This is a genomic window from Alteromonas abrolhosensis (genome assembly GCF_001953635.1).
GTDB classification, from domain to species: Bacteria; Pseudomonadota; Gammaproteobacteria; order Enterobacterales; family Alteromonadaceae; genus Alteromonas; species Alteromonas abrolhosensis.
Window position 1 is genome coordinate 57672 of record NZ_MEJH01000012.1, and the last position, 57671, is coordinate 115342.

At 45.1% G+C, this 57671-nt stretch carries 49 protein-coding genes and 1 riboswitch (2 of these 50 cut by a window edge); of the genes, 23 read left to right on the forward strand and 26 right to left on the reverse strand.

Going from position 1 to position 57671, the window contains the following annotated elements:
* The 3 genes in view from BGK61_RS15925 to BGK61_RS15935 are tightly spaced (each overlapping or abutting the next) and all read left to right on the forward strand, a layout consistent with a single transcriptional unit that may run on beyond the window.
* Positions 1 to 652 carry the 3' end of a 4Fe-4S binding protein gene (locus BGK61_RS15925; protein WP_076012376.1) on the forward strand. 1445 nt of this gene lie to the left of the window's left edge, so only the last 652 of its 2097 coding nucleotides appear in the window; its start codon lies beyond the left edge, outside the window; its stop codon occupies positions 650 to 652.
* Positions 621 to 1811, forward strand: a complete 1191-nt coding sequence (gene nosP / locus BGK61_RS15930; RefSeq protein ID WP_076012377.1) for a nitric oxide-sensing protein NosP — start codon at positions 621 to 623, stop codon at positions 1809 to 1811. Before BGK61_RS15925 ends, nosP begins: the two co-directional genes overlap by 32 nt.
* The gene (locus BGK61_RS15935; RefSeq protein WP_076012378.1) at positions 1798 to 4311 is read left to right on the forward strand and encodes an ATP-binding protein; all 2514 of its coding nucleotides are present in this window, start codon (positions 1798 to 1800) and stop codon (positions 4309 to 4311) included. Before nosP ends, BGK61_RS15935 begins: the two co-directional genes overlap by 14 nt.
* Positions 4312 to 4324: 13 nt before the next feature.
* Here the strand turns inward: BGK61_RS15935 and BGK61_RS15940 are convergent, their stop codons facing one another.
* The 15 genes from BGK61_RS15940 to BGK61_RS16010 form a co-directional block, all read right to left on the reverse strand.
* Complete coding sequence (locus tag BGK61_RS15940) at positions 4325 to 4984, reverse strand: response regulator (protein WP_014999507.1); 660 nt, start codon at positions 4982 to 4984, stop codon at positions 4325 to 4327.
* 272 nt (positions 4985 to 5256) lie between these two features.
* On the reverse strand, positions 5257 to 6117 hold the full coding sequence (locus BGK61_RS15945; RefSeq protein ID WP_076012379.1) for a hypothetical protein: 861 nt from the start codon (positions 6115 to 6117) through the stop codon (positions 5257 to 5259).
* 201 nt (positions 6118 to 6318) lie between these two features.
* Positions 6319 to 7548, reverse strand: coding sequence for a porin family protein (locus BGK61_RS15950; RefSeq protein ID WP_076012380.1), 1230 nt, complete (start codon positions 7546 to 7548; stop codon positions 6319 to 6321).
* 281 nt (positions 7549 to 7829) lie between these two features.
* Complete coding sequence (locus BGK61_RS15955; RefSeq protein WP_076012381.1) at positions 7830 to 10358, reverse strand: TonB-dependent receptor; 2529 nt, start codon at positions 10356 to 10358, stop codon at positions 7830 to 7832.
* Positions 10359 to 10479: 121 nt separating this feature from the next.
* A complete protein-coding gene (locus BGK61_RS15960) occupies positions 10480 to 12408 on the reverse strand; it encodes an insulinase family protein (protein ID WP_076026110.1) in 1929 nt (642 codons plus the stop codon).
* Between the two features lie 88 nt (positions 12409 to 12496).
* A complete protein-coding gene (pqqE, locus tag BGK61_RS15965) occupies positions 12497 to 13657 on the reverse strand; it encodes a pyrroloquinoline quinone biosynthesis protein PqqE (protein ID WP_076026111.1) in 1161 nt (386 codons plus the stop codon).
* Positions 13647 to 14036 (reverse strand): pyrroloquinoline quinone biosynthesis peptide chaperone PqqD, encoded by a 390-nt coding sequence (gene pqqD, locus BGK61_RS15970; protein WP_076012935.1) that lies wholly within the window; start codon positions 14034 to 14036, stop codon positions 13647 to 13649. The genes pqqE and pqqD overlap by 11 nt, the downstream gene beginning before the upstream one ends.
* The gene (pqqC, locus tag BGK61_RS15975; protein ID WP_076012934.1) at positions 14036 to 14791 is read right to left on the reverse strand and encodes a pyrroloquinoline-quinone synthase PqqC; all 756 of its coding nucleotides are present in this window, start codon (positions 14789 to 14791) and stop codon (positions 14036 to 14038) included. Before pqqC ends, pqqD begins: the two co-directional genes overlap by 1 nt.
* A gap of 2 nt (positions 14792 to 14793) precedes the next feature.
* Positions 14794 to 15714: a pyrroloquinoline quinone biosynthesis protein PqqB gene (gene pqqB / locus BGK61_RS15980; protein WP_076012933.1), complete on the reverse strand. Its 921-nt coding sequence runs from the start codon at positions 15712 to 15714 to the stop codon at positions 14794 to 14796.
* Between the two features lie 72 nt (positions 15715 to 15786).
* The gene (gene pqqA / locus BGK61_RS19870) at positions 15787 to 15858 is read right to left on the reverse strand and encodes a pyrroloquinoline quinone precursor peptide PqqA (protein WP_071953288.1); all 72 of its coding nucleotides are present in this window, start codon (positions 15856 to 15858) and stop codon (positions 15787 to 15789) included.
* Between the two features lie 104 nt (positions 15859 to 15962).
* A complete protein-coding gene (locus BGK61_RS15990) occupies positions 15963 to 17810 on the reverse strand; it encodes a leucyl aminopeptidase (RefSeq protein ID WP_076026112.1) in 1848 nt (615 codons plus the stop codon).
* Positions 17807 to 18589 carry an ABC transporter permease gene (locus tag BGK61_RS15995; protein ID WP_014999499.1) on the reverse strand — a complete coding sequence of 261 codons (783 nt, stop codon included), beginning with the start codon at positions 18587 to 18589 and terminating at the stop codon, positions 17807 to 17809. The genes BGK61_RS15990 and BGK61_RS15995 overlap by 4 nt, the downstream gene beginning before the upstream one ends.
* The gene (locus BGK61_RS16000; protein WP_076012912.1) at positions 18589 to 19311 is read right to left on the reverse strand and encodes an ATP-binding cassette domain-containing protein; all 723 of its coding nucleotides are present in this window, start codon (positions 19309 to 19311) and stop codon (positions 18589 to 18591) included. The genes BGK61_RS15995 and BGK61_RS16000 overlap by 1 nt, the downstream gene beginning before the upstream one ends.
* Complete coding sequence (locus BGK61_RS16005; protein WP_076012911.1) at positions 19302 to 20285, reverse strand: PQQ-dependent catabolism-associated beta-propeller protein; 984 nt, start codon at positions 20283 to 20285, stop codon at positions 19302 to 19304. The genes BGK61_RS16000 and BGK61_RS16005 overlap by 10 nt, the downstream gene beginning before the upstream one ends.
* Positions 20282 to 21631, reverse strand: coding sequence for a type 1 periplasmic-binding domain-containing protein (locus BGK61_RS16010; RefSeq protein WP_240498951.1), 1350 nt, complete (start codon positions 21629 to 21631; stop codon positions 20282 to 20284). The genes BGK61_RS16005 and BGK61_RS16010 overlap by 4 nt, the downstream gene beginning before the upstream one ends.
* Positions 21632 to 21815: 184 nt before the next feature.
* Between BGK61_RS16010 and BGK61_RS16015 the strand changes: the two genes are divergently transcribed.
* From BGK61_RS16015 to pedF, 3 genes are all read left to right on the forward strand, one after another.
* A complete protein-coding gene (locus BGK61_RS16015) occupies positions 21816 to 22724 on the forward strand; it encodes a substrate-binding periplasmic protein (protein WP_076012904.1) in 909 nt (302 codons plus the stop codon).
* A gap of 294 nt (positions 22725 to 23018) precedes the next feature.
* Positions 23019 to 24806: a PQQ-dependent methanol/ethanol family dehydrogenase gene (locus BGK61_RS16020; protein WP_014977357.1), complete on the forward strand. Its 1788-nt coding sequence runs from the start codon at positions 23019 to 23021 to the stop codon at positions 24804 to 24806.
* A gap of 314 nt (positions 24807 to 25120) precedes the next feature.
* A complete protein-coding gene (gene pedF / locus BGK61_RS16025) occupies positions 25121 to 25618 on the forward strand; it encodes a cytochrome c-550 PedF (RefSeq protein WP_014999493.1) in 498 nt (165 codons plus the stop codon).
* 140 nt (positions 25619 to 25758) lie between these two features.
* Here the strand turns inward: pedF and BGK61_RS16030 are convergent, their stop codons facing one another.
* Positions 25759 to 26691 carry an AEC family transporter gene (locus BGK61_RS16030; RefSeq protein ID WP_076012838.1) on the reverse strand — a complete coding sequence of 311 codons (933 nt, stop codon included), beginning with the start codon at positions 26689 to 26691 and terminating at the stop codon, positions 25759 to 25761.
* 264 nt (positions 26692 to 26955) lie between these two features.
* Here BGK61_RS16030 and BGK61_RS16035 point away from each other — a divergent pair, with 264 nt between their 5' ends.
* The 3 genes from BGK61_RS16035 to BGK61_RS16045 all read left to right on the forward strand — a co-directional run bounded on the left by BGK61_RS16035 (position 26956) and on the right by BGK61_RS16045 (position 31281).
* The gene (locus BGK61_RS16035) at positions 26956 to 28710 is read left to right on the forward strand and encodes a sensor domain-containing diguanylate cyclase (protein WP_076012837.1); all 1755 of its coding nucleotides are present in this window, start codon (positions 26956 to 26958) and stop codon (positions 28708 to 28710) included.
* 60 nt (positions 28711 to 28770) lie between these two features.
* A complete protein-coding gene (locus tag BGK61_RS16040) occupies positions 28771 to 29889 on the forward strand; it encodes an adenosylhomocysteinase (protein WP_076012836.1) in 1119 nt (372 codons plus the stop codon).
* 186 nt (positions 29890 to 30075) lie between these two features.
* Complete coding sequence (locus tag BGK61_RS16045) at positions 30076 to 31281, forward strand: M24 family metallopeptidase (RefSeq protein ID WP_076012835.1); 1206 nt, start codon at positions 30076 to 30078, stop codon at positions 31279 to 31281.
* Positions 31282 to 31307: 26 nt separating this feature from the next.
* Here BGK61_RS16045 and BGK61_RS16050 read toward each other — a convergent pair whose 3' ends face one another.
* The gene (locus tag BGK61_RS16050; RefSeq protein WP_076026113.1) at positions 31308 to 33017 is read right to left on the reverse strand and encodes a protein adenylyltransferase SelO family protein; all 1710 of its coding nucleotides are present in this window, start codon (positions 33015 to 33017) and stop codon (positions 31308 to 31310) included.
* 270 nt (positions 33018 to 33287) lie between these two features.
* Between BGK61_RS16050 and BGK61_RS16055 the strand changes: the two genes are divergently transcribed.
* Positions 33288 to 34961 (forward strand): Na/Pi cotransporter family protein, encoded by a 1674-nt coding sequence (locus BGK61_RS16055; protein WP_076011820.1) that lies wholly within the window; start codon positions 33288 to 33290, stop codon positions 34959 to 34961.
* Position 34962: 1 nt separating this feature from the next.
* Complete coding sequence (locus BGK61_RS16060) at positions 34963 to 36378, forward strand: MBL fold metallo-hydrolase RNA specificity domain-containing protein (protein WP_076011821.1); 1416 nt, start codon at positions 34963 to 34965, stop codon at positions 36376 to 36378.
* Between the two features lie 26 nt (positions 36379 to 36404).
* Here BGK61_RS16060 and BGK61_RS16065 read toward each other — a convergent pair whose 3' ends face one another.
* A complete protein-coding gene (locus BGK61_RS16065; protein WP_014999485.1) occupies positions 36405 to 36962 on the reverse strand; it encodes a YceB family lipoprotein in 558 nt (185 codons plus the stop codon).
* Between the two features lie 612 nt (positions 36963 to 37574).
* Positions 37575 to 37735, forward strand: a riboswitch (yybP-ykoY riboswitch).
* Between the two features lie 19 nt (positions 37736 to 37754).
* Between BGK61_RS16065 and BGK61_RS16070 the strand changes: the two genes are divergently transcribed.
* Both BGK61_RS16070 and BGK61_RS19420 read left to right on the forward strand, forming a co-directional pair.
* On the forward strand, positions 37755 to 38312 hold the full coding sequence (locus BGK61_RS16070) for a manganese efflux pump MntP (protein ID WP_076011822.1): 558 nt from the start codon (positions 37755 to 37757) through the stop codon (positions 38310 to 38312).
* A gap of 37 nt (positions 38313 to 38349) precedes the next feature.
* A complete protein-coding gene (locus tag BGK61_RS19420) occupies positions 38350 to 38958 on the forward strand; it encodes a hypothetical protein (RefSeq protein ID WP_234349482.1) in 609 nt (202 codons plus the stop codon).
* Between the two features lie 125 nt (positions 38959 to 39083).
* On the opposite strand, the gene BGK61_RS16080 is transcribed toward BGK61_RS19420, so the two are convergent.
* A complete protein-coding gene (locus BGK61_RS16080; RefSeq protein ID WP_076011823.1) occupies positions 39084 to 41207 on the reverse strand; it encodes a TonB-dependent siderophore receptor in 2124 nt (707 codons plus the stop codon).
* 420 nt (positions 41208 to 41627) lie between these two features.
* Between BGK61_RS16080 and BGK61_RS16085 the strand changes: the two genes are divergently transcribed.
* Positions 41628 to 43514 carry a TonB-dependent receptor domain-containing protein gene (locus BGK61_RS16085; protein WP_076011824.1) on the forward strand — a complete coding sequence of 629 codons (1887 nt, stop codon included), beginning with the start codon at positions 41628 to 41630 and terminating at the stop codon, positions 43512 to 43514.
* A gap of 10 nt (positions 43515 to 43524) precedes the next feature.
* On the forward strand, positions 43525 to 43968 hold the full coding sequence (locus BGK61_RS16090; protein WP_076011825.1) for a DUF6314 family protein: 444 nt from the start codon (positions 43525 to 43527) through the stop codon (positions 43966 to 43968).
* Positions 43969 to 43986: 18 nt separating this feature from the next.
* On the opposite strand, the gene BGK61_RS16095 is transcribed toward BGK61_RS16090, so the two are convergent.
* Both BGK61_RS16095 and BGK61_RS16100 read right to left on the reverse strand, forming a co-directional pair.
* Complete coding sequence (locus BGK61_RS16095) at positions 43987 to 44850, reverse strand: DMT family transporter (protein ID WP_076011826.1); 864 nt, start codon at positions 44848 to 44850, stop codon at positions 43987 to 43989.
* A gap of 92 nt (positions 44851 to 44942) precedes the next feature.
* Complete coding sequence (locus tag BGK61_RS16100; RefSeq protein ID WP_014999478.1) at positions 44943 to 45134, reverse strand: hypothetical protein; 192 nt, start codon at positions 45132 to 45134, stop codon at positions 44943 to 44945.
* A gap of 237 nt (positions 45135 to 45371) precedes the next feature.
* On the opposite strand from BGK61_RS16100, the gene BGK61_RS16105 reads away from it, so the two are divergent.
* From BGK61_RS16105 to BGK61_RS16115, 3 genes are all read left to right on the forward strand, one after another.
* The gene (locus tag BGK61_RS16105; RefSeq protein ID WP_014999477.1) at positions 45372 to 45788 is read left to right on the forward strand and encodes a Dabb family protein; all 417 of its coding nucleotides are present in this window, start codon (positions 45372 to 45374) and stop codon (positions 45786 to 45788) included.
* Between the two features lie 157 nt (positions 45789 to 45945).
* Positions 45946 to 46278, forward strand: a complete 333-nt coding sequence (locus tag BGK61_RS16110; RefSeq protein WP_076011827.1) for a DUF1904 family protein — start codon at positions 45946 to 45948, stop codon at positions 46276 to 46278.
* Positions 46279 to 46405: 127 nt separating this feature from the next.
* Positions 46406 to 47578: a thiolase C-terminal domain-containing protein gene (locus BGK61_RS16115; RefSeq protein WP_076011828.1), complete on the forward strand. Its 1173-nt coding sequence runs from the start codon at positions 46406 to 46408 to the stop codon at positions 47576 to 47578.
* Between the two features lie 120 nt (positions 47579 to 47698).
* On the opposite strand, the gene BGK61_RS16120 is transcribed toward BGK61_RS16115, so the two are convergent.
* Together BGK61_RS16120 and BGK61_RS16125 are read right to left on the reverse strand one after the other, a co-directional pair.
* Positions 47699 to 49018, reverse strand: coding sequence for a histidine kinase dimerization/phospho-acceptor domain-containing protein (locus BGK61_RS16120; protein WP_076011829.1), 1320 nt, complete (start codon positions 49016 to 49018; stop codon positions 47699 to 47701).
* Between the two features lie 5 nt (positions 49019 to 49023).
* On the reverse strand, positions 49024 to 49689 hold the full coding sequence (locus BGK61_RS16125; RefSeq protein ID WP_014999473.1) for a response regulator transcription factor: 666 nt from the start codon (positions 49687 to 49689) through the stop codon (positions 49024 to 49026).
* Between the two features lie 108 nt (positions 49690 to 49797).
* On the opposite strand from BGK61_RS16125, the gene BGK61_RS16130 reads away from it, so the two are divergent.
* The 3 genes from BGK61_RS16130 (at position 49798) to BGK61_RS16140 (ending at position 52540) form a co-directional block, all read left to right on the forward strand.
* Positions 49798 to 50607: a TlpA disulfide reductase family protein gene (locus tag BGK61_RS16130; protein ID WP_076011830.1), complete on the forward strand. Its 810-nt coding sequence runs from the start codon at positions 49798 to 49800 to the stop codon at positions 50605 to 50607.
* A 23-nt stretch (positions 50608 to 50630) separates the two neighbouring features.
* Positions 50631 to 51377 (forward strand): thiol:disulfide interchange protein DsbG, encoded by a 747-nt coding sequence (gene dsbG / locus BGK61_RS16135; RefSeq protein WP_076011831.1) that lies wholly within the window; start codon positions 50631 to 50633, stop codon positions 51375 to 51377.
* 152 nt (positions 51378 to 51529) lie between these two features.
* Positions 51530 to 52540, forward strand: coding sequence for a zinc-dependent alcohol dehydrogenase family protein (locus tag BGK61_RS16140; protein ID WP_076011832.1), 1011 nt, complete (start codon positions 51530 to 51532; stop codon positions 52538 to 52540).
* A 75-nt stretch (positions 52541 to 52615) separates the two neighbouring features.
* Here BGK61_RS16140 and BGK61_RS16145 read toward each other — a convergent pair whose 3' ends face one another.
* The 3 genes from BGK61_RS16145 to BGK61_RS16155 form a co-directional block, all read right to left on the reverse strand.
* Complete coding sequence (locus BGK61_RS16145; protein ID WP_014999469.1) at positions 52616 to 54052, reverse strand: PepSY-associated TM helix domain-containing protein; 1437 nt, start codon at positions 54050 to 54052, stop codon at positions 52616 to 52618.
* Position 54053: 1 nt separating this feature from the next.
* On the reverse strand, positions 54054 to 54611 hold the full coding sequence (locus BGK61_RS16150) for a hypothetical protein (RefSeq protein ID WP_014999468.1): 558 nt from the start codon (positions 54609 to 54611) through the stop codon (positions 54054 to 54056).
* A 316-nt stretch (positions 54612 to 54927) separates the two neighbouring features.
* Positions 54928 to 56091, reverse strand: a complete 1164-nt coding sequence (locus BGK61_RS16155) for an AI-2E family transporter (protein WP_014999467.1) — start codon at positions 56089 to 56091, stop codon at positions 54928 to 54930.
* A gap of 257 nt (positions 56092 to 56348) precedes the next feature.
* On the opposite strand from BGK61_RS16155, the gene BGK61_RS16160 reads away from it, so the two are divergent.
* Together BGK61_RS16160 and BGK61_RS16165 are read left to right on the forward strand one after the other, a co-directional pair.
* Positions 56349 to 57155: a hypothetical protein gene (locus tag BGK61_RS16160; RefSeq protein ID WP_076011833.1), complete on the forward strand. Its 807-nt coding sequence runs from the start codon at positions 56349 to 56351 to the stop codon at positions 57153 to 57155.
* Positions 57156 to 57316: 161 nt separating this feature from the next.
* Positions 57317 to 57671 carry the 5' portion of a PAS domain S-box protein gene (locus BGK61_RS16165; protein WP_076011834.1) on the forward strand. 2483 nt of this gene lie beyond the right edge of the window, so 355 of the gene's 2838 nt are visible here — the first part of the coding sequence; the start codon lies at positions 57317 to 57319; its stop codon lies off the right edge, out of view.

The following is a 57671-nucleotide window of genomic DNA, read 5'->3' on the forward strand; positions in this document are numbered from 1 at the left end:
CCCGGTCATTTTTATTTTGTGGAGCTTTGTATTTGTCTCGTTGTTTATCGTTGGGCGGGGACTATTTTGCGGCTGGCTTTGCCCCTTCGGAGCACTCCAGGAAATGATGGGAATACTGGCTGAAAAGCTCAGGATAAAACAAATTAGAATTAAGCCACAGCACCACAAACGGGCACAAAAAATTAAATATGTGTTGCTTATAGGGCTTGTTGCGTGCTCATTTTATTCGCTAAACCTTGCAGAGAAGCTCGCTGAGATAGAGCCGTTCAAAACGTCCATAACCCTACACTTTGTTCGATATTGGCCTTTTGTACTGTATTCGGTTTTATTGCTGCTACTTAGTTTAAAAATTCATAAAGTGTACTGCCGCTATTTATGTCCATTGGGAGCAGGGCTTGCCATTCTGGGGCGTTTCCCTTTAGTTAAATTGCTTACACGTAAAGATGCCTGTGGTAATCCGTGTCAGCTGTGCAAACAAAAGAAATGTGGTATTGATGCTATAGAACAAGACGGCAGCATTGACTATGCTGAATGTATTCAGTGCCTGGAGTGTGTGGTTACGTTAGATAACCCTGACTTGTGCAAAATTGATAAATATAAAAAGAAAAAGGTGCCAACGCGTGTCAAAAACCTCAATCCTGTCCGCACTTAGTCAACCTGCTAATAGCAAGGTTAAATTTGACAACCAAGCTAGTTTATACGGTGCTAAAGAAGCCTGCCGCGATGTGGCCAATGAGATTTTAGCCAACGTTAATTGCGATGAAATAGAACTATTACTTTTTCATACCAGTACGCTGTTTGACTTAGACACCGTAGCAAAGGAAATCTCCGCACGTTTTCCGCACGTGAACATTGTTGGCTGCACCAGTGCTGGAGAATTTAATAAAAATGGCTACGGAACAGAAAAACTCTTGGCCGTCGCGTTTTTGAAAAACGAATTTTCTATTGCCACAGCATTGGTGCCTAATTTAGGCGAAGTAAACTTTGATGAAGCCCACGATATTGCCAGTGGTTTGCGCCGAGCCTTACAGGGGAGGGAGCGTCGTTACGATACAGAGCAGCACTTCGTTATTTCTGTGCTCGATGGACTTACCCGCCATGAGGAACATTTTCTAGAAACCTTTGCGACTGCATTTGGCAATATTCCACACTTAGGCGGCAGCGCTGGCGACGATCTAAAGCTTGAAGCCACCTATGTGTTTTACAACGGTGAATTTCATCGAGACGCAGCAGTACTGCTGCTTGTTGGCACGGGAAAGCCCTTCACCGTGTTCTCCATTGATCACATTAACTCTCCCGTTTCAAAGCTGGTGGTCACCCACGCCGACCCTGAGTCGCGAACCGTGTATGAAATAAACGGTGAACCTGCAGCGCAGTATTACGCCAGTTTATTGGGAATGAAAGCTGAAGACTTAACGCCTGATGTGTTTTCCATGTTTCCCCTTGCAGTGATGGTAGGTGGCAAATATTTCATCCGCTCTATTCAAAAAGTAGATTTGGCCACTAACGCCATTACCTTTTACTGCGCGGTAGATATTGGCATTATTCTTACATTTGTTCAGCTGGGTGACTGCATTGAAGCATTAGAAAGTAAATTGGACAAACTGCGCGCTCAGCTTGGCGAGCCCGAATTTGTCTATGCTTGCGACTGCTTTCTGCGAAGGCTCGAAATTCAACAGGGCAAAAACGACCATGAAATAAGACGGCTACAGCAAAGATACAATGTCGCGGGCTTCAATGCCTATGGCGAGCATATTCATTCGGTTCACTTGAACCAAACGTTTACGGGGGTGTATTTTGCAGCCCAATAATCAACTTACCGACGTGGAGGCGCTTCAAAAGGCGCTGCATGAACAACGGCGTGAAAACGAAAAGCTTGAGAAAATAAATGCTGCGCTGATGTATCGCATGGAAGAGGGCGGTTTTAATCATCACAGTTATCGCGCCTTCGAACATTCGGTTCAACTTTCTGAAAAAGTGAGTCAAAAAACGGAAGAGCTACAGTCAGTGCTGCAAAAGCTGGAGCAGTCAAACGCAGAACTGGTGCACGCTCACGAAGAAACCAATCAGGTAAAACAGCGTTTACACGATGCCATCGAAAGTACCAATCAGGCGATGGTGTTGCTAGATAGGCTGGGCGGGATCATCTTCTTTAATCGGCATTTTGAAACTGTTTGGGATGACCTTTCCATTACTCCAAAAATTGGTGACAACTATTACGATATTACCCAAGCTGCCAAGCACTCCGGGGTTATTCGCCGCGCCCTGCCTGCTGATGTCGAAGGCAGGATGATCTACCAGTTGTCGAACCGACGATGGTATCAGCTTACCAACCGACCCACACAAGAAGGCGGGAACGTTATTCTGTTTAACGACATCACTGAAGTGAAACTGCTTGAGTCGAATCGCTACGAGCAAGTTATTGAAGAGAAAAACAAGTTGCTGCAAAGCCTTATCGATAATATTGATGTGGGAATTTTGCTTATTGATAAAGAAGGTGGCATTGCGTTTTGGAATAATACATTTTTGACTCAATCAAACGTGCCCCAGCACGTTCTGGTAAACAGTAAGAATATTTATGCCCTTCAAAATAGCCGACACTGGAGCGGGCTCAACTTAAATCCGGTTGGGCCAAGTACCCAGATTATCCACGAGCACCTAGTGGTTGAACGCAATATCACTACACTGCCCGATGGCAATACACTGTGCACATTTACCAATGTTACATCGCAGCATCACTACGCGGAAACACTGAAACAAAACGAAAGCTGGATCCGCATGATAACCGATAATGTGCCGGCACTTATCGCTTATATTGGTACCGATAAAAAGTTTCAATACACCAACAAAGGTTATCGCGATTGGTACGGCATTAGTGAGCAAGATATCAACGATATGCCTATGGATCGCAGCCACCTGAAAGAGGTTTACCCCAATCTTATTCAGTACTTGCGCCGAGTTAATCAAGGCGAAGTGGTGAGCTTTCAAAGCAAAGAAAAAAATGCTCATGGCGATGTTGGCTTTTTACAAAAAGTCTATTTGCCTCATTTTAATGAGTCTGGTGATATTGCAGGGCATTTCGTGCTGGCCACAGACGTTTCGCAACAGGTAGAAAGCCAGCTTCAGCTTAAAGCGGCTAAGGATCAGTTAGAATCGAATGTGGAAAAGCGTACACGTGAACTCAACCACGCCAACATCGCCCTTCAAGAAGCCATTGATTCAAAAAGTAAATTTTTGGCTGCTATTAGCCACGATCTTATGCAGCCCCTTAGCGCTGCTATCTTGTTCAACGAAACATTGAAAGATCAAGTGGATAGTTCATCCAGCCCTATTGTTGCCGCCCTCGATAACTCGCTGTCTGATTTACATAGCCTTATTCGTACACTTATTGAAACGTCCAAATTAGACGCTGGGGTGTTACAGCCCGATAAGCAGCAAGAAAATGTATTGCCCTTACTTATGCAGTTAGCCGAAGAGTTTACGCATATCAGTAAAGACTACAGCGTAGATTTTCGCTATCGATTGAAAGAAGCCTTTGTGGTGACAGACGTGAATCTACTTTCTCGAATATTGCGAAATTTATTAATAAATGCAATGAAATACGGTGCCAACGGCAAGGTGTTGCTGGCAGCACGAAAGGTGAATGAGAACCTAGAAATTAGCATCTATGATCAAGGTGTGGGTATAAGTGAAGACGATCAGAAAGTTATTTTTAAAGAGTTTTCCAGATTAGAAAACGATTTTAACTACTCTTACAGTTTGGGTCTGGGACTATACATTGTAGATAAAATGAGTAAGTTGCTAGAGCACGATATTCGAGTGCGCTCGAAAGAGGGCGTTGGCGCGTGCTTCACGGTGACTATCCCTATTACCGAAGTGTGTGATACGAGCCAAGAGCAGGACTATCTTTATACTTTGGAGCCATCGTTACCAGCTTACGTTTTGGATAAGCACATATGGCATATTGATAACGATGCCAATATGCGCATTGCTATGCAAACGTTGTTCGCAAATTGGGACATGGAAGTAGACACTTTCTCAGGTTTTGAACAGTGCAGTGCGGTAAATAATGGCAGCTTTGACGAGTGCGACATGCTTATTGTCGATTACCACCTAGATGAAGAAGAAACCGGTTTAGACATTGCGAAACGCGTAAAAAAAATCGCGCCTTCAATGCCAATTATGATTTGCACCGCTAATCATTCGAAAGCGTTGGCGAATGAACTGGAAGGCACCGACATACAGCTGCTACACAAGCCTGTTAATTCCGCGGTGCTGAAGGCGGCGCTAGTCTCAAGTTTGAATGGCTAAAAGTAAACAGGTCTTAATTAAATACGTATTGGTTAAAGTCGATATTCGCAGCACTGGCCACTACCTTTACTCGGTTGCTGGCGCCTAATTTTTTAAGAATAGATGAGACATGAGACTTAACCGTAGTTTCAGAAATATTAAGCTCGTAAGCAATCACTTTATTGGCTAACCCTTGAGTTAGATATTTCAGTACTGTCAGCTCTTTTCGTGTTAATGAACGAATTTGCTCCGGCGAAATACCGTTGTCATTAGTCATGCGTGTTCGAGTAGACGGCGTTCTCAATATCTCTGATGGTAAACACACGTTTCCTTCAAAAATACTTTCGACAGATGTAGCAATTTCTTCAATCTTGCTGCTTTTTGAAATAAAGCCAACGGCACCATAAGAAATGGTTTGCAGAATATTTTGCTTTTCCGTTTCAGCGGAAATAATCACTACAGGTACATTAGGGTGTTGGTTTCGAATTTCTAAAAGTCCGTTTAGGCCACAGGTTTCCGGCATATTTAAATCAAGCATGATTAAGTCGAACTTCGCGTCTTGCTCAAGTAACGTTAACGCTTCAGAAATTGAATTCGCTTCTAGGGTTTCTGAGTCGGGAAACTTTTTCCCTAAAATGGTAATCATTGCGTGACGAAAAATAGGGTGATCGTCAATTATCAGGATACGGTGCATGGTCTTTCCCTCAGCTAAAAAAGCGACATGTGCCGCTGGCCTTGTGACATGTTTGGGCTGGCGTTTTATTTGCAAATAAGCTTTCTAGTAAGACAAACTTATGGCGAAAATGAAACGCTTCAAAGTGACCAAATCCCCTGAAATTATGAAAGCTCAACAGTCACTTCACATGCTTACAATGTTAACATTAATATAACATTAAATCAGGTCTAATAAGACCAATGGCTTATAATAAAAAAGCACGTAAGACCAGTGCTGACGGGACTTTCGTTCTATAACTCGTCAAGTAACTGCCTTCTTTTTTCGGCGTATTCTGTTTCGCTAATTAGGTTCGCCTTTTTTAGTACGTCTAACCGTTTAAAACGAGCAACGATATCGTTTTCTGCTGGTAAGGGGGCCGAGCCAGCTACGTCTTTCTTACTGGGTGTGTTTTCCCTATTCGCTGGGGAAAGTGTTTCCTTTTCTAAAGGTGCTTCAAATGCCAGCTGAGTCGGTGCGACCACCCAATCGAAGCGATTTTCCGTTTTTAGTTCTATACCAGGTGCGGAAAAAGAGAGTGGGGAATCGAATGAGAACTTTGCTTGTTTCCGGTTACCAAAATCAAAGTCGTATTTTACCAAGCCCTGAGAAGTAGGATCATAAGCCATTTCGAAGGCTTTATTGGCTACTTTGTCGAACTCGCCAATAAGAATATTGAGCTGGTCGTCTGCAACGAAAATACTGCCTGCAACGTAATACGTTTGGGTTTTAAGGCCTGCCAAATAGCGCTTCTCTTTACTAAGGGCAAAAATTACGTCTTGCTGAGCAGTCGCTGTTCGCAGCGCCTCAGGTAGATAGGCGGCAAGTAGCGTAACTTGTTCGTTGGAAAAAAGCGGTGTTGACGAATTTTTGTTTTTAACCACCTGAATAGCGCTAAGTATGGCGGATACATCCTGCTGTTGCAGCGTAAAGGGGTGTTGGTTGGCACGCATGTCACTGTCTGCCTCGTTTGGCTTTTCAACAAGACGAATGAAATTGTTTTTGTCCTCCTGAAATATGACCTGTGCGTCTGCGATATGTACTGTCGTTATGAAGAGTAGGGCTAACAGAATGGGTTGAGCTGAACGTAATGAAAATAGAGATATATTTTTCATGATCTTTCCTTTTTCAATAGGAAAAGCGAGAGTGAATCTCGCTTTTTTATGTCATATCTTTTAGCTTAATTTTAATTTCTTATTTAAGTGTAAAATTAATCAGTTTTTTATCATTAATTAAATGAATCGAGTAATTTTTAAATTTAAGAGTAATTAGATATAAGTTCAATGTTAAAATATGACTGATTTTTTAGTTCTCAATTAAAAGAACACAGTGCCACCTAGTTGAATTAGGGTTAAGTCTTCTGCGCTGTTATAAATTTCTTGCGCAGATTCTGAACCATCAATATCTAAACTTAGGTTTTCGTATTTCGCGTACACCAAGAAGCGCGAGCCAAAATATTGTTCTGCTGCAACACCCCACTGACTAAGCTCTGAGCCGGTAACGCCATCTAAATGAGCCATGCCGTATTGGTCGTTATAACTTGCATATTCAGCATAGAAAGCAGAATCACCAAAGCGATTAAACTGTTTTCTAATGCCTGCTTTAAAGTAATAGGCATCCGTATCGTCACCCGACCCAACAATCGCGTCGTCAGCCTCTTCCATCTGATAAGTGGCTACCCCAAATACACCTGACTCAATATGCATGAGTCCAGCTTGCAGTTGTAGCGTAGTTGAACTGTTGCCACCCACATTGCTACCGCCATCTTTATTCACTGAGTAACCTGCGTGAAGGTTAGTTTTAAAGCCTTCGTGCTCAGCCGCATACTTAACCGCAATATCGTAAATTTCGTCGTTTGCATAACCGACCGCAATACTCACGTTACCCATTTGAGGGAGATCGTAGCGCACGCCGTTGCGATATATGCCGTTACAGTCAATACCAATACCCAAGCCAGGCGTAGCCAAGCACTGAGCAAATTGACCCCACGCGACATTGGTTGAACCTTCTTCTACACCTCGAATAAAGAAGCCATTTGCTCTAAATAATGGAGAAATTCCAGACCAGATTGTGCCAGAAGGATCAGCTAGAACGGCAATGTTATCGGTGGGAAGGCTTTGTAAACCAATGGTGATTTTACCCCAGTCGCCACCAAAGTAGAGGCTACTGCCCAATAGGCCTATGTCGCCGCCATTGAAGGTGTCTAAGTTATCCTGGTTTGCAAATAAAAGCGGCGTTTGATGGCCACCACCGGCGTAGTTCGGTGCGCCTGAAAGAGGTTCAATAATGACCTCAAAGCCCACGTCCATGCCTTGTTCTTCCAGTTTATAATTCCCTGAAAGCGTAATACGGCTGCCTAGCGTTGTACCGTTGTCTGAAAGTTGTGCCACATCACTACCCACACCGTCGTCGTAATAGGTTAAGCCTTCATTTATCCATCCAGAGATATTCCATGAATAGGGCTCGTCCTGGGCAAAACTATGGCTACTGACTGTGCTTAAAATGGCAATAGATAAACAGGTTTTTGTAAATGTATTCTTTTTCATTTTACTGTCCCAATATTGGTAGTGTTGATTAATTACAGTGGCTTTTTGTTTTTATTTTTGACTGGTTTTAATACTTTCGGTGTCCAGTAAATTGATAATAGGTTCTATTGAATTTTGAACCATCGGCCGTAAGGCGTGTTAATCTCCTTCTTTAGTAGCGGGAAAATTAAATGTATAAATCATAAAAAACGCGACTACTGTGAAAAAGTAAGTCGCGTTTTTTTGATTTTTTTGTAGTTTTTGTGTGGATAAAAGCGCGTGTGGTAACAACTGCTATCTGATTAGAATCTCGCTTTTAGATTTACACTGACCATTCGCGGTTGTGCGGGGCCCACGAACTCTGCACCTTCTACGTCGGGATAAATGTCTTCTAATACCTCATCAGCCTCGCCATACGTGCCAAAGGTTTCATAGTCTTTGTCGAACACATTGTTCACACGTAGCGATGCGGTAAATGTGTCGTTGAAACGGTACGATGCATAAATGTTTGCAATAACGTATCCGTCAATCTTTTCATTTTCGTTAGCCTCATCGCCCCTAAAGTACTGACTAGATGCTGAAATAACTTCTGCCCCCAAACGCGCTTTATCCGTTAAGGCGTAATCTGCGTAGAGCTTGACTAAATGCTCTGGCTGTCCTGGAATTTTGTCACCTGGCGTTACGAGTCTGTCTGGACCCTGAGGGTTAAAGGGGCTAAACGACGTGAATGTCGATTCATAGGTTGCGTTAAGATAGTTGTAGTTTAACCGGTAGATTAGTTTTTCCCACGTTGAGCCTACGCTGAATTCAACGCCCTGACGCTGGGTTTCATCAACGTTAATAAAGTATCCGCGAGAGGCAACAGAGCCTGCTTGTTGGAAGATAATGTCGTCCTTACTTCTGCTGTGAAAAACATTTAGCATCAGGTCGATGTTATCAATGCGTGTGGTGTAGTTCGCTTCAATAGTTTGGGTGACCACCTGATCAAGAGGAGGATCGGCCACAAAACCGTTCGGTAAGCGGCACGGGGCGTCTTCATCTGCACAGCTTAACTCTGCTGGGCTTGGCGTTCTTGAAGACTGGCTGATTGCAAGATTCAACTGGCTTTGCTCATCAATAGTAATGTCTACACCTACCGCTGGGTTAAACTGGGTAAAACGGTGATTGCCGTCCAATGAACCTTCACCGTCATCAATCAGGTCTTCCATAACAATATGGTCTCGGTTAAAACGTCCACCAAGATTGAGTGATACGGATGAAGAGAGCTGTGTACTATTCATGAAAAATAGCGACCATGCGGTGGTGTCTATATCTAATCTGACTCTGGCTTCTTGTGCCATGAGCCCGTTGATGGGTAAAACGGTGCGTGAGTCTTGTGCAGATTCGTTTTCCAAAATACCAAATGTAGTATCAGCGGCGTAGTTAACATCTCCTTTGGTGTAGCTGGCACCAACAATTAACTCTGAACTGAAGCCGATTAAGGCATATTGTTTTGCTAGCTGAAAAGATAACCCAGTAGCTTTGGCGTCTGTGCGGCCCGTATTGTATGTACCATCAAGCTCATCTGCGTCCACATCTGATATTTCGGCAAGCGCGGTGTCGTCATCAAAGCCAATAAATTCAACCGCTTCTATATCGTCGCCTTCTCCTATAACAGGCAAATCATCGTCATCGTCATCGTCGTCGTCGCCATCATCATCACTATCAAGCGGATCATCATCATCGTCGTCATCATCTTCAAATTCACACAGTGTTGCGCGTCCATCAGCGAACTGGCAGGCACCAAAATCACTGTCATCGCCGTTGATTGATTGAGTTTGTGTGTCGCGATAAAACATATTGGCGGTTAAAGATAAGGTGTCAGTTAAAACGAAATCACCGGTTATATTAACGTGCGTAAGTTCGTTGTTGGTCTGATCGGGGTGGGTGTAGACCGCTTCTCTTCCTTCAATATCCAGCAGTTCAATAGGTGATGCACCATTGCCGAGTAACTCGTTATCGGCCATAAACAGGTTCATGTCGAGGTGCATTTTGTCACTTTTATAGGCAAGCGATGTAAATACTTGCTGCACTTCAGATGGCGAATAGTCGCGCCAGCCATCTTCCTCATAGTGATTCAGGTTCACATAATACGCCCAGTGATCGTTATGACCACCTGATTCCACAGACGCGGTTTTCTGGCCGAATTGTCCAGCCTGTAAATCAATTTCATTGACGTTGAAGCTAAACCCTGTTTTCGTTCTTAGCGCAAGGGCGCCGCCTAGCGTGTTTTGACCAAACAGAGGGTTTGAACCAGAGTACAAAGAAACGGTATCTATAGCATCTAGAGGCATGAGGTCCCAATGCACAGTATCGCCAAACGCTTCATTAACCCGACCGCCGTTCAAGTACACCGAAATGCCCTGAGGTAGGCCAAGCAGCGGAGAAGCAGTAAACCCGCGGTATTGCAGATCGGGTTGGAACGGATTGTTTTGAACATCGTTTAGGTTCACGCTTGCCAGCTGAGTTTTGAGTAGCTCCGGGAGTGAACGGTTGACGCTCCCTTCAATGTCGTCTTGAGTGAGTGTCTGAACGTTACCAAATACGGCAGAGTTATTGCCATTGGCATTGAGGGAGGTGACTCCTTGTACCTCTATGACCTCGTAGTGCTCGAATGCATTATTCGCTGCTGCAACGGTGTTACATACAGCGGCTACCGCGCTGGCAATGACAGTAAATACCAAAGGCGTTCTAGTTGTAAAAGCCGGCGTAGCTTCAAATTGTGACTCGCTTTTCGAGGGGCTGTCAGCAGGCTTTTCTATTGGGCATTGCAAAGATTTACGTGTAGGCATGGTCTTGGCTGTGTAGTTATTATTTATGTTTTAAGTATTGCCCTAACCATTCCCTAAAAATATCCTCCTTAAGTGGGAGGAAGTGTCATAAATTGGTAGCAGTGTATTTTCCCGAATTGCCCTAGGAGACAATTGATAAAACCTTATGGCACCAGTTTTCACGCTCTTCGATATTTGTATCGCTGGCGCCGAACAGAAAAAGATTATTTTCATAGGTTGCAGCGCCTAGTGCGTAGCATTCTCCCGAGGTTCTTGGTTGCCAGAAAAGGTGGTGTGCCAGCACCGCTTGTAGTCTTGACTGTTGATAGAACGCGATGCGATACACCCAGTGTGAGGCCAAATAACCAGAAGCCGAATTTGGAGAAGCCGACTCTAGAGTTTTTGAGGGCGATTGGATGGAAAACGGCGTTAAGTGCGAAGCAATGTGTTCAGCGTTAAAGCGTTTTAAATTGGTGGTCTTGTTGGCGAGAGGCCGCAATAAACGTGGAAGTGCAGGCAAGTGCTCTAATCCAACAAAATGTCGGTATTTAGAGGTAAGACGCGGTATTAAACGTAACTGTTCGCTATTGGAGGCGCTGGCCTGCGCAGAAAAGCCTTTACGTGCCTTTCTAATCCGCTCGAGAGCGACTGACTTTTCAGGTAAAGGTAGAGCCCCCAGATAGGAGTGCGATACCTTATTAGCACTCGCCAAATAAGCGCTTTTGATGGCACAATCTTTGGCAGTACGCTCGTTCGAACCCAACGCATCTGTTAGTTGTGCAAAATAGCGAATAGCCGCCCCCACACCTTCTGCGTGTTTATCAGTGTCTGGCATCGGCTTTGAAGGCCTAATATCAAATGAGGCAAGACACGCGGATACCACATGTTTTAGTTGTCGCAGCCTTTTATCATTATCATCGCTCACGAGCTTGTGTGTCAGTTTTTGTGAAAGCTTTGGAAGTGCTTCTATCGAAATCTCGCTCGCCACTTCCTTCATCGCATCGTTAGTGACGAGGCGAATTGCAAAGTTACCTTGTTGATTGATTTCGGGGTCGATAAATAAGGTGTTTTCAAGGCCTGCTGCGGTGCTAAGTGTTGCTTCTTGCTGTTGTAAACCCTTTAGAAAGCACTGAGGAAACCACCAGGTTAATACATGCCTTATTGATTCGTTTTCGCCTTTTATTGTTTGTGCATCAAGAGAGGCTTCTTTGTCTAAATGTGAGTGTTCGCGTTGAGATGCGTGCTGACTCAGGGGGGCGTCTCTATTCAGAGTTGATTCTTCGCTCAAAGCAGCTCTCTCGCTCAAGGCTGTTTCAGTGCTCAAGGCTTTTTTTTCCCTCGAGGCTGCTTCCGCGCTCAAAGCTGCTTTCTCGCTCAAGGCTGCTTTCTCGCTCAGGGCTGCTTTCTCGCTCAAGGTTTTTTCAGCGCTCAAGGCTGTTTCCACGCTCTGCGCTTTCATTGAGCTCAGGGTTTTCATTGCGCTCAAGGCTGTAACAACCTCCTTGCACTGTTCAAAAAATTGGGCTGAATCACTGTAAACCAGCGTGGTGATATTGCTTGGCTGATACCACTGGCGTTTGTAGTCTTGAAGCGCTTGAATGCTGTTGCTGCCTATGGTTTGGGTAAAACCACCCGCGTGTTGATAGGCATTTTTATTGGTGTCGGTTAATCGAATAGCGGCGCTTAATGCATAGTCGCTGTTTGCCTCTAGCATGGCGAGCTCGTTAAAGATAACCCCGTCACGCTCTAAGATAACCTCATCGGTACCGTAATCTCGGTTAAGCAAGCCACAGTACAGGTAATTTACAGCATCAAGCAGCACGTTTGCTTTTTCAGACGAAGCGAAAAAGAAGGTGTACTCGGCGAGTGTGGTAGCGTTAATAGTGACAGGCAGAAGTGTATTGGCCGTAAAAAGCTCGTGGGCAGCAGGGTATTGGTGAGAGCGTCGAAAGCTCATGTGCTCAGCTAAATGAGACAACCCAGTGTGGCCTGCTGCAGGGGTTTTTAGCGCAAAAACAACGCTATGCACTTTTGACCCTGAGCCGGCATCAATGAAATGAAATTCAGACATACACTTTTATCATTACGGTTTAACGGTATCTCTTTTTGTTTCGTACTTATCGCAGCGCATTCATCTCGTATTACTTGTCTCGTAGCGCTTACCTCGTAGCACTTACTTCTAGGATGGGAATCGGCTTTTCCACCTTCCGATACTGTAGTGCCTTCGACGGTGCAGTACCTGCTTTATCGGTAATGCCTTTCATCAAATGGTGATCGGGCGACTTGCTGCAAACCGGATCCGTCTTATACATATCACCTGTTAGCAGGTACGCCTGACATCGGCAGCCACCAAAGTCTTTATCTTTTTCATCGCAGTCCCTACAGGGAGACGGCATCCAACTATCGCCACGAAAATGATTAAAGCTAAAGTCTTGGTGCCAAATATCGTGCAACGAGCGTTCTTTCACATTAGGAAAACGAAGGGGCAATATCTTTGCACTGTGACACGGAAGGGCACTGCCATCTGGCGTTACGGTTAAAAACGTTGTGCCCCAGCCATTCATGCACGCTTTAGGGCGAGATTCGTAGTAGTCGGGCGACACAAATATGAAGGTTGGGCCTTTACCGTTTTGCTGCGCGCGGTAGCGGTTCACTGCGGCCTCAGCTTCCTGTAGCTGCTGTGACGTAGGCAGCAAATGGTCTCTATTTTCATAGGCCCAGCCGTAATACTGCACGGTAGCTAGCTCGACAAAATCAGCGTTCAGCTGCTCGCTGAGCGCCATCACGTCTTCTATTTCGTGAATGTTCTGCGCGGTAATACAGAAGTTAAGCACCATAGGGTAGTTGTATTGTTTTACCAGCTTCGCAATTTTAAGTTTTTGTTCAAATGAGTGGCGCTTGTTGCCTATCAAGTCGTTGACTTCGGCATTGGCTGCCTGAAAGCTCAGCTGAATGTGGTCAAGGCCGGCTTCTTTGAGTTTGGCAATACGTTTTTCTGTCATGCCAATGCCAGAGGTGATCAAGTTGGTGTAAAAACCCAACGCCCGCGCATAAGCGACTAAGTGCTCTAAGTCTTTTCGAAGCAATGGCTCTCCGCCAGAAAAGCCCAATTGCACGGCGCCCATTTCCCGCGCTTCACGCAGTACACGCTCCCAATGCTCAGTAGAGAGCTCATTAAATGTTTCTTCCATATTTACTGGGTTTGAGCAATAGGGGCAATGCAATGGGCACTGATAAGTAATTTCGGCTAGGAGCCATAGCGGTGGCGTTATGGTATTTGGTACGTCGGTTTTTAATTCAACGTCTGTATTATTCGTCATAGCGGATCCACTTCTTTTGCTCGGCATGGACCAGAAATGCATGAACATCTTCTTCTAAATCTTCAGGTGCATCAGGGAACGCTTGGCGAAGCTCAGCACAAATGGCACCTTCCGTATTGCTGCCATCCACGCGCTTAAGAATTTCTGCCGCAGAAGGATTAAGTTTGATCATTCCTTCGGGGAACAACAAAACATAACAACCCTGAGCTTTCTCGTACTGCATGCGAAAAAGCGGATTTAAAGAAGCTGTTTTGTCTCTTGTGCGGCCGCCCTCGATGTTGTGACTGCTGCTATTTTCAATGTTATCTTCCACGTTATCAGCACCGACGCTATCAGCATCTAAGTGGTGCTCGGTTTGTGATTGTAAATTCGACATCATTAAAACCTCCCTATATGGCACACCCGCTGGTCGGCAATACCATCAAACGGCTTTCTCTTATATTCATAGGCAAAGCAAATGGCATCAGCAATGCTCCACAAAATATCAATTTTGAACTGCAGTATATTGAGCGCATGTTCTTGCTGTTGTCGGGTAACAAAGTGGTCAAGGGTAATCTGCAGGCCATGCTCTACATCACGGCGCGCCTGACTTAACCGCATTTGAAAGTAGGTAAAGCCTTCACTATCAATCCATGTATAGTGCCTAGGCCAGGTATCTAATCGGCTTTGATGTATTTCAGGGGCGAACATTTCAGTTAACGATGAGCAGGCCGCCTCTTCCCACGACGCACGGCGGGCAAAATTCACATAGGCATTTACTGCAAATTTAACCGCTGGCAACAGGTGGGTTTCATCAAGCAATTCACTGCGGTTCAAGCCTACCGCTTCGCCTAACCGCAACCAGGCTTCTATGCCGCCCAGTCCGTCTTCACCTTCCCGTCCATCGTGATCGATAATTCGTTGGATCCAAGTTCTGCGTACCGATTGATCTTCGCAATTCGCTAAAATTGCCGCATCTTTAACCGGTATTGCCATTTGATAATACAGTCGGTTGGCCACCCAGCCCTGAATCTCATCAACGCTGCAGTGTCCTTCATTCATGCGTTTATGAAAGGGGTGATGAATATGATAGTAAGCGCCTTTTTCTCTCAGTTTTTGTTCGAATTCTTGTCTAGACCATGCGTGTTCTGTCATTACTACACCTCAATTTCCATGCCGTCGTAAGCCAATTCAATACCTTGTTCACACAGGCTTTGATAAGCACTGGAGTCTTCGTCAAGCACGCGATTTGTGTTGTTGATATGAATAAGTACTTTACGCTCAACGTTAAATTCATTTAGCAGCGCAATGGCTCCGCCCTTTCCATTAACCGGCATGTGTCCCATATCAGTGCCCAGCTTGTTGCTAAAGCCGTGATCTATCATTTCTTCATTGGCCCACAGCGTACCGTCAAATAGCACGCAGTGAGATTCGCGCATTACTTGTTTTACTGTGTCGTTTGCCTGCATACATCCCGGCGCGTAAAAAAGCACGTTGCCCGTGGTGTCGTCAGTTATCTTCAGGCCGATATTGTTGCCCGGCACAATGTTGTCGCGATACGTCGAATAAGGGGGCGCATTAGACTCTAATACCACAGGTTGGAATGTCAGGCCTTCTGCCCCCTTTGGTACAAAGCGTTGATGATAATCGGTATTAATTGAATACTGCTGTAGTCCGCCGTGCCAGTGTTTTAATACGGTAAAAAGCGGGAAGCTGGTGGTTAGGTCTTCGGCCACAACATCGGTACAATAAACGGGAAGGGGTAAGCCTTCGCGCAATGTTAGCAGGCCTGTAGTATGGTCTATTTGACTGTCGGTAAGCACAATTGCGCTTATGCGTGTGCCGCGAGAAACATGGGCGTCGGGCCACAGCTGCGGGTGGCCATTTATCTGCTCCCGTAAATCGGGGGAGGCATTAATGAGAACCCAATTTTTACCATCGCTACTGACAGCAATGCTCGACTGTGTTCTGCCTTTCGCCTTTATTTTACCTTCGCGTAAACCCTTACAATTTGGGCAGTGGCAGTTCCATTGCGGAAATCCACCCCCGGCGGCAGCACCAAGAATCAATACGTGCATAACAACTCCATACTACAAGTAAAAAAAGGCTGCATCGGCAGCCTTTTTGTTCATCATCCCAGAGGGCGTTGCCTAGCGGTTATTGATGTAAAGAGTTACTTCAAAACCAAGGCGCATTTCTGTGTATTGGGGTTTAGTCCACATAATTGTTCCTCTTCTTTATGATTAAACGCATGACTGAGTATATGTTGAATATGTGTTAACAGATATCCTCCTAAGGGAGGAGAACTGTCATGAATTTTGATGATTTATTGATTATTTTTGGTAGCGCAGCTGCTTAAGTAAGATAACAGTAAAGGGATAGGGCGGCCGGTCGCCGATAACGATTTGGTGTAGGTAAAAGCGGTTCCTGCCACATCGAGGTGAGCCCACGGGGTGCCGTCAGCAAAGCGAGAGAGAAAGCAGCCTGCCGAAATAGCACCGGGAGAGTTTATGCCCGTATTCATCATATCCGCGTGTTGAGAGGTAATGGCGTCTTGATATTCTGGCCAAAGTGGGAAAGGCCAGCACCTGTCGTTAGCCTGTTCACCCGCTTCAACCAACGCATTTTCAAGCGCTGGAGCGTTGCTAAAAAGCGCAGTGGCTTTGTGCCCCAGTGCGCTAATAGCCGCGCCGGTTAGGGTTGCGATATCAATAATAACCGAGGGGGAGAACTGTTTCGCGTAGCTGATTGCATCGGCCATAAGCATACGCCCCTCTGCATCGGTGCTCATGACTTCCACGGTTTTTCCTGAGTGCATAGTAATGATGTCACCCGGGCGATAGGCTTTGCCATCAATCGCATTGTCGGCGCTCGCCACAATACCAATAATATTTATATTTAACCCCAGTGTGGCAACCGCCTGAATGACGCCAAATACACAGCCAGCGCCTGCCATGTCGTAAATCATATGGCGCATATCAGGGCTGCGTTTTAACGTTATGCCGCCGCTGTCAAAGGTTACACCTTTGCCAATTAACACTACCGGCGGTGAATTCTCTAAACCTTTGGCTGTATAGCGAAGAATAGGCATGGTGGCAGCAAACTGTGAACCTGCATTTACTGCTAAATACCCGTTCATGCCTAACTGCTTTAGCGCACTTTCATTGAGGATATCGCAAGACACCGTATTAAAGGTTTGCGCCAGATTCTGAGCTTGTTCGGCCAGATAATCTGGCGTACATAAGTTGGCTGGCATGTGGGCGAGATCTTTAGCCCAGGTCATCGCGTCATTAAGGGCTGTTTCATAGCGCATAGTGTGTGAAACGAGACGCTTTTGCGCGTTAGTAAAATGCTTGGCATCTAATGCAAGAGACAACGTGCCCCTAATATCAAGTGCTTGGTTAATTGCTTCATTATTTAATGCACAGTTTGCGTCGTTGTTGTCATTGCGGGCTCGACTGCCAGAAACCGAACGATTATTCGTCTTATAGCCCTTAAAGTGATAGCCGTGCTTGAAATAGCTTCTAAGTAGCGCACTCAGAAACTGTGAGTGGCTCGCAACGACGTTAACAGGGTCACTGCTTGCTGTTTCAGTGTTAGAAAGCGCTATAAACGACAGTTTTTCCAAGGTTACCGACACGCTTTTAAGCTTTTTAAACAATGCATCGAACTGCTGTTCTAGGTAGCGAAATGCTGGCGCGTTAGTTTGCTTCAAGTCACTGGTGCTTTTCGAATTAAACGCGGAGTTTGAATCGCTAGCGTAGCTTGAGCGGTTAACCATGGAAGGGTCATTAGTTTTAGATAAAGTCGAGGCACGGCTAGAGACGTTGGGTGCATCTGACGCTTCAAAAAGCGCAAAATCGACACCATAAAACAGTACCCGTTTTACATCAGCTAATTGTTGGCTAATTTTGTTTTGTCCGCTGTTTTCAGTGTCTGGGATGTAACTTGTTTTAAACGCCTTAAGGCCTTGTACGAATACACATTCGCCTTTATTTCCTGCAAAACCTTCATCGTCAAAAATCTGCTCAATATATGTCTTAGCGGGTGTTGAAAAGTGAAAGAGTTGGCTCGCCAATAACGTGGGTGTAGTTAAAATTAGTAAGCAGTCACTATCTTCTAACGTTTCAATTTTATTGCTTTCATTAGCCCAGATTAGGTTTACTTTTATCACGAGGAGCGCCCTTTTGAGGCTTTGGGGCGAAAGCTTCTCACAGCGAAAATAAAAGTGATAGCCGTAAGGCAAAGTACAACGGCAAGCGCGTTGTGTTCGAGTTTTTCGTAGAGCGCAAATCGCAGTAATTCTACGCCGCTACTAAAGGGGTTAAAGGCACAAATCTGATACAGCCATTCGCTGGCCTCACGCATTTTCCAAAGCGGGTATAGGGCGCTTGATAGAAAGAACAACGGGAAAATGACAAAGTTCATGACCCCGGCAAAGTTCTCTAGCTGCTTAATATAGTTTGCCAGTAATAATCCTAACGAACCTAAAAACAATGACAGTAGCGCAATAACAGGCAACGCATAAACGTATCCCAACGCAGATAGACGTACATCCAGCAGAAGCGCAAAGGCAAAGAATATATACACCTGAATAGCGCTTACCAAGGTGTTGGCTATAAGCTTGCTGCCTAGCAGAAAAGGGCGGGGAACCGGGCTTAACAGCAGTACTTTAATGCTGCCCATTTCTCTGTCGTATACCATGGACAATGAACTTTGCATACTATTAAAAAGCACAATCATGGCGGCAAGCCCAGGTACAATATACTCTTCGTACAAAATATAACTCTGGTAAGGCTCGGTCATTGAAAGACCCAGGGCCGAACGAAACCCTGCGGCAAAAACAAATAGCCAAAGCAGCGGGCGCACCAATGCACTTAACAGGCGTGTACGTTGCTGCCAGAACTTCAGCATCTCTCGGGTAAGTACGCCCACAAAACAGCGCCAATACATCAGGAGCCTTCCTGCATCAAATGCTGCCAAAGGTGCTCAATATCCTGTTGATGATACTTGGCTAACAAGGCTTCACATTGGTCGTGGGCTAACACTCGTCCTTTTGATAAGACTATCAAGTTGTTGTTGTGCTTCACTTCTTCAAATAAATGCGTGGCCCACAGTACACTTACGTTTTGCGAATGAGCGAGTGCTTGTACTACCCGCAAAATAAGATGACGGGATTCTATATCTAAGCCAACGGTAGGCTCGTCTAGTAGCAGCAAGGATGGCTTGTGAATAAGGCAGCGAGCTAACTCGACCCGACGTCTGTGCCCGCCATTTAAGTTGCGAATTTTTGTGTTGAGCTTGGTCGTAAGATCGAGCTCGTCGAGCAGGCCTTGAATATGAGATAGCGCGCTAGTGCTACTTATGCCGTGGAGCGAAGCAAAGTAGGACAAATTTTGTTTTACCGACAGGTCGATATCTAAGGTACTTTGCTGAAATACCACGCCCATTTTCGCCATAATACTTGTGCGAGATTGAGACAGGGTAGCACCATCAAAGGTAATACTACCTTGCGTGAGTTTTTGCAGGCCCGTAATAAGCGCAAATAAGGTACTTTTACCTGCGCCATTTGGCCCAAGCAGCATGGTTAAGCCTGGTTTTAGGCAAAGGCTCATATTGTCCAGCGCGTGATGGCTGCCGTACTGATGTGAAACCGCTTGAACCGCTATTTCCATTTAACCGCCACGCCCCAAGGGTAACGCCCCACTTTTACCGTATGCTCTACGTTTAACGTGTGGGTATTGATGACAGAAACATCACCGCTCACACCGTTAGTGGTCAGCAATAAAGACTGATCTTGATTAAACGCTAATTGCCACACTCGTCGCCCAACCAAAATGTAGTCTTCCACTTCAAAGGTATCGGTATTGATGACCGCTATGCGATTCGCTGGGCCAAGCGCCACGAAGGCGTAGGGCTTATCTTTCATAAGCACAATACCCACTGGCTGAACCTTGTCGCGATAAACGCCTTTAATAGCAAAGGAAAGGGTCTTCACTTTTTGCTTAGTAGCAGTATCGAAAATACTGACGGTGCCACCTATTTCCGAGCTTACCCAAAGGTACTTGTCATCTCTGGTAAAGTGAGCATCTCTGGGTCTTGCATCAACCAAGCTATTTGCAATATTTTCATGCGTTTTGGTATCTATCCAGTGCACCATGTTAGTGGTTTCTGATGTGACGACCATCATGCTGCCGTCGTGACTCACAGCCAGCCCCTCAGGCTCTACGCCCACATCTATCTGAGAAATGACCTGAGCCGTTGGAATGTCGATAACGGTAAGAAGGGCATCGTCTTCATTAGCTGTGTAAATAGTGGTGCCGTTAGGATGTAATGCTATGGTTTCAGGATCTGCACCTGAGGGAAGATCGCCTACGATCGAATGGGTAGACAAATCCATAATTTGAATGCGATCAGCATCAGAGGCACAGATATACGCGTGGGACTGGTCTGCACTTAAAATAAACCCTCGGGGTCGCTCTCCAACCTCGATAGTTTCAACCACATCAAATGTTGTCATATCAATGACAGATAGCGTGTTGTCTTTTTCGTTAGTGACATACGCCTGAGGAAGTGCAAAGGCTTGAGGAACTGCTAAGGCAAAGGTTGCCATTAAACTGCCAAGCAAGAGTGCAAAGCGATAGCTCATAACTTGTCCTTACAGGTAGTGTGTGTTGCGCCTAATGTGTCCAGTTCGTTGGTTTGGTGTAGAAAGCCTTCAAGGGGCGCATGAGTCACCAGTGCGTCTTCGTGGGCCAGCGCAATAGGCTGACGAAATTGGTGGGTGTAGGGGCGAATAGAAAGGGGACGACCTTTATAGGCACCCAGCGTATAGTGGTCGCTAAGCAAGGTTTTAAGTATTCCCTGCTGCGTTAAATCGCTTCCTTGCTGCGCAGTATTTGCCACCGCCGTTACCGCAAGATACGCGGCGAAGTCGACTTCATTCATGTGTCTGTTAAACCCGTCGTTAAAACGGCTTTGAAGCTGACGGGCGCCCCATTGTTCGTGGGTAAAATGCCAACCTAGCGCTTTCAGGCCGGCAGCGCCTACCACAGGTACGGGATAATAGGTGTTAAAGGGTAGGCTATACGCGAATTGCGCCGCGCTATCGGCGGTAAAAACAGCCTGATAGTTTTCTGTTGTTCGTGTAAATTGAGGAATTTCAGCAAAGGCAGCCCTGCGTAAATCAAAACTGTCCTGCCACTGTTTAGTTTCAACAAGTGAAAGCTTAAATTTTTTAGCGCTGCGTTTAAACGCGGCTAGGTATGCAGTATCGTCAGCGGTTTTTCCGTAAACTGCAAATATCTCGTCAATACGCTTAGTGCGAAACCACTGGGCTAGCGCGTCGGCTTTCATCTGATAACTGGGGATTGTATGAAACAAGGGTAGGCGACATGAATTCTGTCTAAGTAAATCATCGCTATTAGCTACGTTAAAAAATACGGCATTAGGAAGCGTGCTTTGAATAGTGGTAATCAACTGCTCAATTGAGGCAGCCTTTACCTCATCACTGCTTTGCATATCCAGTAGAACAATAGGTGCAATATCGCCTTGCTGATTGCTGCTTATTTCTTTGTGATTTGCTTTAGCACTTGAACCAGAGTGCTTACGTGTTTTAGCTAAAGAAGCTTGCAGTTCGCCGATAGAAGGCACACTGATTTCAGTTAACTCAAACTGATAACCAAGAAATTTTCCCGTGATATTGGCATCCTTTATCGCCACACTTGCGCCAGCTGTCCCCTCATTGCTGGGGGACTTCAAATAGTCTGGTGTGCCTGGTGGAGATGTGCCCGCAACTTTTATGTAAATGACCACAATAGTGGCAAAAGAGGCCTGTGGTGCAGCTTGTTGAGCCTGTGAAGATTGCGCTTCATTAAATGCGAGCGCGCTGTTTAAAAACGACAACAGAACGCAACAAAAAAGTGACGCTACACATTTTTGATAGCTCTTATCGGTTAATCGTCCTTCAACCGTCTTTATTAAACCCTTTGCCATTTACCACCCCGAGCTCAGCTGCATGCTTTTGCTGATTTCTGCTTGTCTGACATAAGGGTATATGGCAATTTTCCCGAAGAACATCCTCCTAAAGGAGGAATGCTATGGCGCTAAAGTAGCATTAGTAAAATCACGCTAACCCCTTAGTATGCTTACGAAGTTCGATTGAATAAGTGGGTAAGCTGTGCAGTTAGTTAAACCTTTTCGAGTTATTTTCATTTTACTCTGCCTGATAACGGTTTCTGCGCTTTCTGCGTTCGTGCAAGCAAGATCGTTAGACGATATTAAAGACAGCGGTTTAATTAGAATTGCGGTGTACACCGACTATCCTCCATTTTCATTTTTTGAAAACGACAGCCCCACAGGTATTGATATTGATATCGCCCGTGAAATCGCGAGCGCCCTTGGTGTTGAGCTAGAACTGATATGGATGACACCAGGTGAAACGACAGAGGACGATTTCAGAAATTACCTATGGAAGGGCCATATAATTCACCGCATTAAGGCCGATGTGATGATGCGCGCGCCTTACGACCCAAGCTTTTCTCAAAAACGTGACGACGTGGGCTTGTTGGTTAATGAGCTCGTTCATATGTTTGCCCCCTATCAGCGTGAAAGCTGGCAAATCATTCACAACACGCACACCTTGCCCGAAGTGGAAACCATGGGCATGTTTCAGTATCACACGATTGGTGCGGAAATAGACAGTATCCCCCACTTCTACTTAACGTCAGCGTTTGGCGGCCGATTGCGAGAAAAAACATCGCACTATGGTTCAAACGCAGAAGCGATTGACGCAATGAAAGCGGGAACCGTCGAAGCGGTAATGGGATTGCGCTCGCAAATATCCTACCTCAGTCAGTTTGTTGATAATGAGCAATATCGCCTTGCAAGCAACGCGTTTCCGCTCATTGGAAAGCAAAAGTGGGACATAGGACTTGCTGTTCATACTAATTATCGCGCGCTTGGCTATGAAATTGGTGATGTAATTACGCGAATGGTGGTAGAGGGTGATATGCAACGGTTATTTGAGAAATACAAAACCATTTATGAGATGCCGCCCTATTTTGCGGGGCAAGAGCTTTCAGAATAAGCGCACTCTGAACAATAGCGTTCAGAACGAAAGTACTTTAGGCAATACTTCTGTGGCCATCAGCTTTATTATCTTAAGCACTGCTATCAGTATTGGAAGAACGCATTACTTTAAAAAGACGTGAAAGCGTAAAGGTGTTAAACAAAAGGGAAAATAGCCCTTCATTCCTCCTCCTAAAGGAGGAGTCAAATCACTCCGCTGTTGCATAGGCATCGACATCCCCCCTAGCTATGCTAATCCTAACGAATAGTCTGAAACAGACCATTTATGGCCTACATGCAACTAGGAACCGTTATGAATAATAATATGCCAATTAAAAAACTTGCCCTATCTATGCTGGTTTGTGCAAGTGCGTTAACTCCTGTCCATGCTGTTGTCACCGACAAAGATATTCAAAATGACCACGTTACCACTGACGACGTAGTGACGTATGGAATGGGCTTGAAAGCTCAGCGCTATAGCCCGTTAACCGCCATTAACCGCGATACAGTAGAAGAAGTACGTCCTGTGTGGGCGTTTTCATTAGGTGGTGAAAAGCAGCGGGGTCAAGAATCGCAGCCTCTGGTAAAAGATGGCGTGATGTATGTAACCGGATCTTACTCTCGTGTGTGGGCCATTGATGCGAGAACTGGTGAAGAGCTATGGCAATATGAGGCGCGTTTGCCCGACGGCATTATGCCTTGCTGTGACGTGATAAACCGTGGCGTTGCGCTTTACGATAATCTGGTCATATTTGGCACCTTGGACGCCAAGCTAGTAGCACTGGATAAAGACACGGGCAAAACCGTTTGGAAGAAAAAGGTTGAAGACTATCGAGCGGGCTACGCCATTACTGCAGCGCCTATTGTAGTTGACGGAAAAGTCATTACAGGCATCTCCGGTGGTGAGTTCGGGATCGTCGGTAAAGTGTATGCTTACGACGCGAAGTCTGGCAAACAGCTATGGGTTAGACCTACCGTTGAAGGGCACATGGGGTACTTATGGAAAGACGGTAAGAAAACCGAAAATGGAATTTCAGGCGGCGCGCCAGGTAAAACATGGCCTGCTGATTTATGGAAAACCGGTGGTGCAGCAACGTGGCTAGGTGGTACTTACGACTCAGATACGGGCTTGCTATTCTTCGGTACGGGTAACCCTGCACCGTGGAACTCTCACCTACGTCCGGGCGATAACTACTTCTCGTCGTCGCGCTTAGCTATCGACCCTAATACAGGAAAAATTGTGTGGCACTTCCAAACCACGCCACACGATGGCTGGGACTTCGATGGCGTAAACGAGCTTATCTCGTTTGACTACCAGGAAAACGGCAAGACAGTGAAAGCGGCGGCTACCGCCGACAGAAACGGCTTTTTCTACGTCCTTAACCGCGAAAACGGTGACTTCATTCGCGGCTTCCCGTTCGTTGACAAATTGAACTGGGCAAAGGGGCTGGATGAAAAAGGTCGACCTATCTACATTGAAGAAAATCGCCCAGGAAGCCCAGCGCAATCAGCTGATGGTAAACAAGGCGCACAGGTTGTCGCTCGCCCTGCGTTCTTAGGTGGTAAAAACTGGATGCCAATGGCCTATTCAAAGGATACTGAACTCTTCTATGTGCCTTCAAATGAATGGGAAATGGATATCTGGAACGAGCCTACCTCTTACAAGAAAGGTGCAGCGTACCTAGGTGCTGGTTTCACCATCAAATCAGTGAATGAGGACTTTATCGGCGTACTTAAAGCGATTGACCCTAAAACAGGTAAAACCGTTTGGCGCTACAACAACTTCTCTCCACTTTGGGGCGGCGTGTTAACCACAGGTGGTGGTTTGGTTTGGACCGGTAACCCTGAAGGTTATCTGATGGCCTTTGACGACAAAACCGGCGAAATGGTTTACAAGTTCCAAACTGGCTCAGGTATTGTTGGCTCTCCAGTGACATGGGAGATGGATGGTGAGCAGTACATCTCTGTACTATCAGGATGGGGCGGCGCAGTGCCATTATGGGGCGGTGAAGTTGCTAAACGTGTGAAGCACTTCAACCAAGGCGGCACCGTGTGGACGTTTAAATTGCCGAAGCGCTATCAGCAGGTGGCAAAAAACTAACATTCCCAAGCGTAAAACACTGATAATTGCATGGCCAGCGCTAACGTGCGCTGGCCATTTTATTCATCGCCTTTTTCCGCTATTTACGTACTTCGCAGCATAAAGAAGGCGAGTTTTACACCACTTTCATCAGCGTCAATTTCGATGCTGAATATACCGTCACCATTTGAAGCAACAAATGTAAGCCAAACGCTTTTCAGTGGCTATCAATGTGGCCTCCTACCAAAGGAGGAGCCTTTCAAAACCAAAGTAGAGTTACCCCTTATTTCCTCGTAAGTATACTTAATCCATAGTCTTTCGAGGATGTATGAATTATGAAAACAAAAATATCGATGTTGTTTGCTGCACTCGTGGTAACGGGCTTTTCTAGCCACGTGCTAGCACACGGAAATGTTATCCCTCAAGGAGCAGATAGCTCTGCTATGCCGCCAATTACTGATGGCGATGAGTCTGAAAATGGCTGGGTATTTACCAACCCTTACCGAAGCCTAGACGACGATACCAAAACAAAAGTTATCAAATTTGGTGAATCAGCTTATGCAAATAATTGTGCTGGCTGTCACGGCTTGCACGCGCAATCAGGTGGAATCAACCCAGATCTTCGCGAACTGGATCCAGAGAGCATTGAAGACGACGAATGGTTTGTTGAGCGCTTGCGGTTTGGCTCGGCGAAAGGCATGCCCGCACTTGGCGGTATCCCTGAAGGACAAACCGATCCTATCTTAGACCAAGAGACACTGTGGGCTATAAAAACTTACGTTGAAGCGCGTCGCGTTGTTGCCATTGAAGAGGGTGAAATCGAAGCCGATTAGGGTGGCGTTAATTACGCCTTTTTCGCCGGGTTAACGTCGAGTTGCCCGGTGCTTTTCTTTATCCCGTTCTCCTTCATCGCTCTAATCTTTCTGCTAAGCAACGTTTGCTATCCTACTGCGTCTAACAAAGCGTCACTTCATCACACCAGCTGTAATTTACTTAATACGCCAAAAGCAAGGGCAGTTATAGGCAGCGACGCTAATGTGCTCACGGCGATAATGCTCGCGGCGAGACGGTAATCCCCACCTAAGTTTCTCACCATGACGTAGCTTGCCGCCGCGGTTGGTGAAATTGACAGAAGTAAAACGATGCCCAGCTCCATCCCTCTAAAGCCAAAAGCGTAGGCAAGAGCAACCAGTACAGTTGGATAAATCACGCATTTACTTGTTGTGCTAAGGACGATATTGAACCAATCACTGGAAAAAGAGCGGAACTGCAATGAAGCGCCTGTACAAATAAGTGCAAGCGGCAGAGTCAGTTGAGCGAAATATTCACCAGTTTTAATTATGGTGGTAGGTAGTTGCCACTCAAAATAAGAAAAAGGTAGCGCCGCTGCGATAGCTAGAATTAATGGGTTTTTCGCCATCCCTGTAACCTGTCCTAGTAAAGAGCGCGACGCACCTTGATAGTAATTAAGGACAAATACAGATAACACGTTAAACAACATGGTGACACATCCCATGTAAACAGAGGCTACAGCAAGCCCTTCTTGCCCATAGGTATTGGCACAATAGGCTAAGCCAATAATGCCCATATTGGCCCGAAAGCCGCCTTGAACCACAACACCTCTTGCATTGTAAGGCTTCACCGCGAAATGGGAGAAAATCATTAACCCCGTGAAAACCACAAGGGTACCAACTATACCCACGCTTATAAGCGTGAAGTTAGCTGCTTTAGAAAAATCAGCTCGTGCTATTGATAAAAATAAAAGGGCGGGAAGCGCTACGTTAAATACCAGTTTAGAGCCTGCTTCAATAAACCCCTCATTGAGCCATTTAATTCGAAAAAATAGCCACCCCATTAATAGAAGGATTAAAACAGGAATAAGCGTGCTGGTAATAAAACTAAGCATAAAAATACGTAAGCCTTCACGTGTGTATTTCAAAAAAAGCAACAAATTGCCGCATTGGGATAAGCAGGTATCACAACTTCAACCGCTTAATCTCCTAGATAAAGGCAACGAAAAAAGGTAAAACAAGCACTATTGCGAACATAGATCAATTTAACCTATTCACAAACGGTTTTGATAAGCGTAACTTAATATTTATGTAAGCGAGGGTCGTCAATGCCGGTACTACCCCCGTGTTCAAAAGCCCCTATTCGAAAGAATTGATGTATGAGAGCATTTCTTTTCTTTATTGGTTTTGTATTAATTAATTCCTTCTGGGGCGGGCTCTCGTGTGCTTTCGCTAAAAGTACAGCGCCACTAGCTAAAATGCAGTTAGTAAACGACAAACTGTGGATGTATCACGAGGAAGGTACTCAGCTTACTGCTGAAGACATTCTTGTTAAATACAAGCAGAACGCGTTGATTCAAAATACTGCTGGTCAAGTAAGCTATGGCTTTACACCCAATACTATTTGGGGCGTGTTAGCCGTTGATTTAAATACTTACGGGGTTCTTGTTCCAAATAATCGGAGCAACAGCTCACAAGATGCTTCCTTTCTACCCCTTACGATAGAAATAGGCACCGCCTGGATAGATGATATTGAGCTTTATTTCTTTGAGAATGGAGAGAGAAAGCGCCACGTTAAACTTGGTGATAATCAGACGCACAGCACAGTGCTAGAAGATGGCAGGCTCCCTTCTGTTTCACATCGCTTTACCCAGCCCGACACACTAGTGGTCTTTCGATTTGCCTCACAAGAGCCTTTGCTCATTCCAATTCATGTAGGAACGCCTGAGGCTGCAGCAACCAAGTCTTCTAATAATGCTTATTTCTATGGTGCTTTATATGGCACATTGATCATACTTTTAGTATACAACTTAGTCCTATATTCATATATCAGAGAACGCCGCTATCTTCTCTATTCCCTATATCTTCTTTCCTTTCTAGCGTTCAATTTTACTTATACAGGGCATGGTTTCTGGTGGTTATGGCCTGAATCAGTATTTCTTCAACAGTGGCTTATTCCCACGCTTATGTTTCTCTTCACCTTGAGCGCAATAAGGTTCACCCTTGGCTTCCTTAACATACCGGTTCATTTTCCTAGGCTTTATCGTTCAAGAAAACACATTTACAGTGCTCTGTGGATTCTGGCTATGATTACCGCTGTTTTAGGTAATCGCTATATTGCGGTTTTGTCACAATTGATTGTGCTTACCATTATTGCCATTTGGATGTTAATTATTGGCATTTTGGCGTATCGCAGCGGAGATGTATTAGCGAAGTTATTTGTGCCCGCTTTTATGTTTGGTACGGGGGGAGCAATAGTATCGAGTCTGGTTGTTTGGGGGCTACTCCCATACTCTAACTGGGCGTTTCGCTGCATTGAAATAGGGATGATCATAGAGATGTCTCTGTTATCAATTTCTCTGGCTTTTAACTATAAACAAGTTCAGCAAGCATGTGAAAATGCCGAACGAAATGCTCGCTTAGACCCCTTAACTTCTCTATATAACCGACGCGCATTTGACGATTTAGTTTACCCTATTTGGGAGTTGGGGAAGCGCAGTCACAAGCATATGTCTGTCATGCTGATTGATTTGGATTGGTTTAAATGTGTCAACGACAAGTACGGTCACGATATGGGTGATAAAGTGCTGAAAAAAGTTGCTCAAGAAATTAAGGGGCAAGTGAGGGGCTCTGATATTACCTTTCGCTGGGGCGGCGAAGAGTTTTTGGTGTTTTTACCAAATACTCACGCCAAGTACGCCAAGCAGATTGCGGAAAATCTCCGTACCCATCTTTTTGCCCTGCAAGTGGATAAATCAATTCGGATAACGGTAAGTATTGGGGTAGCAGGTACCTCGCCAGATAAAGAAGACATTGAGGCTTTAATTAAAGAGTCTGATAAAGCCATGTATTTAGCGAAAGCCAATGGCCGTAATAAGGTTGTCCTGTGGAATGAAGGTGGCATTGATAGCTGATTTATAAATTCAGCATTCTCACGTATTATTCTGTTTTGGTTTTTTCAGAGTAAGCTTTTCATGTACCAAGATTTTCAAGCAGAGTTGGCGTGGGCTAGTCTGCACATGCCCCGCACTCGTAAGGCTATCGACACACTCCCTGACCTGTCTAACGTTAAACTTGCATGTAACATGCATTTAGATTTGAAAATGGCGCCGTTAGTTGAGGGACTGCTTTCAAAAGGATGCAATATCTTTCTCACCACGTGTAACCCCACCACGGTGCAAGACGATGTGGTGTCTTACCTTGTAGACAAAGGTGCAACGGCTCATGCATGGCGTGATATGAGCTATGCTGATTGGTCTGAGTCATTTGATAAAGCGCTGGCGTGGCAACCCACCCATTTGTGTGAAATGGGCGCCGACCTGACTACCCGACTTCATGAAAATATAAAAGCAAACAAGCCAGTTCCAAGCATTATATCGGGCTTAGAAGCGACGGGTTCTGGCATCAACCGCTTAAACGGTATGGCGCCAAACTACCCAATTTTTAACTGGGATGATTTGCCAGTAAAAGAAGGGCTTCACAATAGGCACATGGTGGGTTTAAGCGCATGGCAAACCTTCTTCCAAACCACCCACTTAACCCTGCACGAAAAAGTAGTGGTTGTAATTGGCTATGGTTTGGTGGGGCAGGGTGTTGCTGCTTCAGCAAAGGCCTTCGGAGCACAGGTTCAAGTAGCAGAGCTTGACCCAGCAAGAGCGCTTCAAGCGAAATACGACGGCTGGCCAGTGGTCGATTTAAATGAAGCTGCTAGTCAAGCTGACGTTATTGCTACTGCAACTGGCGCATATGGCGTGGTGAATTCGAATCATCTAGACAACATGAAAGACGGAACGTTTATTTTAAATGTAGGCCATGTAGCTCAAGAAATTGATGTGCCGTATCTTAAAAACAACGCTACTCACAGTGAGCCAATGCCTTATGTAAATGCTTATAAACTGGGCGATAAAACACTGTATCTTCTAGCCGATGGCTCTATGTTTAACTTAACTGCGGGCTATGGTGACAGCATTAATGCTTTCGACGTAACCTTGGCCGTCATGGCTGCGGGCATCGGCTATATTGTGAATGAAGGTGCAAAAAGCGAAAAAGGCTTGTACTTGTTGCCAGAGGCCGCGTGGAAAAGTGCACTTTAAAGCGCTGCGAATCATAAGAGAGTGTTTAACTTTAAGTACGCAGTACAAAAGGTCTAGCCACCTCTGCTTATCTCGACATTCCTATTGAATGTTGTACAGTGAGCCCGTTTTAATAAATTCATAGTTAAGGCGGGCTGATAAGCACTTCAATAGACAATCAGCCTTGCGCCAGTGTAGGGATAAAAAATGGGCAGAATAATAGGCACAAAAACACCACAACAGGCTTTAGATAGCCTCGTCAACATGACAGGCGACCTTCGCCCCATAGAACTCTCTGAATACAACGCCCGCATTGCCAAGGCGCAGCATTATATGCAGGAAAATGACATTGGTGCGCTCTACTTAAACGCTGGTACTAACTTAGCGTATTTTACCGGAATGCAGTGGTACGCCAGTGAGCGTTTAGTCGGTGCGCTTTTGCCTGCAAAAGGTGATGTTGTATATCTGGCTCCTACGTTTGAAATCGACTCTTTAAACGAACGCAAATTAGTGGAAGGCGACATAATTGGCTGGCAAGAGCACGAGAGCCCATACGCGCTTGTCATAGCTATGTTAGATAAGCTAAATACCGCTGGTGGCGATAAACTGGGTGTAGATGAGTCGACCCAGTTTTTTATCGTAGATGGTCTGAATAAAGTGCTTAAAAAGCCATGGCAAATTATCAATGGCGCTGAGGTTACCGCACACTGTCGCATGCACAAATCAAAAAGTGAACTAGCGCTTATTCAACGCGCTATGGACATGACCCTAGCTGTGCACAAAGCGACTGCCAGTATGCTTTATGAAGGTATTACCACCACAGAAGTTGAAGCATTTATTAACGATGCACATAAAAAAGTGGGGGCCGCTGGTAACTATTTTTGCATTGTACTTTTTGGAAAAGCCACCTCGTTTCCCCACGGCGTTAAAGACCCTCAAGTACTAAAGAAGAACGACTTAGTATTAATTGATACCGGCTGTAAGGTGCACGGCTACCTCTCTGATATCACGAGAACCTATTGTTTTGGCGAGCCAACCGATAAGCAACGAGCATTATGGGAAAGCGAAAAGCGCGCGCAGCTTGCCGCATTTACCGCTGCAAAAGTTGGTGTTCCCTGTGGCGATGTTGATAAAGCCGCGCGAGACAGCTTAGCAAAAGATGGCTTAGGGCCAGACTATAACTTACCAGGCTTACCTCATCGAACAGGGCACGGCATAGGCATGGATATTCACGAATGGCCGTATTTAGTCAAAGACAATCCTCATCCGCTGGCATCTGGCATGTGTTTTAGTAACGAACCTATGATCGTAGTGCCAAACGAGTTCGGTATTCGCTTAGAAGATCACTTCTATATGACCGAAGATAGCCCGGTGTGGTTTACTGAACCAAGTGAATCTATCGACTCTTTGTAAGTAAACTAAAATGAAGCTGCTCTTTGTTACGAAGAGCAGCTGTAGTGCGCGACCCCGCCAGCGCTGAAAAATTCAAGTGGCCGTAGCTGGTAATACTTATTCGCTATCTCTTCTGATTGCTCATCATAAGGCGCAGTAAGTATCTTCTGAAGTTCGTGAATTTGTGTGAAGTCACCGTTTTCTGCGGCTTTGTAGGCAGGCACAATTAGCCACTCGCGCCAAGTAAATTTAGGGTTTGCTTGGCGCATATTCTCTGCGGTAGCAGCAATAGGGTTTGCTACATCACCTTGTGCTTCAGTGTCTTTTTCAACGCGCTTACGCCACGTTTGTAGCCAGGCTTCCCATTCTGTCATGACCTCAGCCTTAGGCGGGTAGTAAAAGCTTTTCGCCAAACTCGCCATATCTTCAGGAATTGACGATAGCTCTCGGAAAAAAATATTGTAGTCTACGCCTGTGCGCAGCATTAATTGCAGCAGCTTAATTAGCAAGTCATGGTCGTAGCTGGCAATGCCAAGCTTCGTTGCCCACATGCTTTCCATAGCCCGCTCCATAACGCCAGAAAAGCCGTCGTTGACCTCGTTAAGCTCAGAGAGCTGTTCACTGTCGCCTTCAAGTAGGGGCATCAGAGTGCGGCAAAACATGTCAAAGTTCTTTTGCGCGGCAATGGGCTGGTTTAAAAACGAGAAGTGACGACCGCCGCCTGTCCAAGGTTGGTAGTCTGCTTCAAAAAATTCACAAAAGCCGAATGGCCCGTAATCCAGCGTAAATCCTCCTGCGGCGCAGTTGTCGCTATTAAAATTGCCCTGACAGTAACCCACGCGAACCCACTCAGATACAAGGTGAGTTAACCGGCTTCTAAATAGCTTAGCCAGCGTTACCACTTGCTCTTCAAACGGCGCAGTTGTGTCTATTTCACTTGAGTACTCTCGCTCGATAAGGTGCTTAACAATGGTTTTTAGTTCGTTTAGCGCTTCGCTGTGTTCGTTGCAGCGAGCACGCCTAGCAAAAAGCTCAATTTGCCCAACGCGCAAGAAGGAAGGGGCAACGCGTGTGGAGATTGCCGTGATATTTTCGACCATCACTTCAGGCTCATAAGAATGAGAGCCTTCGCGATACCAGGGTCTGTCTACTGTGTCTGATTCAGACATAAACAAGCTAAGAGAGCGTGAGGTGGGAACGCCAAGGGCGTGCATGTGCTCTTGCACTAAAAATTCGCGCACGCTAGAGCGCAATACGGCGCGCCCATCGGCGCCACGGCAGTAAGGCGTGCGACCCGCGCCTTTTAACTGCATTTCCCAACGCTTGCCGTTTAATACTGCTTCAACAATAGAGATTGCTCGTCCGTCACCGTAGCCGTTCCCCGTTCTAAACGGGCACTGCTGTGTGTATTCCGTCCCATAAATGGAAAGTGCGTAGCCAGTTGCCCAGCCGTAAGGTTTCATTGGGGCGGGTACACCCGACATATCACCTGAAAAAAGCTGGGTGAAATCTTTCGATGTAGCCAAGCTGTCGTCTAAGCCTAATTCGGCAAACAGAGTTTTGCTGTGCGCAATGTATGTCGGTGCACTTAATGGGGTCGGAGTAACCGGCACATAGTGACCAGAGAACACTTGGCGCGGGTCATGGTCGTTACCGTCAATGGTTGCTTGTGGATCTGGACTGAGCGTGTCGAGCAAAGAGTAATCTACATGCTTTGCGAATTCATCTAGCGTTTTGATACGTTCTGTCACTTCCATCACCTTTTGTTGCGTAGCCGTGGTTTATTACTCATTTGCCGAGTGCTCAATCATCAAGTTGAGCCCCTGAACGGTTGTGCATTGCGTTGCTGTATTTCTTCATTGTTTGACCAAGAACAAACAATGAGACTTACGCGCATTGTACTCTTATCTATACTTTTATGAAGGCATGAAGCGCCAACCGCGACTTTTACTTATTGGCGAAGTGCTCAGAAGAAATGATCAGAAATAGCGAATGGTCGGCGATGAATAAAGCAAAGAGGCTGGTAGATGGAAAGTGTCGTACTGCTGGGTAGCATAATTGGTGGGTTAGGTCTGTTCTTACTTGCCATCGGAATGATGACTGACGGGCTCAAATTGGCAGCAGGTAATGCGCTGCGCACATTGCTCGCTAAATGGAGCAAAACGCCATTTAGAGGCGTGGTGTCGGGTGCGGCAATGACCGCTTTGGTGCAGTCCTCAAGTGCAGTCACCGTGGCATCTTTAGGCTTTGTTAACGCCGGTTTACTGAGTATGCGCCATGCCTTAGGTATAGTGTACGGCGCCAACATCGGCACCACCATGACAGGCTGGCTTGTCGCAATGGTAGGCTTTAAATTAAATATTCAGGCCGTTGCTTTGCCTATGATAGGCGTAGGCATGATCCTGAAATTATTAAAGCCCAATAGCCGTTTAGCGTCAGTCGGTATCGCCATCGCCGGCTTTGGTCTTTTCTTTGTAGGGATAGACAGTTTAAAAACAGCCTTTGAAGGAATAGTAAGTACCTTTGATCTTAGTCAGTTTAAAGCTGAAGGCGTTGAAGGTTTTCTTATGTACCTAGTGATTGGCTTTGTAATGACAGTGCTAACCCAGTCATCTAGTGCATCTATCGCGCTTACCATCACCGCGGCAACTTCAGGCATGGTGGGTATTTATGCCGCCGGCGCAATGGTTATTGGTGCAAATATAGGCACAACCTCTACGGCTATGTTTGCTTCAATTGGCGCTACCTCTAGCGCGAAGCGCGTTGCCGCTGCACAAGTTGTGTTTAACGTAGTGACCGCCGTTGTGGCTGCGCTTATTTTACCTCTGTTGTTTGGGCTAATCCATTGGATAACGGCGGTTGCAGAAATAGACGCTGACCCAGGAATCACCTTAGCCATTTTCCATACACTGTTTAATTTACTGGGTGTGGCACTTATCTTTCCTTTGAATGACAGACTGGCAAGCTTTCTTGAGCAGCGCTTTGTGTCACTTGAAGAAGAGGCCTCAAAACCTAAGCATTTGGACAAAAATATTGCTCAAACCCCTGACCTGGCAGTAAACGCACTCATCTTAGAATTGTTGTCAGTATCCGACCGCTTTTTACATGTTTACCCCAAACTGTTTTCTCAACAAAGTAGTGAAATAACTGCCGTTGAAAACGACATACATGGCGTTGAGGCGCTATGCCAACACATATCGCAATTTATTGTAGACGTAGAGCGTGCAGCTTTAAGTGAAGAAACCACAAAAGCATTGGCCTCGCTCATGCGAGTAGAGCACTACATGCTATCTAGCGCGCAAAAGGCACTCGCTATTTCTGCATTGAGCAGGCGTCGGGATGTCCTCACCAAGGCTGAGCTGGAAGGTCAACTGCTTAACTACCTATCGGTAACTAACGAGTTCATGCGCATGGTGCGCTGGAGACAATTTGATAGCAGCGATGCGTTAAGTCTTCAGTTTGACTTACTCGACAAAGAACACCACAAAGTTAAATCAGTACTTGTGATGGGGGCAACACAAGGTGACATTGCTGTTACCCAAATGACAGATGCCACTGAGTGCATGGAGTACCTGCTGCAGATTGTGCAAATGTGGGTCAAAGTCTTTGTGCGTATTCAACAAGTTGAAGACAGTATAACAACAGCAAATTTAATACACGGCGACAGTCAGAATAACTCGAACACAATTGAAGGAGCCTGATATGGCAACACTCACTTTTTTAGGTGCAGTGGAGGGGGTGACAGGATCGATGCACCTGCTCAAAACTGCGCACAGTACTTTGCTTTTAGATTGCGGTCTGTACCAGGGCAGGCGTGATGAAGAGGCGAAGAACCATAAACCCTTGCCAGTGGATGTCAGTCAACTTGATGCGGTGATTCTGTCACACGCCCACTTAGACCATTCCGGGCGATTACCTATATTGTTGAGAGAGGGCTATAGCGGGCCTATTTATATGACACGGCCAACGGTTGATCTCATTGAAGTGTTGCTAAAAGATGCCGCTTCTTTGCAGGAGCGGGATGCTGAGTGGGAGAACAAGCGGCGGCAGCGTTCGGGCAAACCGCTCATCGAACCCCTGTATCGCCAAGAGGAAGTGGACGGTGTGATGAAACTATGCATACCAACTCGCTACCACACCAAGCGTAAAATCACGCAAGACGTGGAAATTAACTTCGCTGATGCTGGGCACATTCTTGGTTCAGCAATAGTGGAAATATTTATTACTGAAAACGGTCAGGCTAAAAAGCTGGTCTTTTCTGGCGATCTTGGCAATTCGCAGGCTGCATTGCTCCGCGACCCAGACATAGTCACCGATGCTGATATCGTGCTTTTAGAGTCGACCTATGGCGATCGCAACCACCGCTCAATGAAAGACACCCTCGATGAGTTTGAAGAGGTGATTTTGCAGGCCAGTGAGAATGGCGGAAACATCCTCATTCCGTCATTTGCGGTTGGGCGAACCCAAGAAATCATTTTTCGCTTAGGTGAACTTTATCAACAGGGTAAATTGCGTCATCAAAAAGTATTTCTAGATAGCCCGATGGCCATCGCGGTTACCGAGATATATCACCGTTACCAAGATGTTTATAATGAGGAAGATTTAGACGCTATTGAAGATAGTGCTGAGCGTGCGCATAGCCACAATCAAAGCTTACATTCCTTACTGCCCATTTTAAGCTACACAACGTCAACTGAAGAGTCTATTGCCCTAAATAAAGTTGTTAGCGGCGCCATCATTATTGCTGGTAGTGGCATGTGTAACGGAGGAAGAATACGGCATCACTTAAAACAGAATCTATGGCGCAAACAATCTCACGTGGTATTCGTAGGCTTTCAAGCAATGGGTACGCCCGGACGAAAAATTATCGACGGGGCTACACATATTAAAATGGCTGGCGAGGACATTGTAGTTCGCGCCCAAATTCATACGCTAGGCGGGTTTTCAGCACACGCAAGTCAAGAGCAGCTCATCGGCTGGCTATCGCATTTTACTAAGCAACCGAAAGTTTACCTAGTTCACGGTGAGGACGGCGCTAAACAAGAATTGCAAAGCGCCATAAGAGAAAAAGGGTGGAATGTTACTATTCCACAACTAAACGACACAATACGCTTTTAACCGGCTTGAAAGTAACAGCCACTGTGTTATTGCTTCGGTCTAAGCGCCAGTTGGCCTTGCTCAACCGTGAGCTGCAAAGGCACGCTTGATAGCAGGCTGACGGCCCTGTTTGTTGAATCTAATCGGTAAACAGGGTTGGACGCCAGGTAACCGTTAATGAGCTGCATGAATTCACTGCTAACTGGCGCTAAGTTACCTCTAAAGCCACCCGCATCAATAGTGCTATCTAGCAGCGACAGCGAACGCACAAATATCGCCTTTTCTTCACTGTCGTAGTAGGGCGTACCCTCTAATGCAAGACTTACCTTTGCAGGGTAATTCAAACCAAAAGCACTTATACGAGCTGTGGCAATAGCGCCTAGCTGAACCACGTCTCTGCCATCTGGACCTATAGTTGCTGTCATATCTTCCACGTCTAAATAAAGTGGAATACCGGCAAGTGACGTCCGTTTTTGTAACTCGGTTACTTGGCTATCAAGTACTTGCTCTAACTCTGCATTGGAAATGGTATACACCGAAAGCTGTGAAAGGGTAGAGCATCCAGCGATAGTTATAGCGAAAACCAAAGAAAGTAGAAATCTCATACAATGTCTCTTTAAGCAATAGGGTGTTGGTTTACACAGCGTGAGCCTTGAATACTCATGCTGCAACAACGAAGTGCTTGTATTATAAGGGCTCAGGTAAGGAATAAACACTGAAATCGTTAAACCGCCAAGACAGCGGCTTATTCGGGGAATCCATAAGTAGGAGAGAGGCGCGAAGCGTAACGCTTAAAAAATACTGGGTTGCCAACACTTAATAATACCAATCCGCATAGATAATTGCCCACTCAGAAGGCGCTGGCAAGTTTCCTAGCGAAGCGTGGGAATGCAGGAATGGCTGTTCCCTTTCAAATTCCCAGAATGAAGCTAGGAAGCTTGCCAGACCTTCCCGAAGGGCGAGTTTAAAATGTCCGTACTCTTTGTTGTGTCACCTTGATGTAGAACCACTATACCTGCGGTAACACGCCGCGATTACGAACATTTTAACTCTCGCTGAGTGGGTAATTATCTATGCGGACTGGTATAATAGAGCGCATGACCACTGATGGTATATGCGCAATCGAAAGAGCGTGAACATGCCGTCATTTATATCTCAAGTTGGGCAGTTTGTCGCAATCAACTTGATTAGTTTATGGCGACTGTATTACCGTGTCGCCCTCGGTTGGGGAGTAGCCTGTTTCCGTTTCAAATGGAAAAGTTTGTATCAACATAATTGGTCACATTACCATGGTACAAACACCTATTGGTTGGCGAGACCATCGATAAGTCCACGCTTAAAGGTCAGGTGTGTGGATTTGTCGTGGACTCAATTAGCCTGACCGGAGTTCTAAAACTGTGAGTATCTTCGCTCTTATCTTGCTAGCCTTTGCTATGTCAACAGATGCGTTTGCCGCCGCGATAGGCAAAGGTGTCAAAATCAACCGCCCTTGTTTAAGTTTTGCCCTTAAAATTGGCCTTTTGTTCGGACTAATAGAGGCAGCAACCCCATTTATAGGCTGGTTCATTGGTCGCGCAGCGTCTTCATACGTTGAAGCATGGGATCATTGGATTGCGCTAATCATTCTTTCTGGTTTAGGTGTTCATATGGTACTCGAGAGCCTGAAACCTGCCGAAGAAGAGACAACGTCTCAAAAACAATCCTTTATTTTGTTGTGTATTACTGCGTTAGGCACAAGCATCGACGCAATGGCAGTGGGTGCAAGTCTCGCGCTAATTGACGTGAACATTGCTATTGCTGCGACGTTAATTGGGATAGCCACTTTTTCTATGGTAACTATTGGCATTATGTTGGGCAGTGTTATGGGAACACTGATAGGTAAGCGAGCAGAGACATTTGGTGGCATTATACTTGTTTCGGTTGGTACTTGGATCTTTGTGAGTCACACACTCTAGTCATAAAAGAGGAAGGACAGTCATTTATCTTCAAGTTGTGATTGTAGAAATTTCTTGTGCGGTATTTAATGCCGATAACGAGCTGGTTCGCACACTGTCATCTGCGCCTAGTGCGTTTGAGAAGTGCGCGAAGGGTAACGAAGACGTTCGCAGCCCTGTTAAATTCAAACACCCTGCAACAAAAGCGGGTTACAACGAATTTGAATGGGATCTTCGACGTGAGCCATTGAACTGCATCGAGAATGTAAAACTGTTTGGCGGCTGGAATGGCGCCCGTGATGTGCGAGCACAATTAGACGGTGTGTCTGAAGATAACGTAATGCTGGCAAGCGATGTGTCGGCTTCAATCGAGCGCATTGTTAGTGCAATCGATGACTGGGAAGCGTTGGTTATTCAGCCCAAACATCAAACTTTTGAAGATGACATTAACTGGCCGAATATGCTCGACAGACAAGTACGCTTCTTAATGGACAACTTCGACAGAACAGGGGCGCCTGCACAAGCTGGTGCACTGAAAAGGTTGGAAGACTTAGAGGCAAAGTGGCAGCAATATAAAGTGCAGCTAGAAACCTTATTTGGCGAAGAAGTGAAACCATTGAACGAAAAGCTCTCAAAGCAAGGCGTGTTTGATTTAGAGAGTTTATAGGCTATACGTCTACAATTCTTAGCTTAAATTTGTAAATTAAAAAGGCCAGAAGATATTATCTTTCTGGCCTTTTTTGTATAAGCGCACTCGTATAATAGCGCGTGCAACGCGCTTTCAGCTGCGCATTAGAACTGGTACTTAACGCTCACTGTATAGTTAGTCGGCGAGCCCGGCATGGTCCAAAGCTGATGGTATGAGTTCTCAAAATTATCTCTGTCGAACAGATTATTCACGTCAAATCTCATAGAAAGCGCATCGCTGATATTCACTGACCCTGCTAAGTTCACAAGGGTATAAGACGGCAAAATGAATGTTGGATCGGTGGTTTGCCCTAAGCGATCGCCCACGTAACGCATGGTCACACCAAAGAACGCTTCTTTTTCAAATACGCTGGTGAAATGGTTAAGCGAGATATACCCCGAATGCTTGGCAATATTGATTAATCGCGACCCTTTAGGAATAGGCACGCCCCAATCCAAGTTATTGACTTCGTTAGCGGTTTTAGCATCTATGTATGCGTAGGCCATATCAAGGCGAATGTCTGAAGTAATGTCAGTTGTTAACTGAAATTCAACCCCTTGGCTTTCAACTTCACCGAGGGTAGCTGAAAAGCCAGTGTTAGGTTCAGCGGTTAGCATGTTGGTCTTTTCAGCATCAAAAATAGCGACGCTACCAGAAAACATATCAGCAATGTTTTCCCACTTAGCACCTACCTCAAAAGAGGTGGTCTCTTCTGGGTCAAACGCGTTGCGGTCAGAATCAAGCCCGGGGTTGGGTCTGAAACCTTCTGCATAGCTAGTGTAAATGCTTACAGAATCATTAATTTCATAAACGAAGCCAAAGCGCGGCGTCACTTCCGTTTGGTCTTGTTCTTGCCCTTCATTGCTTAACTTATTAAGAATGTCTTGCTCGAATTTGTCCACGCGAAAGCCAACTAAAAGCTTGGTTGCTTCGCTAAGTTCAACAACATCTTGTACGTAAAAACCTAACCCTTTTTGCTTTTCAGCTGTGAGTGTAGTGGGCGTAACGTCAGGTCTGAAAATGGTGTAGTCTGGATTTTCAGGGTTGATGCTATAAGTGGTATCACCAGCACCCCACGCAGTGCGCCAACGACGATAGTCTGTATCAATGTGGTAGTTGTAATAGTCCAAACCAAACAAGACATTATTTACGAAGCCTGCCACGTCTACCACGCCACTTAATTCAAAGCGTAGTGATAAATCTTGCGCTTGATAGTCGCGGGTTCTACGTTGCCGAGAGAGGATAGATGGGTCGGTATACAAAAGCTGGCGGCCTTCTGACAGTTCAGTATCTGAAGACTGTCCTTCAAAAGATGAGTCTCTGTAGGCGAAGCCACTGAGTAAATGCCAGTTGTGACTCAACTCGTGATTTAACACTAGCTGATGTCCGAAGGCTTTAACTTCATGTGCTCCGTCTCTGATGTCACCGTAAAAGTCTTCGGCTTCTACAGCGTCAAAGTCGTTATTTAATATGAACACACCGCGATCAAGCGGCTTTTCCTGATCCAATATTTCCATCTGATAGCTTAAGCTGGTGTGATCAGAAATGTTCCAAATGAATGAAGGGTTAAGATTCAAATTTTTGAAAAACACGTTATCGCGATAAGTATCAGAGTCTTCGTATGAACCGTTAACGCGATACGCCATGTCTGAATTAATGCCGTTCGTGTAATCGAACTCTACTTGTTTTTTATCAAAATTACCTACGGTACCTTGGATGTAGCCTTGCTCTTCAAACTGAGGTTTTTTGGTAATTATGTTTATGGTACCGCCAGGCTCCCCTTGACCATATAAGGCAGAGCCTGGGCCCTTCATTACTTCTATGGTTTGAACGTTAACGGTGCTTCTATTGCCGCTATAGCCACGCACGTTGAAGCCGTTTATTAAATAACCCGATGGATTATTTTCATCGCCAGAAAAGCCTCGGATCGCAAAGCTATCGAACATGCCGCCAGAGTTGTTTTGTCTAACAACGGTGGGCGCAAAATCTAACGCATCGATGAAGCGCGTTATCCCTTCATTCGCTAAGGTATCAGCAGTAATTCGGTCGACTGCTTGGGGTGTGTCTATTAGCGGTACATTACCACGGTATGGCTGAAAGTGTCTTTTCACCTCAATGTGTTCAAGTTCATCATGAGCACCTTGAAGGGGCGTTTCATTGCTTTGCGCCGCGGCGTTGACAGACAAGGCTATTAAGGAAAATACAAATGGTGTTGTAAGGTTTTGCATAGGTAAGGGCTGAGTAGATTCAAAAAGACGGTTAAAGTAAATTAATGTTATGTTATCACATATCTATAGTCAAGAGTGATGAAATAAGAGGATTTCAAGGGGCATGACAAACGTTAAGAGAGGGCTTGAAATATTGCTATGACAGAAGAGCCTAATGAAAAGTTGAGGCGTGTCAGTGCCAAAAAGTAGAAACCAGAATAAAGCTGGTTAGGATTTGTTCACTGGTCCAAACTCACTTACAAGACGTTTTCCTAAACAAGCTAATGCTATACACTTCGCGCTTTTATTAAGGTGTGGGCTAATTCGCACAGCCACTAGCCCAATTAGCCTTGAACACGCTTAACTTTAATTTCAGCAGCGCCAAGCGCTAAAATGAATCTTGTACTGGCTGCCCCAAAAAATTTTGAACTAGGACATTGAATGCGCCATAACATCCTCTCTTTCTTCTTTTGTGCTTTACCTTTTGCTGTCACAGCCGCAGTAAACACTGACTCAGCAAACGCTGGTGGCAGTATGGCAAGTAATGAGAAAGGCGTAGAAAAAATTACGATTGAAGGCGCGGCAACCGCTAACGATAAGCCTGTTGGTACGTTTAATTCACCTATATCAAATTTAGAGTACGATCCGCGTGTTGATTTGCAATCAAGAAACATGGCTGAAGCTCAAGCCGACGTCACTATTCGCGGCGGCATATTCGAAAACACGGGCTTTCGCATAGGAAGCGCTACGCTTATCGACCCGCAAACGGGGCACTATTTCGCTGAAATTCCCATTGCGCCAGAAATGTTAACTAAGCCAAGTATTCTCACAGGTGTCGACAACGCGCTATACGGCGTAAATAGCACAGTTGGCACAGTGTCTTATGGCTGGCGTCCCATCCAAACAGCGGGCAGTGTGTCATTGGGTGTGGGTAACAACAGTTTCAATTTGCAGCGCGTACACGGCGCGGTGAAGCACGCTCTAGATAGTCAACCTGGTTGGTCTGTGGGGATTGAAGGGGAGTATTCTCGCTCTGAAAGTGATGGCACTATTGCTAATGGCGATCACAATTTTGAGCGCGCATCGGGGCGCCTTCAGCTGGCAAGTGACGACTCACAAACAGACGTGTTTTACGGCTATCAGCAAAAGTTCTTTGGCTGGCCTAACCTGTATACACCATTTAACGTGAACGAAACGGAAGATATTCAAACCCGTTTAGTCATGCTAAATCATAAACAGCGCTACGGCGAAGAGGGCATTGGAAATACCTTTGAGGTCTCTGCCTACTACAGAGAGAATGACGACCATTACGTATTTTCACGTGAAAACCCTGAAGCGTTTCAGGCATTTCACGAAACCCAAGTGAAGTCATTTGCGCTTTCTGGTACCCATAATGTATCGCAAGAATTCGGTATCAACTACGCTGCACAAATTACCGCAGACGACATTACATCAACCACGCTAGAGAATAACTTCACCTCTCGCGACTACTACAAAATAAGCGTAGTGCCAGAATATAGAACGCAGTTGAACAGCAATGAATCGCTTACCGTTCGTTTAGGTGGCGCGTTTGACGATACGAATCGCGACGATGACAGGCTGTCTTTTGTGGGTGATATTAGCTGGCTTACCCAAACAGGTAATAATGCCTCGCGGACGCTATATCTTTCGTATGCAGAAGCAACGCAGGTTGCTGGCTATACGGCAGTAGGCGGTAGCACCACAAGCGGACTATTTAGAAGTAACAACCAGCTACAGCGAGAAGTAAGCAAAAATCTTGAAGTAGGGGCATCATTCGATAAGTTGTCGTTTAAGGTCGATACCGCCGTATTCTATCGCTGGGATAACGAGCTGACAGATTGGACATATAGCTTCGACGCTACTTCAGCACGCAGTGCAAACCCCGTTGATATCGAAACCCTGGGTGTTGAGGTGATTGCCATTAAACGATTTGATAGCGCAGATGTAGTTGCCAGCTATACCTATTTAGATAAGTCTGAAGACTACCGAATTGACGAAGTAGACGCGAGCTTTTACGCGCTTAACTATCCGCCGCATCGAGCAACCCTAGGGGTAGTGTGGTTTGCAACTGATACGATTGAAATTCGCGTGGATAATGAATGGAGAAAACAAGAAACCAACGCCCTTAGAAAAGGCAGTGACTCTGCATTCTTTTCTCATGTCGCCCTCACGTATTCACCGGCGCAGATTGAAGGGTTAAATCTGGTGTTGGCAGTCGATAATTTGTGGGATGAACGCTTTGAAGAAATCCCCGGGACACCGGGCCGTGGCGATCAATATTCTGCCACCGTGACCTATTTTTGGTAAGGACGGCGCAATGACAGTTAACTCTCCTCATACCTTGGACGATTTTGCTGGACGATGGACGCTAACGCGCAAAATCATCCAGCGAAATGGCGATGTATTCGCCTTTATGGGCGAGGCTGAATTTAGCTGGCTGGAAGGCAGTGAGCAAGAAGAAAGTCGCGCATTATCGTATTATGAAAATGGTGAGGTTACTGCGCCAAACGGCCACGTAATGCCTGCCGAGCGTCGCTATTTTTGGCAGCAGCTTCAAACGGGTTTATTTGAGGTGTTATTCGACGATAAGCGCTATTTTCACTCATTTAGCGCTACTAACCCAAACGCTGAGCACTTATGTGGTGACGACAACTATGTGGTGCGTTATGACTTCAGCGCGTGGCCTGTATGGCGCTCAACATGGAAGGTCATTGGACCTCGCAAAGACTACACCATGATAAGTGAGTATAGCCCTGCGTAGTGTACGCTCTATTAAGGCTTAGGGGCGTTCCTGTTTTTTGGTGTGTTGATGAGACATCCAAAGCGCTAAAGCGATGATGGCGCCGCCAAGAAACAACCGAGAAAAGTCAGTGTCTTTTTGCCAAAGCAGCAAATTAACCACAAGACCTGCTGGAATAAGCGCGTTATTCATAATGGCTAAGGTACCACCAGACACTTTTAGTGCACCTTGATTCCAAAAATAATACCCAAGCCCTGACGCCACAACACCCAACCATAGCAACACGCCCCATTGTTCAGGGTTTTGTGGCAGTTGATTCGTGTTGCCGAATAGGAAAAACGCTGGCAGGGCAACGGCCAATGCACCTAAATAAAACCACGCGAATACATTGTGATAGGGCATTTGGGTTTCAAACGTTGAAGTCAGCTTTTTATAACCTACTTGTCCCAAAGCAAAACAAAGGTTAGCACCTTGAACAATAGCAAAACCAAACCAGAAATTTTCACTAACACCATTGAAGCGAATTATTGCTGCACCTGCGGTGGCGATAAGTGCACACAATAAATAAAACGGGGTAAACCGCTTAAACAGGGCGTCATTTAAAATGGCTACATAAAGCGGCGTGAATATGGTGAAAAGTAGCACTTCTGGTACGGTTAAAAACAAAAACGCGTGGTAAAAGAAGATGTACATCAACCCTAACTGCACAGCGCCTAAGCTTGCCAGAATCGCTTTTTGTTTAGTGCTTAACAGTGACAGTTTAAGGAAGGGAAGGAATACAGCCGAAGCGAGAATAATGCGAGTTAATACCGAAAAGTAGCTATCTACTGCGCCCGCCAAAAACTCACCAATAAGTGAAAAGGAAAAAGCCCATAGGACAGTAACTGCAACAAGGTAAAGCACGCGATTCTCTTCTTCAAAATAATACGCGCGCTAAGGTATTTCAATGTGCCGTTTTAATCAACCAATGCTTGTTTAAACCTTAATTTATAAGGCTAGTGAACAGCGCTAGATACTACAGGTGCCGGCGTAGGTTTTGATTTTTTATCGTCTTTGAATTCACCAGCCTCTTCAACCAGTGCCGTCATGGCGTCAATAATATCTAGGAAACTCGACAGTTGTTCTGGCGTTAGGCCGTTAGATAAGTGCTCGATTTTATTGATAAGCTGTTTAGTAGGTAAGCGCATAGCGTCAAAATCTCGTTGTTTACGTGTTTAAATTTCGTTTCTTTTAAATGTCTTTCAAGTTGCTTGCCAAGATGCAAATTATTAAATCCAAAAGCCTTGTTAATAGATGGCAATTTATGTCGCTGCGCAATGTTAGGTGACAGATGACTCCTCAACGGGTTCTTATTGCTTCGATGCGCGTCCAGTGTCATTGTAGAAATTCAGTTTTTTTACCCGTTATGAAAAAGGATGAAGGCAATGACAGACACAAAAAGAAGACAATTTTTAGCAACCGCAGGAGCGCTAGCTTCACTATCTGCATTGCCGGCTTCTGCACAGGCAACCCCCCGTGCTAGCGCTGAGTTACCACCTATCCTTCACATGGTTTACTTCTGGCTTAAAGACCCAGCGTCGACAGAAGATAAGCAAAAGCTCATTGACGGCTTACAATCGTTGCGCGCCATTCCACAGGTTCACTCGCTCCACATAGGCATGCCTGCGAATACACTCAAGCGGGATGTTATCGATAATTCCTTTGATGTCTCTGAGCTTATGTTTTTTGAAAGCGTTGAAGCACAAGATGAGTATCAGCTTCATCCTATCCATAAAAAATTCATAGAAGACTGCGCTCACTTATGGCGCGAGGTAGTGGTGCGCGATTCCATATCGGTTTAACTATCCGTAATTCCCAAAATAATATATCTGTCGATGTTTTACGGAGCCTTTAAGCTTGCTTAAAAAAGCCCTTAGTTTAGCGATTTAAAATGCGTGGTATGATGTCGGTAAAGACATGATAAACAACAATTTGAGCGCTTTAAAAAGGACCAAGAAAATGCCACATATTCGCGCAAGAGGTATTGATCAAACTGTATTAGAGAAAGTCGCAGGGGATATTGTTGAGCAGTTTGCGAAGCTCACTGATACCCCCAACGATCACTTCACGGTAGAGCATATTGCGAGTCAGTTTGTTGCGGCTGGTGGAGCCTCATCAGGCTATCCTTTCATAGAAGTGTTGTGGTTTGATCGCGGGCAAGATACCAAAACCGCGGTGGCTACCCTTATCGATGAAGCGCTTCGTCCGTTCGTAGCAAAACATACGGACATTACCGTACTTTTTGAAGACCTAAACGGCAAAGATTATTACGAGAATCGCGAGCACTTTTAGGGCGTGTGCTCAATACTTAACGTGTTGAGCAAAGTCCGCTGGTAGTACGTTGAACGAAATAATACGCTTTAATTTGTTCAAGTCTCATTATCAGCGTCGTCCGAGACAAATATTGACAGAGACAGACATGAATAACGTTAAAATTATAGGTGCCGGCATGACAAAGTTTGTTAAGCCAGGTAGCCAGTTACCCTATCGCATTATGGCTTCGAATGCTGTGGAATCAGCCCTTAAAGATGCAGATATTGATAAAAAGCATATTCAGCAAGTTTTCGCATCTTATATCTATGGTGACAGCACCTGTGGTCAACACGCTTTTTACGACGTGGCACAGCTTGGCGTGCCGGTTGTCAATGTAAATAACAATTGCGCAAGCGGAGCCAGTGCTATTTATCTTGCCCGGCAAGCAATTCTGTCCGGAGAGGTCGACTGCGCTGTAGCTTTTGGTTTTGAGGAGATGCAGCCGGGAGCTTTGGGCAGTCATTGGCAGGACAGAGAAAGTCCGTTTGACCGTTTCACGCCTGTTTATGATGAGTTTGATGTGCCTCCAGCTCCTATTGCGTTGAGAGCGTTCGGTTCAGCTGGCAAGCATTACATGGAAAAATTCGGTGTAAGCCCAAATCTTTTTGCTGAAGTTTCGGTTAAGTCTCGACAGCACGCTATCAACAACCCTTTTTCTTTGTTTACTTCTCCACTTAGCGTGCAAGAAGTGCTAACAGACAAGGTGATTTTCGATAGCTATTTAACGCGAACAATGGCTTGTCCACCTACCTGTGGCGCTGCAGCAGTAGTGTTGTGTAGTGAAACATTTGCCAAGAAACACGGCATAACAAATGCGGTGTCTATTCTTGGACAAGGAATGGCTACGGACACTGTTGATTCTTGGCGTGACCCCATTTCAGCGGTGGGGAGTGAGATGACAAAAATAGCATCTCACAAGGCATACGAGGCTGCAGCGGTCTCTCCACACGATATAGATGTAATAGAACTGCACGATTGCTTCACAACGAATGAGATTATCACTTATGAAGCCCTTGGGTTGTGCCATGAAGGTGAAGCTGAAAAGCTCGTCATTGACCGAGACAATACCTATGGTGGTAAATACGTTGTTGGACCGTCAGGTGGTTTGATGTCAAAAGGCCATCCCATAGGGGCGACGGGTATAGCGCAGTGTGTGGAATTATCATGGCATTTAACTAACAGAGCAGGGCAGAGACAGGTAGAAAATGCAAAGCTTGCTCTGGCTCATAACATTGGTCTGGGTGGCGCGGCGGTAGTGACTATCCTTGGCGCCGACTAGCTTACAATACATGCCCAGCAGTAAAATGTAGCCGAACCCTGTTTTGGCTAGATGGGCTAATTTTTTTGGGGCTCGTTGAGCTAAAAAGAAGCTTTCGCTCAAGCACTGATTCGGTGTGCCTTACTCGGTATTTGGCGAAGTGGGAAAGGTGATCATTACGTGTAGCTGGTCACCTTCGTAATTGACGTTAAATGTTCCATTCAGCGCTTCTACCAGTGCGTTCACTATCGCTAATCCAAGCCCGTTTCCTTGTGAATGACTTTCACGCCAAAATCGTCTTGTCATGTACGCTAGCGTTTCAGTCTTAAGCGTTGCATGATTGGAAACGCGAATAACAAACACGTTGTCGTCTTCTTCAATGACTATTGAAATCGGCATGCCTTTAACACCGTGTTGACGGGCGTTATCTATAAGATTTTTCATGACAATAGTGAATGCGAATACGGGGATGTGTGATAGCCGTTTTGAAGCATTGGTGTGAACCTGAATGTCGCTATTTTCACAGCTTAACTCTGTCAGCAGGTTATTAAGTTCTTTAGATAGTTCCCACGGTTGCACATGCTGCTCAATTGGCGCTTTGTCTATTCTTGCTAACAACAGCAAGTTTTCTAATAAGCTTTGCAAGCGACTTGCACTAAATAAACTCTTCTCAATAGCCCGCTGTCGCGTTTCTCCTTGCGTGACTTTTGCTACCTGTAGTTGACTAATAATGCCCGTCAAAGGTGTTCTTAATTCATGAGCAGCGTTATCGGTAAACGCTTTTTCCCTTTCAATAGCGTTTTCAAGCTTGGTGAACAACTGATTCTGGCTATCAATTAGGGGAGTAATTTCTTGCAGGTTATGCCTTAACCGAATTGGATTTAAATCGTTTGGTGAGCGATTGGTGATGGCGTCTTTTAGTCGCTGAAGCGGCCTCAACTCTCTTCCTAAGGCAAACCAGATCACAAGCGCCGAAACCACGAGGGAAATGAGTGTTGGAAGGGCGCTGACAATTACCATCTGGACAAATATTGCATGTCGCTCAGAAAGCTTTTCAGCGATAGAAATGGTGTGCTTTTCTGTTTTTAAAGAAAATACCCGCCACTCGATGTTTTCAACAATAACGGTATCAAGTCCCGATGGTAGCGTATTAGGTAGTGTTAGCTCTTGAGGGTGGCTATTAGCAATAATTTCACCATTTAACGCGCTGATCTTACAGGCAAGGCCTTTTAAGGTGCCCGCATCGTTGAACGTACCGTTTGGGGAAAGCCCCAAGTTGCCCACTGAGTTTTGGTCGGACAGCATAAGGTTATTCATCATTCTTGCTGTGGAGGCAAGGCGGCTATCCATGGCTTGGTTTATCTCGCTTTTCAGCTGGGTAATAGAGAAATAACTGGCTGTCAGCCACAAGACAAAAAATACAGGAGCAATAATTGCGATGAGCTTTAGTCGAAGACTCATGTTTCTTATTCCTGCTGATGAGCGAGGCGGTAGCCCAGACCACGTTCCGTGATAATGATATGTTTACCCACTTTTTTTCTAAGATTAAACAAATGCACGTTTAAGGCGTTGCTATTCACATCATCGTTGACGCCATATAAGTAGTCTTTAAGCTGTGCTTCACTTAAAATTCTGCCTGGGTTTGATAAGAATAAATACAGAAGTTTCAGTTCACATGCAGATAAGGATAACTGCTCGCCGCGCACTTCTACGCGTTTGGCTTTAGCATCAAACGTAAGCTCTTCAAACTTCAATATCTCGTGTAAATGCTGATCTTGTCTTCTCGTTACGCTGTAAATTCTCGCAATTAACTCTTCAAAGTCAAAAGGCTTTGTCACGTAGTCATCTGCACCTTTATTCAGCCCCGTTACCTTATCTTCAATGGCATCTCTTGCCGTTAAAAGAATGATTGCCATTGGCAGCTTTTTCTTCCTGACTAACGATAACAATTCCAGTCCGCTTCCATCGGGCAGTGCGATATCTAACAAGCACACGTCAAACTGGTTAATTGATAAATAGTGCTTAGCCTCACTTAACGTGACGGCGTGGGTGACTTGCATGAGTTTGCTTTGAAGGTAAACACATACTGCGTCTGCAATAACGAGGTCGTCTTCAACGAGAAGAATATTCATAGTTTTTCACAAAGCGGTTTGATGCGTAGAAGCTAATGGGTGAACATTAATATTAAATTAATCTTTGGTAATTAGTTTACCAGCTCAAACTTACTAAGTGCATTTAACGTGAATACGATCAATTTAGGCCCTTTCGCTATGATGACCAGCACCGCATTAATTATTGCGGGTGTAATTATTTTCTGGAGCCTTGTCGGCTATTTGGCAAGAGCTAGTACGCAGAAGAACGAAGCTACTGACACTATATTCTGGTCTATCGCAGCTGGGCTAGTTGTGGCACGTTTAATCTTCGTCATAGATTTGTGGGAGATTTATCAAAAAGACTGGCTTTCCGTACTCAATATTAGAGATGGTGGTTTCAACAGCTATTCTGGATGGTTTGCGGGCTTAACGGTTCTTTTGGTTAGAGCCAAAAAGCATCGTCAGCTTATGTCGTTTTATCTTAAATCTGGGGCTATCACCGCGGCTGCGTTGTTTCCACTAGTTGTAATTCAAACCTTGTATAATACCTCTCCAAGTCCGCTAAATATCAATGCACAGACTTCAAGTGGCGAGTATCAATCACTAGAGCTAAATATCGGTAAACCTGTCGTCATCAACTTTTGGGCTTCATGGTGCCCTCCGTGTCGCCGTGAAATGCCCGTTTTAGCGCGGGCACAACAAACGCATTCAGACGTAAAATTTATTTTTATCAATCAAAGCGAAGCGCCCACGAAAGCAGAACGCTTCTTAATGAGCCAAGGTGTTGACCTTGAAAATACTTACTTTGATTTTGCAGGCAATATCTCAAAAAGCTTTGGCGCATATGGCCTGCCAACTACGTTATTTTTCAATGCAAAAGGCGAGTTAGTTGACCGCCACATGGGGGAGCTGTCTGAGGCTAGCCTTCAGCATTACCTCCGTCCTCTTCTCAAATAAATTAAGTACTTCAAGGAATAAGAATGCTAAAAGTAGTCTCTTGGATGTTAGCTTTCTCTAGCTCATCATTCGCCACTGATAGTGAGCTTCCAAAGCCTCTCAGCATCGTTGAAAAGCAAGGCGGAGAGGTGATAAGTCGCTTTGATGCGCCATCCCAAATGACAGGCTATGTCATTGACTTCAAAGGTAATGCAATCACGGTTTATATCACGGAAGATGGTCAGTATATGTTGGCTGGAAAAATGTTCGACGCAAACGGACAAGATGTTGGAGCTAACGAATTAAATAACTACATAAACGGTGCGCAAAGCGAAAAAATATGGCAGCAGTTGAGTGAGTCGAGTTGGGTTTTAGATGGTAACCCTAATGCTAGTAGAGTTGTCTATGTCTTTACCGATCCGAACTGCCCTTATTGTCAAAAGTTTTGGCAGCAGGCTCGACCGTGGGTTGACGCCGGTAATGTTCAAATTCGGCATATCCTGGTCGGTATATTGAAGGCTGATAGTTATGGAAAATCTGCAGCCATTCTTAGCGCAGAAAACCCTAGTGAGATTCTTCACAACCATGAAGCTGGTCAATTAGCGCCGCTTAAGCCTTTGAATAACCCAACACCACAGGTGAAAAAGCAGCTTGATGACAACCACAAACTAATGCGACGACTGGGCCTTTCCGCTACGCCTGCCATTTATTTTAGGGATGAGTCTGGTGCTGTAAAATTACAAATGGGGCTTCCGACCACAGCTCAATTAGAAACGGTGCTAGACAATTGAAGATAAAGGGAGAGACGGAATTAACAATGAGTACAAAATGTTCCCTTAAGTCAGGAGCTACATTTACTATTTATCTCAGATAAAAACCTTCAGTAATCTCATTTGAATCGTTTACGTATATTACTAATCAAAATTAAAAGAGATATCCGTACATGAGAAAAGTTGTTATTGGAACCCATGATGAAGGGCTTAAAAGATTAAAGACGACAGACGTTGACGAGCCTCAAACAGTTGGAAGTAAAGAAATTAAAGTACGTGTTCATGCGAGTTCATTGAATTACCATGACCTTAGTGTTGCTAATGGCACTATTCCTACGGCGCAGAATCGTGTACCTCTGTCTGATTGCTCTGGCATCATTACTCAAGTTGGTGAGGACGTTGATGAGTTCAAGGAGGGTGATCATGTTGTGTCGACATTTTTTCCGGATTGGCTGAACGGTGAACCTAGGTGTAGCGATTTCAGTCGAACGCCTGGTGATGGCCTTGACGGATACGCAACAGAATATGTCGTTCGACCAGCCACATGGTTTACTAAAGCTCCACAAGGATGGAGCCATGCAGAGTCCGCCACAATTACAACGGCAGGATTAACAGCGTGGAGAGCATTAGTTGTGGAGGGGAAGCTTAAAGCTGGCGACAAGGTGCTGTTGCTAGGTACTGGTGGTGTCTCAATATACGCACTTCAAATAGCCAAAGCGATGGGGGCATACGTTGCGATCACTTCCTCCTCGGATGAAAAGCTTGAAAAGGCTAAAGCCCTTGGCGCTGATTTCACCGTTAACTATAAAGCAGAACCCGAGTGGGGGAGTGCGGTTAACGCGTGGAGCGGAGAAAAAGGTGTAGACCACGTCGTGGAAGTGGGTGGGCCTGCTACCCTAGCACAGTCAATCAATGCGTGTCGTGTGAATGGAAATATTGTCCTCATTGGCGTATTAACCGGCGTGAAAGGAGATATCCCAACGGCAGCGATGATGGCAAAGCAGATCAATCTTAAAGGGATTATTGTTGGGAGCAGGGAACACCAAAAAGACTTCGTAAATGCCCTAGAGGCAAGCGGAATAAAGCCTGTAATTGATACAAGTTTTTCACTCGATGAACTCGCTAAAGCGTTTGAATATGAGGTTAATGGCAAACACTTCGGCAAGATTTGTGTTGATATTTAATCTAAACACGTTCTGATTTAGATTAAGTAAGCATACCAATTCTTACTTAATCTTGCCCGACATTTTTTAGATGCTCTATACATTCCAGCCTTTCTTCAACCTAGAATATAGGTAGCGCCACACGCATAGGGCAAAAACGATGAACGCACTGTCTATAATAAGCGAGTTCATCACTAGTGAACTGGGGTAGTGAACAACAAAGTGAGTAATTGCCAATACAACTAACAAGGCGGCGAGACAATTCAACAGCATTAAGTGGGTTTTCGTTAGCACCTTTTGCATTAGCGAGCCTATGAGAATGGCCACTAAGGTTATCCAGAAAACGGGTTTTGTCGGCAACGCCAAGGTTAGTTCCAATAATGCTGCCCAAATAAATGCGATAGGCGTACCCCATACGAAACCCAGCCAAAGCTGGTTCAAGGCATCTTGTTGTGAGCGTTTCGCCAGCCATAAATTTATGCCGGTAACGGAGATAATAGTTAACGCAAACCCCATAAGGCCAAAGAATATTTTCATCGCTTCAGGGCCAAAATGGCCGAAGTGTATGCGATAAACAGAAAATATAGCTTGTTGCCCGACTTCTCCATCTGAATAACCAACCTTATCGATGTATTGCCCACTGGCATCGAAGCGGTATTGTTCAGAATAAATGAGCTTATCTAAATGTTGAGAACCAAGCAGAATGTACTGATTATCTTTTGTCGCATTTTCCAAGGTAACAAAAATAGGCTGGGTATTGGGCTCCATTTTCATTATGTCGGTCAGCGCCTTTTCGATGTTAGCTATGGCTGGCTGGTGTTCCAGTTGAATTGATGAACCATAAATATCGGCAAACAGATCGAGATCGTTTCCTTCATACAAAGTATCTGCATATATGGACGTTAGAAACGACGCCAGACCAAAATAAACGCCGGTTAGCGCAATCATTAAATGGAAAGGTAAACCCCACACACTCATTCGGTTGTGTAAGTCGCCTTGTGTGAGCTGCTCGTTGTTACCTGTTCGCAGGCGAAAAGCATCTTTAAAAATACGTCTGTGAGCAACAATGCCAGAGATGATCAACGCACTTAAAATGGCGCCTAATACACTTACCACCATCATCCCTAATTCTTCTGGTAAGTGCAGAGCAGTGTGGAGATCAACAATTAAATCGGTGATTGGAGTGGTTGAAGGCTCACTTAATTCGCCAGCTGGAGAAATATTCCAGTACTCGTCATCTGCACTAATGCGCGCTCGCGGCAAGTCATGAGTGGGCAATCGAATGACAATATTTCCCTGTGTCTGACCATCTTTCATCGAAAGAAAGCGTTCATAAGCATTTTGGATGCTACTAGGAGTGTAATCTAGATTATCTGCAATATGGGGTTGTTCCCATCGCAGAAGTTCTTGAGAAAACACAGATAAAGTGCCTGAAAAGCACACCCAATACATTAATACGCTAACGGCTAAACCTAGCCATGCATGACTTTTTAACGCGCTTTTATTTGCGCTGGGAGAAATAGAAATACTCATTTTATACACTATACAAGTAGAAATAACTTACCGCGGTAAGTGCACTTATCACCCCCACTGGGCGCCATAATTTGCTGTCTGCACAAAGCCAGTACGCACTACATCCCCATAAAACAGGCATAGTATAAATTCCCAGTGCAATCTGATTTACTTTGCTCATGTTAAACGCAGTGGTCCATACAACAGTAACTAACATTGCGCATATAGCACTCAAAAATACAACGCCAAGCAGTTTGACTGAGGCTTTTAAAACAGTAGTGGTAGAAGGTGGGCTCACTGAAGCTACGAACGGTAAGTCGACACGTTTAACGTTTTTGCTAATTCGCCGACGAGCAAGGTATATCCAACTCCATGCTTGTAAAGAGAAGGCGACTACCGCGTAGCAGGTACCTAATTCTGGGCCGTATTCCGTAACCCAAAGGCTTAAACTCGCCAGCATTAACAGCAATGCTGAGAGCTTAGCTAAACGTTTAACAGCGATCTGTGTGCTTTTCCATGCGCGGTAAAACAGACCTATCGCCAGTGCGCTACCTAAAAAGGCAGCGATCGACAGTAGCATAACCTAACCTTTTGAATATCAAATACGTTGCCTTAACCATTGCTAGTCGGTGTTGGACCGTTCAAAAGTGCCCTGGCTTTGCGAGCAATAAAAAAGGTAACCGCAGCGAGGACAATCTGTAGCAAATTCACAGGAACTTCAAAAAAACAACGAATATGATAACTATTTTCATTTCAAAAAGGCAGGGCGTATTCCTTTTAAATACGCATTTTGTCTATTATGAGAAGGGACGTAGCACTTGTTATGTATCTCAATTAGGGCCACTGCCGCCTGCGCCACTATCAATAAAACAAAAACATAGTGGGCTAAAGCGAAGCTATTTTGATTCTAGAAGCTTTATCCAATGATTAAACACGCCTAAATTTTCGAGAATAATTTTAAAACACATAAGAAGAGGCACTGCCAGCAATACGCCAACTACGCCCCACAGCCACCCAGTTATTGCAATCCAAACGATGATTATGAGTGGGTTAAGCTGCATACTTCTTCCTAGTACAGCAGGCGTAATTAACTGAGACTCTATTATGTTCAACACTAAAAATAGGCCCGCGGGTAAGAAGGCACTGCTGGTGAGCCCAAATTGCACAAGCCCTACTACCAACAACACAACGCAGCTTGCAACGCCACCTAGGTAAGGTACAAAGTTCATCAGCGCTACTAATGCTCCCCAAAGCAGCGCATCTTCTATTCCTAAGTAATAAAACACACCAGCTGTGGCTAATCCCAAGCAGGAGTTAATAATGCTGATTGTAACAATATACGATGACAGCTCTCTTTGAATTTGATCTACCAATACCAATGTTCGCCGTTTGTTAGTGACAATTGGGAAGTCTCTTACAAAAACGTTGAACAAGTTAGGGCCGAAAACTAATAAGAAAAATATTAAAACTATGCAGGCAAGGACTTGTGCCAGTAAAAACGGTGCATTGCTAAAAAGTGTTAACCCTATATCAATACCGCTCTGCTTAATTTTATCAGTCACAGAATTTGTCTTATCTTGCGGTGGAGTAGGCTCTTCCGGCTCCTCATCATCGCTAAACCAACTAAAAAATGATCGCTCTTTCTTCACGGGGGCAGGAGCAGGAGGGTTTGCATGGGCATCAATACTGTTGCTTATTTCCTCAATTTCTTCGGAAATTTCGGCAGCAATTTTAGGGAGTGACTGCATCCAGCGTTCGGCAGGCTCAGCAAGCTCTATACCTAAAAACGTGAATGGCGCTACCAGCAACACAATCAGCGCTCCGGCAGACAGCGCGCGCGGCACAAATAGCTTGCGAGCAAACGCCACTAGCGGGCTTAGAAGCAATGCAACAAAGGCAGAAAAGAAAAGGGGAACAAGTAAGGACTTAGCCAGATACAAGGTATAGATCACTGCAAAAATCACGAGGATATTAAGCAGCCTAGTTTGTTGGGCTATTTTGGGGAACTTCCCAGCATACTTAATGTTCCCTTTATCTTGATTTGAGCCAGCGTTATCCATTTCTCAGCCTTTGTTGAGAGTGATTCCTTGGGTAGTTTCCATGAATCTCAGCATGAAAGTTTTACGGCTATATTACGCCTAAAGTTCATTGCTAAATATACTAAAACGGCCGCGCTTCACAAAAAAATCAGCGTGATTTTGCAACCCAATTAATTAGACTGATTTCGGTTATGGTTTTAATTCTCTGCTAATACCCAGATTGATCAAACTTAATCATCTCCTCGTAGGTAAACCACGTCCATCCACAACTTAGCGCAATGACTTTTGTTAAAGACACGATATCACTTCCCGAGAAAGGAATTCTTCACACTGTAAATAAACGCTTTCACGATGCACTTCATGAAAGAAAAAGTGCCTTTAAAGATGCCTTTACTCGTGGTGAATATCAGGTAGTAATTAGGGTAGACGACAGAATTATGTTTGTTACTGGTGAACAGCAGCGCAACTTTACGGTAGTAAGTGAAGACTACCATCATATCAAAGCTATAGCCCATCTCCCTCTTTTAATGATGTATACCTCTCAACAACGTGAGAGGAGAGAGCTGGCAGAATCTTTTGCCAAAATGAACGCTCACCCCTTATTTAAGTCATGTACTGATGCAATAGAGCGTTGGCTAAACAATACTGAGGAAGGCGGTTTGTTAAATATCTCCTCTCTTAAAGAAGAGTTGCAACCTATATTTGCGAAGGCAATGGATACGGTTGCACAACATGAGGTAGAAAAAACCGTTGAAGTATTAAATACCCTTCGAGAGGAGAGTAGCTTAACCCTTGATAAAACATATTTCGTCGTTTTTGGTTCCCATCAGGCGCGGTATAAGCAATTAGGGAAAATGATTATTCAACGCTGGTTTAACCAACAGCTATCTTGTTATGGCAGCGTAGACCACCACGTGAAATACTGCGAGGGAGGAAATTCTATCGACGATGCATATGAATTATTATCTACTGCACTGGCTAGCAGTGAGTTAGCACATACTTTTTTAGGTGACCAATATGCGTTGAACCAAGACGTTGTAACACAGACAGCAGAACGTCATATTTCACAATTTTGGCCTAAGTGATGTATTTACACAAACCCTACGACAATAACCCAAGTACTATTGTGTTTCAGGTGCAATACAGAACAATTTAATAAGAATAACTTGTTAGACTCGGTCTAAATTATTAGCTAAATCGCACTTTCTACTTTAGTATAATTTTTTCTGCATTATTTGAGAGCATTATGTCCGAGCCAATTTGTGAGGCCTCATCTTTCTGTACTGACGGCATTCCTTTTCAAGCTCTGATAGAAAATATTACTGATGCGGTTATCCTGGCTAATCTTAAAGGCAAAGTGATATACGCAAACCATCAGGCGCGCGCAATTTGCGGGCTGTCGACGCTAAACGGTTCTGACAGTTCTGTGTTTCGTTTATTTCCTCAAGCGCAAGTGCCACAAATTTCTCTACAATTTGAACGCGCACTTAAACAAGAAACCGGAGATCCTATTGAAATACGTTTTGGCGTAGATCTTTCCTGGTTCAAGCTTACCGTTTTTCCTGTAATCGCTGGTATTGTCGGTTTCTCTTTTCATGACT

Excerpts from the sequence above, each read along its gene's own strand:
- BGK61_RS16010 (WP_240498951.1), bottom strand. The coding sequence starts at position 21,631 with ATGGCAAAGGGTTTAATAAAGACGGTTGAAGGACGATTAACCGATAAG.
- BGK61_RS16145 (WP_014999469.1), bottom strand. The coding sequence starts at position 54,052 with ATGAGTATTTCTATTTCTCCCAGCGCAAATAAAAGCGCGTTAAAAAGT.
- BGK61_RS16110 (WP_076011827.1), top strand. The coding sequence starts at position 45,946 with ATGCCACATATTCGCGCAAGAGGTATTGATCAAACTGTATTAGAGAAA.
- BGK61_RS16030 (WP_076012838.1), bottom strand. The coding sequence starts at position 26,691 with ATGCTTAGTTTTATTACCAGCACGCTTATTCCTGTTTTAATCCTTCTA.
- pqqE (WP_076026111.1), bottom strand. The coding sequence starts at position 13,657 with ATGACGAATAATACAGACGTTGAATTAAAAACCGACGTACCAAATACC.
- dsbG (WP_076011831.1), top strand. The coding sequence starts at position 50,631 with ATGCTAAAAGTAGTCTCTTGGATGTTAGCTTTCTCTAGCTCATCATTC.
- BGK61_RS16000 (WP_076012912.1), bottom strand. The coding sequence starts at position 19,311 with ATGGAAATAGCGGTTCAAGCGGTTTCACATCAGTACGGCAGCCATCAC.
- BGK61_RS16055 (WP_076011820.1), top strand. The coding sequence starts at position 33,288 with ATGGAAAGTGTCGTACTGCTGGGTAGCATAATTGGTGGGTTAGGTCTG.
- pqqC (WP_076012934.1), bottom strand. The coding sequence starts at position 14,791 with ATGACAGAACACGCATGGTCTAGACAAGAATTCGAACAAAAACTGAGA.
- pedF (WP_014999493.1), top strand. The coding sequence starts at position 25,121 with ATGAAAACAAAAATATCGATGTTGTTTGCTGCACTCGTGGTAACGGGC.
- BGK61_RS15955 (WP_076012381.1), bottom strand. The coding sequence starts at position 10,358 with ATGCCTACACGTAAATCTTTGCAATGCCCAATAGAAAAGCCTGCTGAC.
- BGK61_RS16115 (WP_076011828.1), top strand. The coding sequence starts at position 46,406 with ATGAATAACGTTAAAATTATAGGTGCCGGCATGACAAAGTTTGTTAAG.
- BGK61_RS16005 (WP_076012911.1), bottom strand. The coding sequence starts at position 20,285 with ATGAGCTATCGCTTTGCACTCTTGCTTGGCAGTTTAATGGCAACCTTT.
- BGK61_RS16120 (WP_076011829.1), bottom strand. The coding sequence starts at position 49,018 with ATGAGTCTTCGACTAAAGCTCATCGCAATTATTGCTCCTGTATTTTTT.
- BGK61_RS16100 (WP_014999478.1), bottom strand. The coding sequence starts at position 45,134 with ATGCGCTTACCTACTAAACAGCTTATCAATAAAATCGAGCACTTATCT.
- BGK61_RS16065 (WP_014999485.1), bottom strand. The coding sequence starts at position 36,962 with ATGAGATTTCTACTTTCTTTGGTTTTCGCTATAACTATCGCTGGATGC.
- BGK61_RS16085 (WP_076011824.1), top strand. The coding sequence starts at position 41,628 with ATGCGCCATAACATCCTCTCTTTCTTCTTTTGTGCTTTACCTTTTGCT.
- pqqB (WP_076012933.1), bottom strand. The coding sequence starts at position 15,714 with ATGCACGTATTGATTCTTGGTGCTGCCGCCGGGGGTGGATTTCCGCAA.
- BGK61_RS15995 (WP_014999499.1), bottom strand. The coding sequence starts at position 18,589 with ATGTATTGGCGCTGTTTTGTGGGCGTACTTACCCGAGAGATGCTGAAG.
- BGK61_RS16035 (WP_076012837.1), top strand. The coding sequence starts at position 26,956 with ATGAGAGCATTTCTTTTCTTTATTGGTTTTGTATTAATTAATTCCTTC.
- BGK61_RS16060 (WP_076011821.1), top strand. The coding sequence starts at position 34,963 with ATGGCAACACTCACTTTTTTAGGTGCAGTGGAGGGGGTGACAGGATCG.
- BGK61_RS16090 (WP_076011825.1), top strand. The coding sequence starts at position 43,525 with ATGACAGTTAACTCTCCTCATACCTTGGACGATTTTGCTGGACGATGG.
- BGK61_RS15940 (WP_014999507.1), bottom strand. The coding sequence starts at position 4,984 with ATGCACCGTATCCTGATAATTGACGATCACCCTATTTTTCGTCACGCA.
- BGK61_RS16020 (WP_014977357.1), top strand. The coding sequence starts at position 23,019 with ATGAATAATAATATGCCAATTAAAAAACTTGCCCTATCTATGCTGGTT.
- BGK61_RS16040 (WP_076012836.1), top strand. The coding sequence starts at position 28,771 with ATGTACCAAGATTTTCAAGCAGAGTTGGCGTGGGCTAGTCTGCACATG.
- BGK61_RS15945 (WP_076012379.1), bottom strand. The coding sequence starts at position 6,117 with ATGAAAAATATATCTCTATTTTCATTACGTTCAGCTCAACCCATTCTG.
- BGK61_RS16045 (WP_076012835.1), top strand. The coding sequence starts at position 30,076 with ATGGGCAGAATAATAGGCACAAAAACACCACAACAGGCTTTAGATAGC.
- BGK61_RS16105 (WP_014999477.1), top strand. The coding sequence starts at position 45,372 with ATGACAGACACAAAAAGAAGACAATTTTTAGCAACCGCAGGAGCGCTA.
- BGK61_RS16150 (WP_014999468.1), bottom strand. The coding sequence starts at position 54,611 with ATGCTACTGTCGATCGCTGCCTTTTTAGGTAGCGCACTGGCGATAGGT.
- pqqD (WP_076012935.1), bottom strand. The coding sequence starts at position 14,036 with ATGATGTCGAATTTACAATCACAAACCGAGCACCACTTAGATGCTGAT.
- BGK61_RS16140 (WP_076011832.1), top strand. The coding sequence starts at position 51,530 with ATGAGAAAAGTTGTTATTGGAACCCATGATGAAGGGCTTAAAAGATTA.
- BGK61_RS15960 (WP_076026110.1), bottom strand. The coding sequence starts at position 12,408 with ATGTCTGAATTTCATTTCATTGATGCCGGCTCAGGGTCAAAAGTGCAT.
- BGK61_RS16050 (WP_076026113.1), bottom strand. The coding sequence starts at position 33,017 with ATGGAAGTGACAGAACGTATCAAAACGCTAGATGAATTCGCAAAGCAT.
- BGK61_RS16160 (WP_076011833.1), top strand. The coding sequence starts at position 56,349 with ATGACTTTTGTTAAAGACACGATATCACTTCCCGAGAAAGGAATTCTT.
- BGK61_RS16125 (WP_014999473.1), bottom strand. The coding sequence starts at position 49,689 with ATGAATATTCTTCTCGTTGAAGACGACCTCGTTATTGCAGACGCAGTA.
- BGK61_RS16155 (WP_014999467.1), bottom strand. The coding sequence starts at position 56,091 with ATGGATAACGCTGGCTCAAATCAAGATAAAGGGAACATTAAGTATGCT.
- BGK61_RS16080 (WP_076011823.1), bottom strand. The coding sequence starts at position 41,207 with ATGCAAAACCTTACAACACCATTTGTATTTTCCTTAATAGCCTTGTCT.
- BGK61_RS15950 (WP_076012380.1), bottom strand. The coding sequence starts at position 7,548 with ATGAAAAAGAATACATTTACAAAAACCTGTTTATCTATTGCCATTTTA.